The organism is Streptomyces sp. NPDC029138 (assembly GCF_055564375.1).
The window spans coordinates 393,704-450,329 of the sequence record NZ_JBVHWM010000001.1; the positions used below are offsets into that span (position 1 = coordinate 393,704).

General features: G+C 71.6%; 51 protein-coding genes (1 of these 51 only partly in view). 28 read left to right on the plus strand and 23 right to left on the minus strand.

Going from position 1 to position 56,626, the window contains the following annotated elements; translation table 11 throughout:
* Window positions 1-171: 171 nt before the first annotated feature.
* Window positions 172-1,629 (plus strand): tetratricopeptide repeat protein, encoded by a 1,458-nt coding sequence (locus tag ACZ4WH_RS01845; protein WP_468175327.1) that lies wholly within the window; start codon window positions 172-174, stop codon window positions 1,627-1,629.
* A complete protein-coding gene (locus ACZ4WH_RS01850; protein ID WP_468175330.1) occupies window positions 1,626-3,950 on the plus strand; it encodes a glycosyltransferase in 2,325 nt (774 codons plus the stop codon). The genes ACZ4WH_RS01845 and ACZ4WH_RS01850 overlap by 4 nt, the downstream gene beginning before the upstream one ends.
* Window positions 3,951-3,996: 46 nt before the next feature.
* Here the strand turns inward: ACZ4WH_RS01850 and ACZ4WH_RS01855 are convergent, their stop codons facing one another.
* Both ACZ4WH_RS01855 and ACZ4WH_RS01860 read right to left on the minus strand, forming a co-directional pair.
* Window positions 3,997-5,331, minus strand: coding sequence for a polysialyltransferase family glycosyltransferase (locus ACZ4WH_RS01855; RefSeq protein WP_468175333.1), 1,335 nt, complete (start codon window positions 5,329-5,331; stop codon window positions 3,997-3,999).
* Window positions 5,328-6,305: a glycosyltransferase family 2 protein gene (locus ACZ4WH_RS01860; RefSeq protein ID WP_468175336.1), complete on the minus strand. Its 978-nt coding sequence runs from the start codon at window positions 6,303-6,305 to the stop codon at window positions 5,328-5,330. Before ACZ4WH_RS01860 ends, ACZ4WH_RS01855 begins: the two co-directional genes overlap by 4 nt.
* Window positions 6,306-6,503: 198 nt before the next feature.
* On the opposite strand from ACZ4WH_RS01860, the gene ACZ4WH_RS01865 reads away from it, so the two are divergent.
* From ACZ4WH_RS01865 to ACZ4WH_RS01935, 15 genes are all read left to right on the plus strand, one after another.
* Window positions 6,504-7,823, plus strand: a complete 1,320-nt coding sequence (locus tag ACZ4WH_RS01865; protein ID WP_468175338.1) for a DUF6716 putative glycosyltransferase — start codon at window positions 6,504-6,506, stop codon at window positions 7,821-7,823.
* A 23-nt stretch (window positions 7,824-7,846) separates the two neighbouring features.
* Window positions 7,847-9,121 carry a cytidylyltransferase domain-containing protein gene (locus ACZ4WH_RS01870; protein WP_468175341.1) on the plus strand — a complete coding sequence of 425 codons (1,275 nt, stop codon included), beginning with the start codon at window positions 7,847-7,849 and terminating at the stop codon, window positions 9,119-9,121.
* Window positions 9,122-9,133: 12 nt separating this feature from the next.
* Window positions 9,134-10,072 carry an N-acetylneuraminate synthase family protein gene (locus ACZ4WH_RS01875; RefSeq protein ID WP_468175344.1) on the plus strand — a complete coding sequence of 313 codons (939 nt, stop codon included), beginning with the start codon at window positions 9,134-9,136 and terminating at the stop codon, window positions 10,070-10,072.
* A 35-nt stretch (window positions 10,073-10,107) separates the two neighbouring features.
* Window positions 10,108-11,451, plus strand: coding sequence for a hypothetical protein (locus ACZ4WH_RS01880; RefSeq protein WP_468175347.1), 1,344 nt, complete (start codon window positions 10,108-10,110; stop codon window positions 11,449-11,451).
* Between the two features lie 158 nt (window positions 11,452-11,609).
* Window positions 11,610-12,056 (plus strand): hypothetical protein, encoded by a 447-nt coding sequence (locus ACZ4WH_RS01885; RefSeq protein ID WP_468175350.1) that lies wholly within the window; start codon window positions 11,610-11,612, stop codon window positions 12,054-12,056.
* A 9-nt stretch (window positions 12,057-12,065) separates the two neighbouring features.
* The gene (locus ACZ4WH_RS01890) at window positions 12,066-13,913 is read left to right on the plus strand and encodes an alpha/beta hydrolase (protein ID WP_468175353.1); all 1,848 of its coding nucleotides are present in this window, start codon (window positions 12,066-12,068) and stop codon (window positions 13,911-13,913) included.
* 61 nt (window positions 13,914-13,974) lie between these two features.
* The gene (locus tag ACZ4WH_RS01895; protein WP_468175356.1) at window positions 13,975-14,439 is read left to right on the plus strand and encodes a hypothetical protein; all 465 of its coding nucleotides are present in this window, start codon (window positions 13,975-13,977) and stop codon (window positions 14,437-14,439) included.
* Window positions 14,440-15,092: 653 nt separating this feature from the next.
* Window positions 15,093-16,328 carry an amidohydrolase gene (locus tag ACZ4WH_RS01900; RefSeq protein ID WP_468175359.1) on the plus strand — a complete coding sequence of 412 codons (1,236 nt, stop codon included), beginning with the start codon at window positions 15,093-15,095 and terminating at the stop codon, window positions 16,326-16,328.
* A gap of 300 nt (window positions 16,329-16,628) precedes the next feature.
* The gene (locus tag ACZ4WH_RS01905) at window positions 16,629-17,684 is read left to right on the plus strand and encodes a BMP family lipoprotein (protein WP_468175362.1); all 1,056 of its coding nucleotides are present in this window, start codon (window positions 16,629-16,631) and stop codon (window positions 17,682-17,684) included.
* Window positions 17,685-17,880: 196 nt separating this feature from the next.
* Window positions 17,881-19,407 (plus strand): ABC transporter ATP-binding protein, encoded by a 1,527-nt coding sequence (locus ACZ4WH_RS01910; protein ID WP_468175570.1) that lies wholly within the window; start codon window positions 17,881-17,883, stop codon window positions 19,405-19,407.
* On the plus strand, window positions 19,404-20,531 hold the full coding sequence (locus ACZ4WH_RS01915; RefSeq protein ID WP_468175365.1) for an ABC transporter permease: 1,128 nt from the start codon (window positions 19,404-19,406) through the stop codon (window positions 20,529-20,531). Before ACZ4WH_RS01910 ends, ACZ4WH_RS01915 begins: the two co-directional genes overlap by 4 nt.
* Window positions 20,531-21,817 (plus strand): ABC transporter permease, encoded by a 1,287-nt coding sequence (locus ACZ4WH_RS01920; RefSeq protein ID WP_468175368.1) that lies wholly within the window; start codon window positions 20,531-20,533, stop codon window positions 21,815-21,817. The genes ACZ4WH_RS01915 and ACZ4WH_RS01920 overlap by 1 nt, the downstream gene beginning before the upstream one ends.
* Window positions 21,814-22,218, plus strand: a complete 405-nt coding sequence (locus ACZ4WH_RS01925) for a cytidine deaminase (protein ID WP_468175371.1) — start codon at window positions 21,814-21,816, stop codon at window positions 22,216-22,218. The genes ACZ4WH_RS01920 and ACZ4WH_RS01925 overlap by 4 nt, the downstream gene beginning before the upstream one ends.
* 80 nt (window positions 22,219-22,298) lie before the next feature.
* On the plus strand, window positions 22,299-23,576 hold the full coding sequence (locus ACZ4WH_RS01930; protein WP_468175573.1) for a thymidine phosphorylase: 1,278 nt from the start codon (window positions 22,299-22,301) through the stop codon (window positions 23,574-23,576).
* A gap of 95 nt (window positions 23,577-23,671) precedes the next feature.
* Complete coding sequence (locus ACZ4WH_RS01935; protein WP_468175374.1) at window positions 23,672-24,256, plus strand: Uma2 family endonuclease; 585 nt, start codon at window positions 23,672-23,674, stop codon at window positions 24,254-24,256.
* 7 nt (window positions 24,257-24,263) lie between these two features.
* On the opposite strand, the gene ACZ4WH_RS01940 is transcribed toward ACZ4WH_RS01935, so the two are convergent.
* Window positions 24,264-25,184 (minus strand): AEC family transporter, encoded by a 921-nt coding sequence (locus tag ACZ4WH_RS01940; RefSeq protein WP_468175377.1) that lies wholly within the window; start codon window positions 25,182-25,184, stop codon window positions 24,264-24,266.
* A gap of 81 nt (window positions 25,185-25,265) precedes the next feature.
* Here ACZ4WH_RS01940 and ACZ4WH_RS01945 point away from each other — a divergent pair, with 81 nt between their 5' ends.
* Window positions 25,266-25,652, plus strand: a complete 387-nt coding sequence (locus ACZ4WH_RS01945) for an STAS domain-containing protein (protein WP_468175380.1) — start codon at window positions 25,266-25,268, stop codon at window positions 25,650-25,652.
* Here ACZ4WH_RS01945 and ACZ4WH_RS01950 read toward each other — a convergent pair.
* Complete coding sequence (locus ACZ4WH_RS01950) at window positions 25,536-26,549, minus strand: sigma-70 family RNA polymerase sigma factor (protein ID WP_468175383.1); 1,014 nt, start codon at window positions 26,547-26,549, stop codon at window positions 25,536-25,538. The genes ACZ4WH_RS01945 and ACZ4WH_RS01950 overlap by 117 nt on opposite strands.
* A gap of 148 nt (window positions 26,550-26,697) precedes the next feature.
* Entirely contained in the window at window positions 26,698-27,981 is a 1,284-nt protein-coding gene (locus ACZ4WH_RS01955; protein ID WP_468175386.1) for an MFS transporter, read from the minus strand.
* 63 nt (window positions 27,982-28,044) lie between these two features.
* On the opposite strand from ACZ4WH_RS01955, the gene ACZ4WH_RS01960 reads away from it, so the two are divergent.
* On the plus strand, window positions 28,045-28,998 hold the full coding sequence (locus tag ACZ4WH_RS01960; protein WP_468175389.1) for a LysR family transcriptional regulator: 954 nt from the start codon (window positions 28,045-28,047) through the stop codon (window positions 28,996-28,998).
* A 16-nt stretch (window positions 28,999-29,014) separates the two neighbouring features.
* Here the strand turns inward: ACZ4WH_RS01960 and ACZ4WH_RS01965 are convergent, their stop codons facing one another.
* A complete protein-coding gene (locus ACZ4WH_RS01965) occupies window positions 29,015-29,776 on the minus strand; it encodes a dienelactone hydrolase family protein (RefSeq protein ID WP_468175392.1) in 762 nt (253 codons plus the stop codon).
* A gap of 134 nt (window positions 29,777-29,910) precedes the next feature.
* Between ACZ4WH_RS01965 and ACZ4WH_RS01970 the strand changes: the two genes are divergently transcribed.
* Both ACZ4WH_RS01970 and ACZ4WH_RS01975 read left to right on the plus strand, forming a co-directional pair.
* The gene (locus ACZ4WH_RS01970) at window positions 29,911-31,074 is read left to right on the plus strand and encodes an adenosine deaminase (RefSeq protein ID WP_468175395.1); all 1,164 of its coding nucleotides are present in this window, start codon (window positions 29,911-29,913) and stop codon (window positions 31,072-31,074) included.
* A 151-nt stretch (window positions 31,075-31,225) separates the two neighbouring features.
* Window positions 31,226-31,609, plus strand: a complete 384-nt coding sequence (locus ACZ4WH_RS01975) for an ATP-binding protein (RefSeq protein WP_468175398.1) — start codon at window positions 31,226-31,228, stop codon at window positions 31,607-31,609.
* An 88-nt stretch (window positions 31,610-31,697) separates the two neighbouring features.
* On the opposite strand, the gene ACZ4WH_RS01980 is transcribed toward ACZ4WH_RS01975, so the two are convergent.
* The 5 genes from ACZ4WH_RS01980 to afsQ1 form a co-directional block, all read right to left on the minus strand.
* A complete protein-coding gene (locus ACZ4WH_RS01980; RefSeq protein ID WP_189817805.1) occupies window positions 31,698-31,898 on the minus strand; it encodes a PspC domain-containing protein in 201 nt (66 codons plus the stop codon).
* Window positions 31,899-32,006: 108 nt separating this feature from the next.
* On the minus strand, window positions 32,007-32,570 hold the full coding sequence (locus tag ACZ4WH_RS01985) for a VanZ family protein (protein ID WP_468175402.1): 564 nt from the start codon (window positions 32,568-32,570) through the stop codon (window positions 32,007-32,009).
* Between the two features lie 307 nt (window positions 32,571-32,877).
* Entirely contained in the window at window positions 32,878-33,480 is a 603-nt protein-coding gene (locus ACZ4WH_RS01990; RefSeq protein WP_468175405.1) for a hypothetical protein, read from the minus strand.
* A complete protein-coding gene (locus ACZ4WH_RS01995) occupies window positions 33,477-35,066 on the minus strand; it encodes an ATP-binding protein (RefSeq protein WP_468175408.1) in 1,590 nt (529 codons plus the stop codon). Before ACZ4WH_RS01995 ends, ACZ4WH_RS01990 begins: the two co-directional genes overlap by 4 nt.
* On the minus strand, window positions 35,063-35,740 hold the full coding sequence (afsQ1, locus tag ACZ4WH_RS02000; RefSeq protein ID WP_106980762.1) for a two-component system response regulator AfsQ1: 678 nt from the start codon (window positions 35,738-35,740) through the stop codon (window positions 35,063-35,065). The genes ACZ4WH_RS01995 and afsQ1 overlap by 4 nt, the downstream gene beginning before the upstream one ends.
* Window positions 35,741-35,981: 241 nt before the next feature.
* Between afsQ1 and ACZ4WH_RS02005 the strand changes: the two genes are divergently transcribed.
* The gene (locus ACZ4WH_RS02005; RefSeq protein ID WP_468175412.1) at window positions 35,982-36,716 is read left to right on the plus strand and encodes a SigE family RNA polymerase sigma factor; all 735 of its coding nucleotides are present in this window, start codon (window positions 35,982-35,984) and stop codon (window positions 36,714-36,716) included.
* Window positions 36,717-36,883: 167 nt separating this feature from the next.
* On the opposite strand, the gene ACZ4WH_RS02010 is transcribed toward ACZ4WH_RS02005, so the two are convergent.
* Window positions 36,884-37,519: a uridine kinase family protein gene (locus ACZ4WH_RS02010; protein ID WP_468175415.1), complete on the minus strand. Its 636-nt coding sequence runs from the start codon at window positions 37,517-37,519 to the stop codon at window positions 36,884-36,886.
* Window positions 37,520-37,646: 127 nt separating this feature from the next.
* Here ACZ4WH_RS02010 and ACZ4WH_RS02015 point away from each other — a divergent pair, with 127 nt between their 5' ends.
* Window positions 37,647-38,048, plus strand: a complete 402-nt coding sequence (locus ACZ4WH_RS02015) for a hypothetical protein (RefSeq protein ID WP_468175418.1) — start codon at window positions 37,647-37,649, stop codon at window positions 38,046-38,048.
* Window positions 38,049-38,172: 124 nt separating this feature from the next.
* Here the strand turns inward: ACZ4WH_RS02015 and ACZ4WH_RS02020 are convergent, their stop codons facing one another.
* The 3 genes from ACZ4WH_RS02020 to deoC are packed head-to-tail and all read right to left on the minus strand — an operon-like array spanning window position 38,173 to window position 41,451.
* Window positions 38,173-39,057 (minus strand): aldehyde dehydrogenase family protein, encoded by an 885-nt coding sequence (locus ACZ4WH_RS02020; protein ID WP_468175421.1) that lies wholly within the window; start codon window positions 39,055-39,057, stop codon window positions 38,173-38,175.
* The gene (locus ACZ4WH_RS02025) at window positions 39,050-40,486 is read right to left on the minus strand and encodes an aldehyde dehydrogenase family protein (RefSeq protein WP_468175424.1); all 1,437 of its coding nucleotides are present in this window, start codon (window positions 40,484-40,486) and stop codon (window positions 39,050-39,052) included. The genes ACZ4WH_RS02020 and ACZ4WH_RS02025 overlap by 8 nt, the downstream gene beginning before the upstream one ends.
* Before the next feature lie 5 nt (window positions 40,487-40,491).
* Window positions 40,492-41,451: a deoxyribose-phosphate aldolase gene (gene deoC / locus ACZ4WH_RS02030; protein WP_468175576.1), complete on the minus strand. Its 960-nt coding sequence runs from the start codon at window positions 41,449-41,451 to the stop codon at window positions 40,492-40,494.
* A 192-nt stretch (window positions 41,452-41,643) separates the two neighbouring features.
* On the opposite strand from deoC, the gene ACZ4WH_RS02035 reads away from it, so the two are divergent.
* Complete coding sequence (locus ACZ4WH_RS02035) at window positions 41,644-42,345, plus strand: PH domain-containing protein (RefSeq protein ID WP_468175427.1); 702 nt, start codon at window positions 41,644-41,646, stop codon at window positions 42,343-42,345.
* A gap of 406 nt (window positions 42,346-42,751) precedes the next feature.
* Window positions 42,752-44,392: a hypothetical protein gene (locus tag ACZ4WH_RS02040; RefSeq protein WP_468175430.1), complete on the plus strand. Its 1,641-nt coding sequence runs from the start codon at window positions 42,752-42,754 to the stop codon at window positions 44,390-44,392.
* A gap of 24 nt (window positions 44,393-44,416) precedes the next feature.
* On the opposite strand, the gene ACZ4WH_RS02045 is transcribed toward ACZ4WH_RS02040, so the two are convergent.
* The 3 genes from ACZ4WH_RS02045 to ACZ4WH_RS02055 all read right to left on the minus strand — a co-directional run bounded on the left by ACZ4WH_RS02045 (window position 44,417) and on the right by ACZ4WH_RS02055 (window position 48,451).
* On the minus strand, window positions 44,417-46,048 hold the full coding sequence (locus ACZ4WH_RS02045; protein WP_468175433.1) for a phospho-sugar mutase: 1,632 nt from the start codon (window positions 46,046-46,048) through the stop codon (window positions 44,417-44,419).
* Window positions 46,049-47,064: 1,016 nt separating this feature from the next.
* On the minus strand, window positions 47,065-47,889 hold the full coding sequence (locus ACZ4WH_RS02050; protein WP_014674592.1) for a purine-nucleoside phosphorylase: 825 nt from the start codon (window positions 47,887-47,889) through the stop codon (window positions 47,065-47,067).
* A 124-nt stretch (window positions 47,890-48,013) separates the two neighbouring features.
* Window positions 48,014-48,451 carry a gamma-glutamylcyclotransferase family protein gene (locus tag ACZ4WH_RS02055; RefSeq protein WP_014674593.1) on the minus strand — a complete coding sequence of 146 codons (438 nt, stop codon included), beginning with the start codon at window positions 48,449-48,451 and terminating at the stop codon, window positions 48,014-48,016.
* 96 nt (window positions 48,452-48,547) lie between these two features.
* Here ACZ4WH_RS02055 and ACZ4WH_RS02060 point away from each other — a divergent pair, with 96 nt between their 5' ends.
* Complete coding sequence (locus ACZ4WH_RS02060) at window positions 48,548-49,996, plus strand: NAD(P)H-quinone dehydrogenase (RefSeq protein WP_468175437.1); 1,449 nt, start codon at window positions 48,548-48,550, stop codon at window positions 49,994-49,996.
* A 166-nt stretch (window positions 49,997-50,162) separates the two neighbouring features.
* Entirely contained in the window at window positions 50,163-51,107 is a 945-nt protein-coding gene (locus ACZ4WH_RS02065; RefSeq protein WP_468175440.1) for a DeoR/GlpR family DNA-binding transcription regulator, read from the plus strand.
* Window positions 51,108-51,558: 451 nt separating this feature from the next.
* Here the strand turns inward: ACZ4WH_RS02065 and ACZ4WH_RS02070 are convergent, their stop codons facing one another.
* Complete coding sequence (locus ACZ4WH_RS02070; protein WP_468175443.1) at window positions 51,559-53,331, minus strand: acetyl/propionyl/methylcrotonyl-CoA carboxylase subunit alpha; 1,773 nt, start codon at window positions 53,329-53,331, stop codon at window positions 51,559-51,561.
* A 378-nt stretch (window positions 53,332-53,709) separates the two neighbouring features.
* Here ACZ4WH_RS02070 and ACZ4WH_RS02075 point away from each other — a divergent pair, with 378 nt between their 5' ends.
* Entirely contained in the window at window positions 53,710-54,279 is a 570-nt protein-coding gene (locus ACZ4WH_RS02075) for a hypothetical protein (RefSeq protein ID WP_468175446.1), read from the plus strand.
* On the opposite strand, the gene ACZ4WH_RS02080 is transcribed toward ACZ4WH_RS02075, so the two are convergent.
* From ACZ4WH_RS02080 to ACZ4WH_RS02095, 4 genes are all read right to left on the minus strand, one after another.
* On the minus strand, window positions 54,257-54,868 hold the full coding sequence (locus ACZ4WH_RS02080) for a Maf family protein (protein WP_468175449.1): 612 nt from the start codon (window positions 54,866-54,868) through the stop codon (window positions 54,257-54,259). The two genes, ACZ4WH_RS02075 and ACZ4WH_RS02080, sit on opposite strands and share 23 nt — an antisense overlap.
* 32 nt (window positions 54,869-54,900) lie before the next feature.
* Window positions 54,901-55,029, minus strand: a complete 129-nt coding sequence (gene mmpB / locus ACZ4WH_RS02085) for a morphogenic membrane protein MmpB (protein WP_398057620.1) — start codon at window positions 55,027-55,029, stop codon at window positions 54,901-54,903.
* Window positions 55,030-55,111: 82 nt separating this feature from the next.
* A complete protein-coding gene (locus tag ACZ4WH_RS02090; protein WP_468175452.1) occupies window positions 55,112-55,321 on the minus strand; it encodes an acyl-CoA carboxylase epsilon subunit in 210 nt (69 codons plus the stop codon).
* Between the two features lie 23 nt (window positions 55,322-55,344).
* On the minus strand, window positions 55,345-56,626 hold the 3' portion of the coding sequence (locus ACZ4WH_RS02095; RefSeq protein WP_468175455.1) for an acyl-CoA carboxylase subunit beta. It continues 341 nt past the right edge of the window; only the last 1,282 of its 1,623 coding nucleotides appear in the window; the start codon falls outside the window, past its right edge; its stop codon occupies window positions 55,345-55,347.

Here is a 56,626-nt window from a genome sequence, read left to right on the forward strand (position 1 = left end):
AGATCTGTATCAGAGGGCAATCGTTTCATCGGCGCCTGGGCGAATCACGGGAATGACTTGGTTGACAAGCCAACGATTCGCTTTCCGGACCATGTTCGTTCATCTGTCCGTCGATTTACCTTCCTAGTTTCTCCATCACCCCCACGCATCGGTGAACCAAACAGGAGAGCTATGACAAGGGTCCAAGCCCGGCGGGCACCCGTGCGTGGAGGGGAGCTGGACGACTGCCTGCGCGCCTGCGCCGTGCACAGCGGCAAACTCGTCGGCAGCCTCGACCGCCGTCGCACGGAACTGGCCGAGCAGCTGCGCAAGGTGCTCGTGCTGGTCAGCACCACCGGCGTCACCACCCCCGCGCCCGCCCCGGCCGGCGGGGCGACCGCCCTGCTCAAGCGGGCCGTGAAGGGCGCCGCCGCCCCGTCCGGCGGAATTCCCGGCGAACTGCTGGACGCCCTGCTGGCCGTCGGCAACAAGGCCCTGGAGTGCGGTTACGACGACGAACTGCACCTCGCCCTGCGGATCGGTGACACCGTCCTCGCCCACCGCAAGAACTCCCGCGCCGGCTGGCGGCTGCGCGCCCGCGTCCTGGAGGCGCTCGGCGAGGAACACGAGGCCGTCGCCGCCTACGAGCGCTACCTGGAGCTGACCACCGAGGACGGGTTCGGCGTCGCCGCCCGCGTCACCGGACTGCGCCGGGCCGCCGAACGCGAACGCGAACTGCTCGACCTGCTGCGCCGCCAGTGCCCGCGCGCCGCCGACCACGCCGCCGGGCCCGCCACCGACGTCTGGGCCGAGGGCCTCGCCCTGCACGCCCTCGGCGACTGGGAGGCGGCCGAACCCCGGCTGGTCGGCGCGCTGCTCGCGCTCGCCGCCGACCAGGCCCCGGTCGCCGACCGGCAGGAACTCCTCAGCCAGTACCTGGACCTGCGCACCGGCATCCCCGGCGGCGACCTCGGCGAGATCATCGCCCTCTACGCCGAGCAGCGCCGCGTCCGCATGCGCGGCCCCGTCGCCGACCCCACGATCGGCGGGGTCCGCTGGATCAGCCTCGGCGAGTTCCGCAACCAGATCGCCGGCAAGTCGATCTGCCTGATCGCCAACTCCGGCCGCGTCGGCGAGAGCGGCATGGGCGCCGAGATCGACGGCTACGACCTCGTCGTGCGCTTCAACTCGTACCGGATCGACCCGAAGCACACCGGCAGCCGTACCGACATCCACGCCACCATCCACAAGCACGGCTTCAACTGGGACAAGCCGGTGACCACCCGGCTCGTCTTCGGCGGGGTCTCCGGCGACTGGAAGCACAGCCTGCGCAACCGCCTGGTGCCCGGCGCCCAGCAGCACCTCGGCGACGAGTCGCTGCGCTGGCCCGTCCGGAACATCGGCCGCCTCGGCACCGACGTCTGGTCCGGCATCCCGACCACCGGCTTCAACATGCTGTGGCTGCTGGACTTCCTCGACGTCAGCCCGAAGCTCGACCTGATCGGCTTCGACTTCTACGAGTCCGGCGCCTACCGCGTCCAGGAAGCGATGAAGCTCGCCATCACCTCCGTGCACGAATACACCAGCGAGAAGGCATGGGTCATGGACCGGGCCCAGAGCGTCACCGACATGAGGATCTCCCTGCGATGACCACGACCGTCAGCCCGGTCATACCGGACACCTCTCCGTCTTCAGGCAGTGCCCTCACCGGAAAGCGCCGCATCGCGTTCGCGAGCTTCGTCGACGAGAACTACCTGCCCGGCTTCCTCGCCCTGCTGCGCAGCCTCGCCCTGTCCAACCCGGGCGTCTGCGAGGACTTCATCGTCCTCCACGACGACCTGAAGCCCGCCTCCGTCGCCCGCATCCGGGCCCTGCACCCCCGGATCGTGCTGCGCCGCGTCGACGCCGGCCACTACGACTCCTACGCCAAGGGCGACCAGGACAACTACCTGGTCCGCAAGGCGTACTTCATCCTCGACGTCTTCAAGATCCGCGACTACGACACCGTCATCACCCTGGACACCGACATGGTCGTCCTCGGCGATCTGAGCGAACTGCTGAAGCTGCGCGAGGGACTGGCCGCCGTACCGCAGTTCTTCTACGGGCAGCACAAGCTCAACTCCGGGCTGCTGGTCATCCAGCGCGAGTACCTGTCCGACGCCTTCTGCGCCAGGCTCGACCAGGTCGGGCGCAGCGGCGCCTACGAACTCGACAAGCACGACCAGGGCATTCTCAACGCCGTCCTGGACGGCGACTTCGTGCGCCTCGACGCCCGCTACAACTTCGTCAAGCGACGCCTCTCCGGCGACCTGCCCGTCCCGGACGACACCGCGATCCTGCACTTCACCGGCCGGCACAAGCCCTGGCAGGGCGGCGAGGCCGGGTACGCGCAGGCCGAGGAACGCTGGCGCGAGTTCGACCTGGGCGACGCCGAGTTCCAGGCGGCCTGCGTCGCCAAGGGCGGCCTCCACCACGACCTGCTGGTGCACTACGGCACCCCGCACGTGCGGCGCACCGGAGACGTCGAGGCCGCCCGGAAGGTCGCCGCCGCGCACATCGCGGCCGGCGAGTACCAGGACGCCGTCGACATCCTCTCCGGCGTCCGCATCCCGCTGGACGAGGCCTGGCCGCACGAGATCCTCGGGCACGCCCTGATGAGCGTCTCGCGCTACGAGGAGGCGAAGACCCAGCTCCTCATGGCCACCGCCGCCCCCAACCGGGCCGCCACCGCCTACGCCCGCCTCGCCCAGATCGCCTGGGTGCACGGCGACAACACCGAGGCGCTGCGGTACGCCACCGCCGGCCTCACCGTCGACCCCACCCACCGCTCCAGCCGGCTGTGGGCCCAGCGCGCCGCCGCCGTACCGTCCCAGGAGCAGGGCGCCGCCGAGGACCAGCTCGCGCACGTCGCCTTCTACATGGACCGGCAGGGCAACGCCGGTGACAAGCTGCTGCCCGAGACCGTCCGGCTCGCCTTCGGCGCCGACACCACCTCCCGGCGCTGGCACTCCGTCCACGCCCACCGGCTGTTCGACAAGGCCGCCCTGGAACGGGTCAACGCCCGGCGCGGCCTGGTCATCGGCGGCGGCGGGCTGTTCATCCCGGACACCATGCCCAACGGCAACAGCGCCTGGCAGTGGAACGTCCCCGACGCACACCTCGACGCCATCGACGTGCCGATCATGGTGTTCGCGGTCGGCTTCAACGCCTTCGACGGACAGTCGTACCGGGCCCGGCGGTTCAACGAGAGCCTCCGGCTGCTGGTGGAGAAGTCCGCGTTCTTCGGCCTGCGCAACCACGGCTCCATCGCCAAGGTCCGCTCCCTGCTCCCGGCCGAGCTGCACGACAAGGTCGTCTTCCAGCCCTGCCCGACCACGGTCATGCGGCAACTGCTGCCCGGCTGGACCGACCCGTCGCACCGCGAGGACACCGTCCTGCTCAACGCGGCGTACGACCGCGCGGGCCTGCGCTTCGGCCACGACTACGGCCACTTCCTCGCCGAGATCGCGAAGGCCGTCCGCGCGATCGGCGCCCACACCGAGGTGCGGTGCGTCGCCCACTCCCTGGACGACGAGCGGATCGCCTTCGACCTGCGCCGCGAGCACGGCATCTCGCTGCCGGTCATCCCGATGTACGACTTCGACAACGACGAGATCCGCGAGACGTACGCCAGGAGCCGGCTGGTCATCGGCATGCGCGGGCACGCCGGAATGATCCCCTTCGGAGTCGGCACGCCCATCATCAGCCTGATCTCGCACCCCAAGATGGCGTACTTCCTGAGGGACATCGAGCGCCCCGAGTGGGGTGTGTCGGTGCACGAGCGGGACCTGGGCGCGGTCCTCACCGAGCGCGCCCTGCACATCCTCGACCACCACAGCCGGACCGTCGCGGACGTGCACGACCGGCAGGAGCTGCTGTGGAAGGTCACCGAGGAGAACGCGGCCCGGATCCGCGGCATCCTCGGCCGATAGCGGACAGGGCGGGCCCGGACCGGGCCCGCCCTGCCGCAGGGGTCACTCAGCGTCGTACGGCCTTGCGCAGACTGCGCGCCTTGCGCGCCACCCGGCGGACCGTCGCGTTGCGCGGGAGGAACGACAGCTGGGACGGCACCCCGCCCGGCAGGGCCAGCGAGGTCAGCCGCTTGCGCTTGAAGTAGCGCAGGGTCCGCTCGTTCAGGTTCTTCGCCAGCCAGCTCTCGGTCTCCGCGCGCAGCCTCGGCAGGATCTTCGGCTGCATCGCGAAGCCCACCGCGCGCACCAGCGCGCCCAGCGTCTCCACGTCCATGCCCTGCCGCTGCTCCGTGACGGCCGCCTTGTCGGTCAGCTCGGGCAGCAGGGCGTCCACGAGGGTGACCGGGACGCGGTTGCTGTTCTCGTACGGCGCCAGCCGCTCCAGCAGCAGGTCGGTGCCGACCCGGGCGACCGGGAGGCCGTACAGCGCGGAGGCGGTGAGCAGGGCGGTGGAGAAGCAGCCGACGACCAGCGCGGGACGCATCCGCTGGTACAGCACCTCCGCCAGCACCGGAGTGTCCAGCACGGTCAGCTCGACCTTCAGCTTCTCCGCCTCCTGCTCCAGGGAGCGGGCGAAGCGGGCCGGGGCCGACGGGTGCGGCTTGAACACCACCTTCGTGTGGCCGAGCGCGGCCGCGCCCTTCAGCATCCGCACATGCAGGTTCTCCTCCTGCTCGGCGGTGAGGATGTCCAGGGCGGACAGATACTGGCCGAGCAGCAGCGCGGGCTCCTCGACCGCCGGCAACTCGTCGCCGAGCGGCGCGAGTCCGGCGAGGACCTTGGTGAAGGCGGCCGTCGGCAGGACCTCGCCGGGCACCCCGAACTCGGTGAGCAGCAGCGGCTTCAGGCCCGGGACCAGGTCCAGGTGGAGGACCCGGTCCACGCGCGTGCCGACCAGCGGGTCGATCTTGTTGCGGGTGGGGCCGTAGCTCATCAGGCCGTCGGCGTAGACGGTGACCGGAGCGCCGGTGAAGATCTGCGCGAGCGCCAGCGACGGGTTCACCTGGATCGACTCGACGGCCAGCTCGACGTCGTCGGTGCCGAGCCGCCACTCGTGGCGCAAGTACCGCTCCCAGAGCGGCAGATCGTCGTTCCGTGGCGCCCAGCCGCCCGGGTGGAACGGGAAGATCGCCTCGTTGTACGACACCACGTCGTCGAACCGGTCCCGCAGCCGCTCGAAGCCCGGCATCTCGTCCAGCGCCGGTGAGGTCTCGGGCGTGGCCGCGTTGTTGCAGACCAGCAGGATTCGCCGGTCGGCCGGGCGGAAGCAGCCGGAGTCCAGGGCGGCGGCGAGCGTGGCCGTGCCGTACAGCGTCGACGCCTGGAAGATCTGGGTGGTCACGCGGCGGCCCCCGCGGGGGCGGGACGGCGGCGCAGCCGGCGCAGCCGGGTGGCGCGCTGGAGGTCCATGGAGTCCAGCGCCTCGTCCAGCACGTCCTGCGGCATGCGCCGCAGGGCGGCGCCACTCAGGGATTTCAGTTTCTTCGCCACCGCCGGCTCGAACCTTTCGATGGATCCCAGGTGATGGGAAATGATCGCGCAATAGGTGCGGACGGCCTTCGGCAGCAGGACGTCGGCCTCCCGGTCCGCCGCCGTCTCCGCGATGACCTGGTCGAACGCCCGGATGAAATCCAGCTGCCGTACATCGCCGATCTGGGTGAGCGACGAGGCGACCCCGCGCCGGTAGAACACGCCGAGCAAACTCACCGCGGCGAAGGACTCCGCCTCCCGGTGCAGCTTCCAGATCCACGGCCGGTCCTCGGCCGTGCGCAGCCCGTCGGTGAAGTGCAGCAGCCCCTTGTCCACCAGCCGGCGGTGGTAGATCCCCGCCCACGCGTACGCGTAGTCCACCGAGGTCGACCGGTCGGCGGGCAGGATCGCCTCCCGGGGGCTGAGCACCGTGTTCCGCCGGCCCACCGGCACCCGGTGCACGCTGCGCGCCCGGGCGGTGCACTGCACATGGTCGGTGCGCAGGAAGTCGCAGCCCAGCTCCTCGACGGCGGCGAGCAGCTTCGGGTAGTAGCCGGGGGCGAGCCAGTCGTCGCCGTCCAGAAAGGTCAGATACTCGCCGCGCGCCCGGTCGATCCCGGTGTTGCGCGCGGTCGCCAGCCCTCCGTTCTGCTCGTGCCGGACCAGGACCGCGCCCGGCAGCTCGCGCTCCGCACGCGCGAGAATCTCTGGTGTCCCGTCGCGGGAGCAGTCGTCGACGAGAATGAATTCGAAGTCCTCACGCGCGTTCGACTTCAGGCTCCTGAGTGTGTCGGGCGCGTATTGCTGCACGTTGTAGAACGGCACGATGACGGAGAGCTTGACCACGTCAGGGACGTTAGGGCGCGGCCCGTCATTCGTCTTGACGGCATGCTTGATGCCGGGTGAACGACACGTGGCGAAGCTGTGAACCAGGCTGTTTCGCACGCCGATCGCGGCCCGATTCGCCATTCGGCGATGTGCTGTTAACCGTTTGTTGCATTCGGGTTGGGCGGAACCTCGGAATCGCTTCCTAGCGTCTTCGGCGTGCCAGCAAGTGCAACGAAGTCCCTGCGGGTCGCCGTCCTCGCGGACTCCGACACCCGGTGGAAGTGGGGCGCGCTCACCGCGCAGCGCCTCACTCCCGCGGCTGCCGAGGTCCGGCTCGACGGCTACCTCCTGCGGGGACGCGCCACCCCCACCGCCCGCCAGCTGAAGGAAGTCGGCGTCCACGCCGACTCCCTGCGCGAGGTCACCGGCGTCGAGTTCCTGCGCGCGATGGGCGAGGACCCCGACAACCCGTACGACGTCCTCGTGCTCGCCCTGGTCGGCGGCGGTGTGCAGGCGATGCTGCACGGGCTGCGCGCCGCCTGGGGCTCCGGGAAGCGTCCCGTGGTCGTCACCGGCTATGTCGGCGTCGTCTACGAGAAGCTCACCGACGGGCTGCTGCTGCGGCACGGCGCGGACCTCGTCCTCGCCAACTCCCGCCACGACGCGGACCGGTTCCGGGCCGTGTACGAAGGGGTGGGCGCCGACGCCTCCTCGGTCACCGAGGTCGCGCTGCCCTTCCTCGGCGGCGAGCCCTACACCGGCGAACACGAGCCCTACACCGTGGTGTTCGCGGCCCAGCCGTCCGTGCCGGACAACCGCCGGGACCGCACCTACCTGCTGAACCGCCTCATCGAGCACGCCCGGAAGCACCCCGAGCGGGAGGTGCTGCTCAAGCTGCGCTCCAAGCCCGGCGAGCACACCACCCACATCGAGGAGCTGCCGTACCAGAAGCTGGCCCAGGGCACCGACCTGCCGGCCAACTTCCGCCTGGTGTACGGGCACATGGGCGAGGTGCTGGACCGCACCGACCTGCTGGTCACGGTCAGCTCCACGGCCGCCCTGGAGGCCCTGCACCGCCGTGTCCCGACGGCCGTCCTCACCGACCTCGGGGTCCGCGAGGTGCTCGGCAACCACCACTTCACCGGCTCCGGCTGCCTCGCCTCCTGGGACCAGCTCGACGCCGGGCACCGGCCCGTGCCGGACGAGGAGTGGGTGGCCCGGCAGGGCGTCGCCGTCGACGGCTCGTACGGCACCGCGTTCGACAGCGCCCGCGAGCGCATCGCGAAGCTGCTGGACCGGCCGGGCGGGCTGCCGCCCCTCACGCCCTACTACACCCCCGAGACCGCGCCCGGCTATCTGCCCGGCATCCTCGCCCGCCACCACCTCGGCCCCGACGGCGTCCCGCTGCCCGGCGCGCCCGCCGCCGACAAGGCGCCCGGCCCCGTCCGGCAGATCGTGCGCCGGGCCGCGCGCGGCGCCTACCGGCACGGCGTCCAGCGGGTCGCCCCCGTGATCCGGCGGATGGGCGAGCTGTGACCTCACCCCAAGGAGTAGACCCCATGTCCAACTCGGCAGCGGGCCCAGGCGCTTCGGTCCGCCGGGTGCTCGCGGTGATCCCCGCGCGCGGCGGCTCCAAGGGCGTGCCCGCGAAGAACCTCGCCCCGGTGGGTGGTGTCCCGCTGGTGGCGCGCGCGGTGCGCGAGTGCCGGGCGACCCGGCTGGTGACCGACGTCGTCGTCTCCACCGACGACCACGCCATCGCCGCCGCCGCGCGGGAGGCCGGCGCGGAGGTCGTGCTGCGGCCCGCCGCCATCGCCGGGGACACCGCCACCTCCGAGGCCGCGGTCCTGCACGCCATGGACACCCACGAGGCGCTGCACGGCGCCCCCGTCGACGTGGTCCTGCTCGTGCAGTGCACCAGCCCGTTCCTTCTCCGCGAGGACATCGACGGGGTCGCCGCCGCGGTCGCCGAGAACGGCGCCGACACCGCCGTCACCGTGGCGCCCTTCCACGGCTTCATCTGGCGTGAAGGGGCCACGGAGGCCGACGGCGAGGGCGGACCGGCCGCGGGCCAGGGCGCGGTGGGCGTCGGCGGCGGGGTGGGCGTCAACCACGACAAGTCCTACCGCCCGCGCCGCCAGGACCGCCCCCAGGACTTCCTGGAGACCGGCGCCGCCTACGCGATGGACGCGGCCGGCTTCCGCAAGCACCACCACCGCTTCTTCGGCCACACCGAGCTGGTCCGCACCGACCCGGCCCGGGTGCTGGAGATCGACGACCCGCACGACCTGGCCCGCGCCCGCGCCCTCGCGCCCCTCTTCGACGCGGACCGCCCCGGCGCGCTGCCGACCGCCGACGACGTGGACGCGGTGGTACTGGACTTCGACGGCACCCAGACCGACGACCGGGTGCTGATCGACTCCGACGGACGGGAGTTCGTCGCCGTGCACCGCGGCGACGGGCTCGGTATCGCGGCCCTCCGCAGGAGCGGCCTGAAGCTGCTGATCCTGTCCACGGAACAGAACCCGGTCGTCGCCGCCCGCGCACGGAAGCTGAAGATCCCCGTGCTGCACGGCATCGACCGGAAAGACCTCGCGCTGAAGCAGTGGTGCGAGGAGCAGGGCATCGCGCCGGAGCGCGTGCTCTACGTCGGCAACGACGTCAACGACCTGCCCTGCTTCGCCCTCGTGGGCTGGCCCGTGGCGGTCGCGAGCGCTCACGACGTCGTACGCGGCGCCGCACGCGCGGTCACCACCGTCCCCGGCGGTGACGGCGCGATCCGAGAGATCGCCAGCTGGATCCTCGGCCCCTCTCTCGATTCCCTCCCCAAGTAAGGACACCCCCTGATGAGCACCAACTCCCGTCTGCGCACCTTCGGTTCGCGCGAGGTCGGCCCCGGCAAGCCCGTCTACATCTGCGGCGAGATCGGCATCAACCACAACGGTGAGCTGGAGAACGCCTTCAAGCTGATCGACGTGGCCGCCGAGGCCGGCTGCGACGCCGTCAAGTTCCAGAAGCGCACCCCCGAGATCTGCACCCCGCGCGACCAGTGGGACATCGAGCGCGACACCCCCTGGGGCCGGATGACCTACATCGACTACCGCCACCGGGTGGAGTTCGGCGAGGACGAGTACCGCCAGATCGACGCGTACTGCAAGGAGAAGGGGATCGACTGGTTCGCCTCCCCGTGGGACACCGAGGCCGTCGCCTTCCTGGAGAAGTTCGACGTCCCCGCCCACAAGGTGGCCTCCGCCTCCCTGACGGACGACGAGCTGCTGCGCGCCCTGCGCGCCACCGGCCGCTCCGTCATCCTGTCGACGGGCATGTCCACCCCGCGCCAGATCCGCCACGCGGTCGAGGTCCTGGGCTCGGACAACATCCTCCTCTGCCACGCCACCTCCACCTACCCGGCCAAGGCCGAGGAGCTGAACCTCCGCGTGATCAACACGCTGGAGAAGGAGTACCCGAACGTCCCGATCGGCTACTCCGGCCACGAGACCGGCCTCCAGACCACCCTCGCCGCGGTCGCGCTCGGGGCGACCTTCGTCGAGCGTCACATCACCCTCGACCGCGCCATGTGGGGCTCCGACCAGGCCGCCTCCGTGGAGCCGCAGGGCCTGACGCGCCTCGTCCGTGACATCCGCACCATCGAGGCCTCCCTCGGCGACGGCGTCAAGAAGGTCTACGACTCCGAGCTGGGCCCGATGAAGAAGCTGCGCCGCGTCACCGGCATCGTCGCCGAGGCGGAGATCGCCGCGGCGGCGGGCGAGCCGGTCTCGGTGTGAATCCAGGTCACTTACGACGGGACGGTCGTACGCCGATGAGCCCCCGCGCCGGTCAGGCCGGCCACCCCGCCCGCACGCTCGCCTTCGTGGAGAGCCCGGTACAGCTGCTGAACGTACTGGAGTGGGCACACCTGCACGGCCTGCACGACGCCGCGCCGGCCCACCCGGCCGTGCTGTCGGGCCTGCACGGCCGAGGACCGACCGTCCCGCCGACCGGGGACGGCCCGGAGCAGCCCGGGTCCGCACCGGCCGAGCCCGCGCACACCTGGTCCGCGTCGGCCGGGTCCGCGCACAACGGGTCCGCGTCGGCTGGGCCCGCGTCCGCAGGGCCCGCATCCGCAGGGTCCGCGTCCGCCGGGCCCGTGCCGGCCCGGCGGTTGTCGGCCGCGGTGGCGGCGGCCGGTGCGGCGGCGGGCGAGGCGAAGCTGACCGTCGTCGTGCTGTCCCCGACCGATCCCATGACCCGGGGTCAGCTGCGCCGCATGGCGGACCTGGCCCGGGACGAGGGATACCGGGTGCGGTGGGAAGAGGCGCGGGGCGGTACGACCGCGCCCTTCCACACCATCGGAGGCCTGGCCGGTTCCCTCCGCCGGGCCGACCGGATCGTCATGGGCGACCCGTTCTCCCGCTACGTACAGCTGCTGCTGACCATCACCCGCGCCCGCGACCTCGTGGTCGTGGACGACGGCACGGCGACGATGGAGTTCGTCGCCCAGTTGGCCCGCGGCGAGCGCCTGGTCCGCTGGCACCGCAAGGGCGGCCGGCCCGGCGCCCGCGACCTGCTCTTCGCGCCGGTCTCCTCCTCCGCCCGGCGCCGCCTCACCCCGAGCGACCGCAGGCGCGTCGAGGTCTTCTCCTCCATGCCGGTGACCGAGATCCCGGACGGTGTGACGGTCACCGCCAACGACTTCGCCTGGACCCGGGCCCGGTTCGGTCCGCCGCGCATCACCCAGAGCGCCGACCTGGTCGGCACCTCCCTGGTGGAGACCGGGGTCGTGGACGGCGACCGCTATCTGGAGGCGGTCCGGAACCTGGCCAAGGCCCACGGCGCCACCCGCTACTTCGCCCACCGCCGAGAGAGCGCCGACAAACTGCACCGCCTGGCCGCAGAGACGGGCCTGGAGATAGTCCGCCCGGACCTCCCGCTGGAGCTGATCGCCCGCCGTGGCCCGATCGGCCGGACGATCCTCAGCTTCCCCTCCACGGTCGTCCACACCCTGCCGCTGGCCCTGGCCGGCACGGGCGTGCGCGTGGCGGTCTGCGACATCGACCCGACCTGGCTCACCGACACCGCCTCGCCACGCGCCCAGGGCTTCCTGTCCGGCGTGACCGGTACGGCCCGCGACGTCCACCGGCTCGCGGCGGTGGCCCCCGCGTAGCCGCGACGCGCCGGATCGCTCCCCCTGACCGCAGGAATGAGTACGGATACTCAGGCGCCAGGTGATCACATCCCCATAGGTTTTTTTACCTTCCGCACGAGACCTGCACGAGACGGCGGAAGACCGCAGGAAACGGGGAAACGGGGAGGACGTCACGCATGGCGTGGGACGAGTGGGAGCAGTTGAAGGCGGACGCCTCGGCCCGCGGCTCCACCCGGACGCAGTTGAACCACGTTCCGATGGATCCGGGTGGCAGCGGCACCGGTGATCTGAAGTCGGACAGGAAGGCCTGGGCGAAGGCCGGCGAGGACACCAAGGGGTTACAGGACGGCATCGGCAAGGCGCTGGGCAAGCTGGACGACGGGCAGTCCGGGCTGGGGGACACGTCGGGTGTGCAGTCCGGGGCGGCGCAGCAGGAGCTGTACGAGTCCTGGAAGAAGTACCTCGGTGACGTGAAGGGCCGCTGCGGGGAACTGGGCGGACTCATGGAGCGGTCCGGGCACGACCTCGCGATGACCGACGCGGACGTGAAGGCGGAGCTGGACAGGATCAAGGGGAAGTACCACGACACCGACGCCGTCGGCGGCCAGGCGAAGGGCCGGTGACGGGCGTTCATGGACATCGCGACGCTGAAGGCCCTGAAGCCCTCCGAGTACGAGGAGGCGGCCGACGGGTACCGGGCCACGAGCGACATGGCCAGCACCGCCAAGGACACGGTCGAGAACCGGATATCCGCCGGTATCCGCAACCAGCTCAAGGGCGACACGGCCGACGCGGCCCTGCGCGAGCTGAAGGAACTGGGCAGGAACTTCCACTACGTCCAGACCGAGTGCGCGCTGGTGAGCACCGCGCTGAACGGTTTCGCGTACGACATGGCGGCGGCCAAGCGGAAGCTGGAGGCGGCCCTGGAGGACGCCAAGGCGGCCGGTTGCACAGTGGGCGCGGACGGCTCGGTCACGTTCCCGGCCGGCGGCAAGGAGGTCGACGGCAAGGTGCCCGAGGGCGGCACCGTCGAGATGAGCACCAGCCCGACGGACCCGACGTCGGCGTCGCTGGAGCGTACGGCGGCCAACATCCATCCCAACCCGAACTTCGGCAAGGCCATCGGGTTCGCGAACCGGATCGGGGATGCTCTGAAGGAGGCCACGGAGGCGGACGCCAAGTGGGCCCCGAAGCTACGCGCGCTGAAGGCCGACGACGACCTGGTGGTGTCCGACCGGGACTGGTCCGACGTCAAAGACGACACAGACGGCGTCGTCAAGGGTGCCGACGCCTACGCCCGATCCCTCCCGAAGCCGCCCAAGGACGGCGACCCGGAGCTGGTCGCCCAATGGTGGGCGGACCTGACGGACGAGCAGAGGTCGGCCTACATCTCCATGCACCCGGACTCCATCGGCGCCATGGACGGACTCCCCGCCACCGTCCGGGACGAGGCCAACCGTCTCGTGCTGGCCGAGAGCAGGGCCGCGTACCAGGACAGGCTGGACGCCTGGATGAAGAAGGAGCCCGATCGCTATGCCCCCTACATCAGCCCGATCACCGGACGTGAGGTGAAGGGCGCCCAGATCGAGACCGAAGAATGGAAGGAGTGGAACAAGAAGAAGCAGGAGCTGGAGGGCCGTATCCGGGGCATGGACGTCATCCAGTCGCGCTTCGACAAAACCGGTACCGACCACCTGCCCGAGGCCTACCTGCTCGGCTTCGACCCCGAAGGCAAGGGCCATGACGGCAAGGTCATCATCGCCAACGGCAACCCGGACACCGCCGACCACACCGGTATCTACGTCCCCGGCACGGGAACCCTCCTGAAGGACATCGAGAAGGACATGGGCCGCGGTGAGATCCTGTGGCACGAGACCAACCGGTACGCACAAGGGCAGAAGGTCTCCACCATCACCTGGTTCGACTACGACGCGCCACTACAGGCGAAGCCGTTCGAGAAGGGCGGTGGCCTGTTCCCGGAGGCGATGTCGGACGACTGGGCGGCCAAGGGCGGGCCGGGGTTGTCGCACTTCCTCGACGGCAACCTCGAAGCGCACAGGATGGCGTCCGGCAACACCAACCTGGGGCACACCACCCTGATGGGACACAGCTACGGCACCACGCTCATCGGCGATGCGGCGAAGTCGCGGGTCTGGCCCGAGGGGGCGCTGCCCGTGGACGACGTCATCGCGGTGGGCAGCCCCGGCATGCAGGCGAAGCGCGCCGCAGACCTTGGCATCCCCCAGGGGCACATGTGGGCGGAGCAGGGCGGCGGCAACGACTCGGCGGTGCGGATCGGCGGGAAGTACCTCGCCGGCCTCGGTGACGACTGGACGATCCCGACCGACCCGGAGTTCGGCGCCAACATCATGGAGTCGGACGCCGAGGACCATGGAGCCTTCTGGGACGAGGGCTCGACGAGCCTGCGCAACCAGGCCCTCGTGATGGCAGGCCAGTACGACAAGGTGACCCTTGAATAAGAAATCCGCGACCGCTGTAAGCGCGGCATTGACCGCCATCCTCTTGGGAGGCTGCTCTCAGGTGAGCGACCAGAAGGACGAGAAGAAGGTGGACATCCGCGACGAGCGAGCCGTCAAGCAGAGCGTCGAGCGGGCGTCCAGCGAGATCCTCGACATCCTGGCGGTGAAGGGCAAGGTGACCCAGTCGGGTGCCGTGACCACCCCCTGCTCGTCGTATCCGGAGGAGGACGAGGTGCATCGCATGCGGCACCCGTGGAGCGTCTACGGCGTGCCGGGCGACGACCTCGAAAGGGCCTTGGACCGCCTGCGCGCGCAGTTGACGGCCAAGGGCTGGAAGATCGTCAAGGACGGTCCCGACAAGAGTCGGGCGAAGCTCCCGCAGATCGTGGCCAACTCACCCGACGGCCATCTGTCCGCCGACCTCCGCCTGTGGCGGGAGCCCGCCGACAGCGAGCGCTCGTCCATGATCGAGGTCACGGTGGTGTCCGACTGCTTCCGGAGCGAGCCCGACGGCACGGCGGGCTGACGACGCTTTCGGGCCGGCCGGGCCTTCCCGGCCGGCCCACAACGCTTCCCGGCCTCAAGTGCACCCATTAGGCGGAGCGAGGCCCGTCGATCTTGAGGAGCGTATGAGCGCTCGGCTCGCCTCGAAGGCACCGCACCTCGCGACCGGCCTGATGCGAACGGCAGGGCCTGGCACCCGCCCCGCCTCACCCCCCGGCGCGCCAGCAGGAACCCCCGTGGGCGAGGACGCTGTGCCCGGGGCCGTTGCCCAGGTCGGCGACGGGAGCGGAGCCCTTCGCCGTGACCAGCTCGGCGTAGGTCCTGATCAGGGTGCGGTCCAGCGGGTGGAACCCCCCTGGGAGGGAAGCGGGCGCCGTAGTCCTTGGCGATCGTGTCGTAGGAGGTACGGGTCGTCCGGAGGAAGTCCGCGGTCGAGTCGCTCACGTCGGCGGACCCTGCCGGGACGGGACCCGGCGTGGTCCGGTTCGTGGACATGGCGCGCGTGATCCCGGCGAGGCGTGGTATGCGTGGAAGAGGAAACAGAGGTTTTACCCACCAGAGTTCACCGCCATGCGTCCGCCGGTCAGATTTTATTCCCCTAACGGGCTGAACTTTTGTTGATCGTGGGGTAGTTGACCAGCCGGGCGTCCTACCCTTCAGAGGGTGAAGCAATTGATGTCCCTAGAGTCCGAGGCCGGCCTCCCGGGGGATGTGCTCCCCGGCGTGCTGAGCGAGTCCCTGCACGCCGAACTCGTCGCGTTCCGACGCGACTTGCACATGCACCCCGAGCTGGGCAACCAGGAGTTCCGTACGACCGCCGCGATCAAGGAGCGGCTGGAGCAGGCCGGGCTCAAGCCCCGCGTCCTGAGCACCGGAACGGGACTCGTCTGTGACATCGGTCTCGCGGAGGGTGAGCACCCGTCCGTCCCCGTGCTGGCGCTGCGCGCCGACATCGACGCCCTGCCCATCCCGGACACCAAGACCGACTGCTCCTACCGGTCGACCGTGCCCGACCGGGCGCACGCGTGCGGTCACGACGTGCACACGACCGTCGTCCTCGGCACCGGACTGGTCCTCGCCGACCTGCACGCCAAGGGCCTGCTGTCCCGCCCGGTGCGGCTGCTCTTCCAGCCCGCCGAGGAGGTGCTGCCCGGCGGTGCCCTGGACGCCATCGAGGACGGCGCGCTGACCGGGGTCGGCCGCATCCTCGCCGTCCACTGCGACCCCAGGGTGGAGGCCGGGAAGGTCGGGCTGCGGCACGGGCCGATCACCAGCGCCTGCGACCGCCTGGAGATCGCGCTCGACGGCCCCGGCGGGCACACCGCCCGCCCCCACCTGACCACCGACCTGGTCACCGCCGCCGCCCGGGTCGCCGTCGACGTCCCCGCGCTGATCGCCCGTCGGCTCGACACCCGCGCCGGTCTCGCGCTCACCTGGGGCCGTATCGAGTCCGGCCACGCCCCGAACGTGATCCCGCAGCACGCGGAACTGTCCGGGACCGTGCGCTTGCTGGACCTGGACGCCTGGCGGCAGGCCCCCGACATCGTGCACGCGGCGATCGACGAGGTCGCCACCCTGCACCGGGCCAAGTCCGAGATCACCTATGTGCGCGGGGTGCCGCCGGTCGTGAACGACCGGGAGTCCACCGAGCTGCTGCGCCGGGCCATGGTCGCCCGACGCGGGATGAGGTCCGTGGAGAGCACCGAGCAGAGCCTCGGCGGCGAGGACTTCTCCTGGTACCTGGAGCACGTGCCGGGCGCGATGGCCCGGCTCGGGGTGCGCCGGCCCGGCGAGCGCACGGTACGCGATCTCCACCAGGGCGATTTCGACGCCGACGAGCACGCGATCACGGTGGGTGTGGAGATGTTCACCGCCGCCGCGTTCCTGGACACCAACGGGTCGCAGCCCTGAGCGGACGGCCCCCTCCGAGCCCCTTCCCGGGCCGGCCGGGGGCCGCTGTCCTGTCCGGCGCAACACGGATGCAAGCCAATCGTGCACTGTCCGCAACAGCGGCATGAGATGACCAAGACACCGAGTTCAGGCAGTGTTTGCCTCGAATCGATAACGGCTTCGCGAGAGGGTTTTTTGCGACATCTACGCGCGTTACGATGCCGCGAAGCCGACGCCGCCGGGGCGTCTCGGCTTGAGCACTGACATGGTGCTCACATCAAGCGCCGCCAAGGCGCTCAGGTCAGGTGAAGGAGCCTTCCCGTGCGCCGGGTAGCCAAGCTTTCCGCTGCGTGTATCGCGTCCGCAGCACTCGCACTGACTGCCACTGCCTGTGGCAGCACCTCCTCCGAGAACGAGACGGGCTCGTCCGCCTCGGGTGACGGCAAGGGCGTCAAGGTCGGTCTCGCCTTCGACGTCGGCGGCCGTGGTGACCGCTCGTTCAACGACTCCGCCGCGCGCGGTGTCGACAAGGCCAAGAAGGAGTTCGGCGGCGAGATCAAGGAGCTGACCGCGAAGACCTCGGACACCGAGGCCGACCGCGAGCAGCGCCTGTCGGACCTGGCCGACGCGGGCTACAACCCCATCATCGGTGTCGGCTACGCCTACGCCGCCTCGATGGACAAGGTCGCCAAGAAGTACCCGAAGACCACCTTCGGCATCGTCGACTCGGTGGTCCAGGGCAACAACGTCGACAGCATCACCTTCACCGAGGAGCAGGGCTCCTACCTGGCCGGTGTCGCCGCCGCGCTGAAGACCAAGACGAAGCACGTCGGCTTCATCGGCGGTGTCGACGTCCCGCTGATCAAGAAGTTCGAGGCGGGTTACGTCCAGGGCGTCAAGGACACCAACCCGAAGATCAAGGTCGACACGCAGTACCTGTCCCACGGCTCGGACACCTCCGGCTTCGCCAGTCCCGACAAGGGCAAGGAGGCCGCGCAGGGCATGCTCGACAACGGTGCGGACGTCGTCTACACGGCGGCCGGCTCCTCCGGCAACGGCGCCATCGAGGCCGTGGCCGGCAAGAAGGGCGCCTGGGCCGTCGGCGTCGACTCGGACCAGTACAGCATCCCGGGTCTGGCCAAGTACAAGAACTCGATCCTGACCTCGGTCGTCAAGAACGTCGACGTCGGTGTCTACGACCTGGTCAAGTCGGTCCACGACGGCAAGCCGCTGACCGGCACCAACACCTACTCGCTCGCCAAGGACGGCGTCTCCCTGGCCACCAGCGGCGGCTTCATCGACGACATCAAGGCCAAGCTGGACGCGGCGCAGAAGAAGATCATCGACGGTTCGATCAAGGTCAAGACCACCCCGTGACCTGATGGGTCCCATCGGACCCGGGCTCGGCGGGGGCGCCTTCGAAGCCCCCCGCCGAGCCATAACAATGTGTCAACTCTACGCGTGTAGCACGGAGTTGCCGCGCTAGCGTCGCCGACGCCTGCCCCCTCCCCGCAGCCCCTTTCCCCGAGGAGAGTGCGCCATCAACGCGTCCAGCCCTCCCGCTGCCGTCGAACTGCGCGGCATCACCAAGCGTTTCCCCGGCGTCGTCGCCAACCGCGACATCGACATCACGGTCCGCACGGGCACCGTCCACGCCCTGTGCGGTGAGAACGGCGCCGGCAAGTCCACCCTGATGAAGATCCTCTACGGCATGCAGCAGCCGGACGAGGGCACCATCACCGTCAGTGGCGAACGGGTCGTCCTCCACAACCCCGGCGACGCCATCGCCCGCGGCATCGGCATGGTGCACCAGCACTTCATGCTCGCCGACAACCTCACCGTCCTGGAGAACGTCGTCCTCGGCGCGGAGAAGCTGTACGGCATCGGGGGCAAGGCGCGCGCCAGGATCAAGGAGATCTCCGACGCCTACGGCCTCGGCGTCCGTCCCGACGCCCTGGTCGAGGAACTCGGCGTCGCCGACCGCCAGCGCGTGGAGATCCTCAAGGTCCTCTACCGCGGCGCCAAGACCCTCATCCTGGACGAGCCCACCGCCGTCCTCGTGCCGCAGGAGGTCGACGCCCTCTTCGACAACCTGCGCGAACTCAAGGCCGAGGGCCTCACCGTCATCTTCATCTCGCACAAGCTGGGCGAGGTGCTCTCCGTCGCCGACGAGATCACCGTCATCCGGCGCGGCACCACCGTCGGCACGGTCGACCCGCGCGGCACCACCCCCAAGCAGCTCGCCGAGCTGATGGTCGGCAGCGAGCTGCCCACCCCGGAGACCCAGGAGTCCACCGTCACGGACGTCCCGATGCTCACCGTGGACGGCCTGCACCTGGCGCAGACCGACCTCGACGGCATCGAGCGGATCATCCTGGACGAGATCTCCTTCACCATCCACAAGGGCGAGGTCCTCGGCATCGCCGGTGTGGAGGGCAACGGTCAGTCCGAACTGGTCGAGGCGATCATGGGCATGCGCCGGCCCGACGCCGGCGTCGTCACCCTCGACGGCACCGACATCTCCCACGCCCCGACCCGCGACCGCCGCGAGTCCGGCATCGGCTACATCCCCGAGGACCGCCACCGCCACGGCCTGCTGCTGGAAGCGCCGCTGTGGGAGAACCGCATCCTCGGCCACGTCACCGAGAGGCCCAACTCGCGCGGCGGACTGCTCGACCTCAAGGCCGCCCGCGCCGACACCCAGCGCATCGTCGAGGCGTACGACGTCCGCACCCCCGGCATCGACGTCACCGCCGCCTCGCTGTCCGGCGGAAACCAGCAGAAGCTGATCGTCGGCCGCGAGATGAGCCACAACCCCAAGCTGCTCATCGCCGCCCACCCCACCCGTGGTGTGGACGTCGGCGCCCAGGCGGCCATCTGGGACTACATCCGTGAGGCCCGCCGCGAGGGCCTGGCCGTCCTGCTGATCTCCGCCGACCTGGACGAGCTGATCGGGCTCTCCGACACCCTGCGGGTGATGTACCGCGGCCGTCTGGTCGCCGACGCCGACCCCGCCACGATCACCCCCGAAGAGCTGGGCTCCGCCATGACGGGTGCGGCCACCGGCCACCTGGAGCACACAGAGGACGACGAGCGATGAACAAGCTGACCTCACGGATCGACAAGGAGCGGCTGCTCCTCGGCGTCGCCGCGCCGCTGCTGGCGATCGTCGCCGCGCTCGTCGTCACCACCGTGGTGATCCTCGCGACCGGCAAGGACCCCGGCGCCGCGTTCAGCGACATGACGACCTACGGCTTCGCCAGCGACAGCCAGGTCTACATCCTGAACAAGGCGACGACGTACTACCTCGCGGGTGTCGCGGTGGCCATCGGCTTCCGCATGAACCTGTTCAACATCGGTGTCGACGGCCAGTACCGGCTCGCCGCGTTCATCGCCGCCGTCCTCGGCGGGGCGCTCACCGTGCCCGGCTGGCTCGCCATCCCGCTGATCATCATCTGCGCCATGGCGACCGGCGCCCTGTGGGCGTCCATCGCGGGCATCCTCAAGGTCACCCGGGGCGTCAGCGAGGTCATCTCGACCATCATGCTGAACTCGATCGCCACCGCGATCATCGCCTACCTGCTCCAGCCCGGAAAGCTCGGCCAGCTGGACCAGGCCGGCACCCTCGTCTCCACCAAGCCGCTGCCCACGTCCTCGTACTTCTTCAGCTTCGACACCGGCCCGGCCGGCGTGCTGTGGGGCTTCATCGTCGTCGCCGTGCTCGTCGGTGTCGCGTACTGGTTCGTGCTCGGCCGCACCCGGTTCGGCTTCGACCTGCGCACCGTCGGCCAGTCCGAGAGCGCGGCCGGCGCCAGCGGCGTCTCGGTGAAGAAGATGGTCGCCACCAGCATGATCATCTCGGGTGCGGTGGCCGGTCTGATCGGCATGCCGACCCTGCTGAACGACAGCCACCAGTTCAGCAACGACTTCCCGGCCGGCATCGGCTTCACGGGTATCGCCATCGCGCTGCTCGGCCGCAACAGCCCGATCGGGATCGCGCTCGGCGCCCTGCTGTGGGGCTTCCTGGAGCGCACCACCAACCACCTGGAATTCCAGGGCTACGACAAGGAAATCCTCGGCGTCATCCAGGGCGTCATCGTCCTGTGCGTCGTCATTGCCTACGAGGTCGTACGCCGCTACGGCATGAAGCGCCAGCAGCAGAAGGTCGGCGCGGAACTCGCCGCCCAGGCCGCCGCCGCGACGAAGAAGCAGGAGGTGGCGTGATGACTGCCACGATGACCGACGCGCCGCCGCCGGCGGCCCCCAAGGCGGCGGGCGCGCCCCAGCGCTCCGGCCGCTCCCTCGGCCTGACCCTCATGATCGTCGCGGGCGCGCTGCTGCTCCTGTCCGCGGTCCGCCTGATCACCGGCGCCAATCAGCTCGACTCCGCCGGACAGGTCGGCGCCGCCCTCGGCCTCGCCGTGCCGATCGGCCTCGCGGGCCTCGCCGGCCTGTGGTCCGAGCGGGCCGGCGTGGTCAACATCGGCCTCGAAGGCATGATGATCCTCGGCACCTTCGGCGCCGGCTGGATCGGCTGGCAGTCCAGCCCCTGGCTCGGCCTGCTGTGCGGCATCGGCTTCGGTGTCCTCGGCGGCCTGGTGCACGCCGTCGCCACCGTCACCTTCGGCGTCGACCACATCGTCTCCGGCGTCGCCGTCAACCTGCTCGCGCTCGGCGCCACGCAGTACCTGGCCAAGCTGTTCTTCGCCGACGGCAAGGCCGCGGAGGCGGGTGGCAACCCCAAGGCGTCCCCGCCCGTGGACTCGCTGCCCGACATCACCCTCCCCGGCCTCTCGGACGGCCTCGCGTCGATCGAGAAGCACCACTGGTTCCTGGTCTCCGACCTCGCCGGCATCATCGGCGGCCTGATCACCAACCTGTCCGTGGTGACGATCCTCGCCGTGCTGCTGTTCGTCGGCAGCTGGTGGCTGCTGTGGCGAACCCCGTTCGGGCTGCGGCTGCGCTCCTGCGGCGAGAACCCGATCGCCGCGGAGTCCCTCGGCGTCAACGTCTACCGGTACAAGTACGCGGCCGTGGCCGTCTCCGGCGGCCTCGCCGGCCTCGGCGGCGCCTTCCTCGCGCTGGTCACCTCGCACACGTACCTGGAGGGCCAGACCGGCGGCCGCGGCTACATCGGTCTCGCCGCCATGATCTTCGGCAACTGGCGCCCGGGCGGCCTCGCCATGGGCGCGGGCCTGTTCGGCTACTCCGACGCCCTCCAGCTGCGCAACGGCGGCGTGACCGTCCACGCGCTGCTCCTGCTCCTGGTCGTCCTGCTCGCGCTGCTGGCCGGCTGGAAGCTCTACAAGAAGGCCCTGGTGCAGGGTGTGGTCAGCGCCGTCATGGCCGCGCTGGTCCTGGTCTGGTACCTGCTCACCGACGAGGTCCCGAGCGACTTCGTCGGCGCCACCCCGTACGTCGTCACACTGCTCGTGCTGTCGCTGTCCGCGCAGCGCCTGCGGATGCCGAAGGCGGACGGCATGCGCTACCGGAAGGGCCAGGGCAAGTGACCGGGCAAGCCGCCGACTTCGACTGGGAGTCCCTGCGCGCCGAGGCACGGGAGGCCATGTCCCACGCCTACGCCCCCTACTCCGGCTACCCGGTCGGCGTGGCGGCCCTGGTCGACGACGGCCGCACGGTCACCGGCTGCAACGTCGAGAACGCCTCCTACGGCCTCGGCCTGTGCGCCGAGTGCGGTCTGGTCTCGGCGCTCCAGCGGTCGGGCGGCGGCCGGCTGACGCACTTCACCTGCGTCGACGGCACCGGCGCCCTGCTGGTCCCGTGCGGCCGGTGCCGCCAGCTGCTCTACGAGTTCGGCGGCCCTGACCTGCTGCTGGACACCCCGGCGGGCGTCCTCCCGCTCTCCGAGATGCTGCCCCAGGCCTTCGGCCCGGACCATCTCACCCAGTAATGCCGTACGGCCCCCCTGCCCCGCTCGCAGGGGGGCCGCACACTTCGCACCTCCCGGAAGGAACTCCACCCGCCATGGCCATGGACGCCATCTCCGTCATCCGCACCAAGCGGGACCGCGGTGAGCTGACCGACGAGCAGATCGACTGGGTCATCGACGCGTACACCCGGGGCGAGGTCGCCGACGAGCAGATGTCCGCGCTCGCCATGGCGATCCTGCTGAACGGCATGAACCGCCGCGAGATCGCCCGCTGGACCGCGGCCATGATCGCCTCCGGTGAGCGCATGGACTTCTCCTCGCTGTCCCGCCCGACGGCCGACAAGCACTCCACCGGCGGCGTCGGCGACAAGATCACCCTGCCGCTGGCCCCGCTCGTCGCGGCCTGCGGCGCGGCCGTCCCCCAGCTCTCCGGCCGGGGCCTCGGCCACACCGGCGGCACCCTGGACAAGCTGGAGTCGATCCCCGGCTGGCGCGCCCTGCTCTCCAACGAGGAGATGCTGAACGTCCTGGACGGTGTCGGTGCCGTGATCTGCGCGGCGGGCGACGGCCTGGCCCCGGCCGACAAGAAGCTCTACGCCCTGCGGGACGTCACCGGCACGGTCGAGGCGATCCCCCTGATCGCCTCCTCGATCATGTCGAAGAAGATCGCGGAGGGCACCGGCTCCCTGGTCCTGGACGTGAAGGTGGGCACGGGCGCCTTCATGAAGACGATCGAGGACGCCCGCGAGCTGGCGTCCACGATGGTCGGCCTCGGCACGGACCACGGCGTGAAGACGGTCGCGCTGCTGACGGACATGTCGACCCCGCTGGGCCTGACCGCGGGCAACGCCCTGGAGGTCCGCGAGTCGCTGGAGGTCCTGGCGGGCGGCGGCCCGGCGGACGTCGTGGAACTGACGCTGGCGCTGGCCCGCGAGATGCTGGACGCCGCCGGGGTGAAGGACGCCGACCCGGCGAAGGCCCTCGCCGACGGCTCGGCGATGGACGTCTGGCGCCGGATGATCGCGGCTCAGGGCGGCGACCCGGACGCGCCGCTGCCCACCGCGAAGGAGCAGCACGTCGTCAAGGCCCCGGCCTCCGGCGTCCTGACCCGCCTCGACGCGTACGACATCGGGGTCGGCGCCTGGCGCCTCGGCGCGGGCCGGGCCCGCAAGGAGGACCCGGTGCAGGCGGGCGCGGGCATCGAGCTGCACGCCAAGCCGGGCGACACGGTGACCGAGGGCCAGCCCCTGCTGACCCTGCACACGGACACCCCGGAGCGCTTCGCGTACGCGCTCCAGGCGGTGGAGGGCTCCTACGACATCGCGGCCCCGGGCACGGCTTTCCAGGCCACGCCGGTGGTGCGGGAACGTATCGCCTGACCTGGGCTTTCCTCATTCGGGTGAACGGGACCGGTGGACCCCCACCGGTCCCGTTCGGCATGCTGGGATCGGTGACGCAGCGATAGGAGACCGCCATGAGCGCACTCACCGTCAGCCAGGACTCCGACCAGAACTGGGACGACCTCGTCCGGTACTGGGAGGAGATGGAATGGCCCGAGGGCAGCAAGGTGGAGATCATCGAGGGGATCATCACCGTGTCACCTGCTCCCGCGTTTCGCCACAATGTGATCGCGGCCCGCATTCAGCGTCGCCTCTACTCCGTGATCCCCGAAGACTGGGAAATCTTCCAGACACTGGCCGTCGCCGTGCCGTCCCGACTGGGCATGCTCATCCCGGACCTGGTGGTGGCTCCGGTGCCGGAGCATCCTGAGTCGGACTCCCACATCCCCGCCGCCCTCGCCGAACTCGTCGTCGAGGTCACCTCCAAGTCCAACGCCGGCCACGATCGCGTCAGCAAGCCCGCCGCCTACGCCACCGCCGGTATCCCGCTGTACCTCCTGCTCGACCGCTGGGCCCCCGGAGGCCCCACCGCGACGCTCTACGGCGAGCCGAAGGGTGACGTCTACCGGGTCCTCAGGGCGGTCAAGTTCGGCGACCTCATCGAGCTGCCGGAGCCGTTCGGACTCACCTTCGACACGAGCGAGTTCCCGGTCGACTGATCCGGCGTCAGCCCAACACCGCCGCCACCCCCACCAGCACCGGTACCGACACCACCGTCGACAGCAGGATCGACTCGCGGGCCAGGGACTCGGCCACCCGGTAGCGGCTGGCGTAGGTGTAGAGGTTCTGGGCGCCCGGGAGGGCCGCGGTCACCACCACGTCCAGCAGAGGGGCGCCGTGCAGGCCGAAGACGCACCGGGCCAGCACCCACGCCACCAGCGGCTGGCCCAGTGACTTCAGCGCGACGGACAGCAGGACCAGGTGACCGTCCCGTCCCCGGCCGGGCGCCGGGCTGCCGTGCAGCGACATGCCGAAGACCAGCAGGGCCGCCGGGACGGACATGTTGCCGATCAGGGTCAGGGGGTTCAGCAGCGGACCGGGCAGGTGCCGGCCCGCCGCCGACACCACCACACCCGACAGCGAGCCCACCGCGACCGGATTCCGCAGCGGAGTCAGCAGGCGCAGCCACACCGTGCCCTTCTCGCCGCTGCCGGACAGATCCAGGACCGTGAGGGCGACCGGTGTGACCAGGACGACCTGGAACAGCAGCACCGGCGCCACCAGGGACGCGTCGCCCAGCACGTACGCGGCGATAGGGATGCCCAGGTTGCCCGAGTTGACGTAACCGGAGCACAGCGCGCCGATCGTCGTACGGCCCATCCCCCAGCGTCGTACCGCCCCGACCGCCACGAAGACCCCGGCGACCACGGCCGTACTGAGCGCCGTCACGAGTAGACGGCCGGAGAAGAGGACCGACAGGTCGGCACGTGCGAGGGTCGTGAAGAGGAGCGCCGGACCGGCCACCGTGAAGGCCAGCCGTGTCAGGACCTCGCCGCCGTGCCCGCCGAGCGTCCCGCGCCGCCCGAGCACATAGCCCACCCCGATGACGACCGCGATCACCGCGAACCCGCTCAGCACACCCGCCACAGGGCCAACCCTGCGAGCAGGCAGGGGCACGGGTCAATGTGATCTCCGCCGGCCGGGACACAGCGTGAGCCCGCGCCCCCGATGAGTTCCGCCCGCCCCCGCGGTCTACCGCACGTGGATGCCGAGACCCCCGCCGTGCTGGTGCTGCCCGGACCCGTTCGCCGGGACGACGTACCGGGGCTGTGTGCCGACCTGCGGGCGCTGCTGGAGGCCGGCGGGGCCGGAGTGGTCGTCTGTGACGTGGGCGGACTCGGGCCGCCGGGACTGGCGGCCGTCGACCTGCTGGCCCGGCTGGAGCTGACCGCCCGCCGGGCCGGCGGGCGGATACGGCTGCGGGACCCCGACCCCGCGCTACACGCCCTTCTCGACCTCGTCGGACTCCGCTTCCAGGTGGAGGGGCAGGCCGAAGAGCGGGAACCAGCGCTGGGTGTCGAGGAAGCAGTGGAAACCGGTGATCCGGCCGTCTGAGATCTCCAGCACCTGCACCGCCCACGGACTGAACCCGCCGTTGTCCGGGTCCGGCTTGTAGTGCGCGAAGCCCGGCAGGCCGTTGGCCTGGACCGCCAGCAGCCGGGAACCGGCGCAGGAGGCGCCCAGCGTGGTCATGAAGCCGGTGATGTCCGCGGTGCCGCGCAGCCACAGGTCGAACGGCGGCATCGTCATGATGGCGTCCTCGTGCAGCAGCGCCGTCAGCGCCGTCATGTCATAGCCCTCGAACGCCTTGACGTAACGCTCCAGCAGCTTCTGCTGCTCCTCGTCCAGCGGATCGGACACCGCCCCCTCGGCGCCCGCGTCCCCGCGCTCCGCCAGCGTGGCCCGGGCCCGCTGCAAGGCGCTGTTCACCGACGCGACCGTGGTGTCCAGCAGCTCGGCCACCTCGCTCGCCTTCCAGGCCAGCACCTCGCGCAGGATCAGCACCGCCCGCTGCTTGGGCGGCAGCTGCTGGAGGGCCGCCATGAAGGCGAGCCGGACCGACTCCTTGGCGACCGCCGCCTCCGCCGGGTCCTCCACGGTCGGCAGCACGCGCGCGTCCGGCATCGGCTCCAGCCAGGTGTTGTCCGGGCGCGGCGACAGCGCCGCCCGCGCGAGCGGGGTCGCCTCCGACAGGTCCATCGGCCGGGCCCGCTTGCCGCCCGCCGTCAGCATGTCCAGGCACACGTTCGTCGCGATCCGGTACAGCCACGAGCGCAGGCTGGAACGGCCCTCGAACTTCTCGTAGCTCCGCCAGGCCCGCACCAGGGTGTCCTGCACCGCGTCCTCGGCCTCGAAGGACGAACCGAGCATCCGATAGCAGTACCCGGTCAGCTCGGTCCGGTGCTTCTCCAGTGCGACGTCGAGATCCGCCGTCGCCGTGCTGTTGCCCATCGTCCACCCACCCCTGTGGCCGTCCCTGTAGCGCGCCTTCGCGCCCCAGCACTTGGGAAGCTACCGCAGCCCACTGACAATGGCCCCCGGAGTGGGAAAAGGCCCAGCTCACAGCGGTTGCTTCAGGAAGCTGAGCGGCGTGCGCGACTCAGTGCGCGCCCACCGGCTCCCGCCGGGCCGCCACCCGGGCCGCCCGCGAGCCCAGGACGGTGATCGTGACGACACCGAGGACCGCGAGGAGGCCGACACCGACCGTGCCCGCCCAGCCGTTCGCGTGGAAGGCCAGCGCGCCGACCGTACTGCCGACGCTGGAGCCGATGTAGTACGCGGACTGGTACAGCGCCGACGCCTGGGCCCGGCCGTGCGTGGCCGTCTTGCTGACCGCCGAGGAAGCCACCGCGTGCCCCGCGAAGAAGCCCGCCGTGATCAGCACCAGGCCCGCCAGGACCAGCACCAGGGAGGCGGTCAGGGACAGCAGCAGACCGGCCGCCGTCGTACCGCCCGCCAGATACAGCGCGCCCCGGCGGCCGAACCGGCCCACCAGCCGGCCCGCGGCCGACGCGGAGACCGTACCCACCAGGTAGACCAGGAAGATCGAGCCCACGATGCCCTGCGGCAGCCCGAACGGCGCCGCCGTCAGCCGGTAGCCGATCACCGTGTAGACACCGCCGAACACGGTCATGAACAGCGCGCCGATCGCGTACAGGCGACGCAGCAGCGGATCGGAGAGGTGGCCGCGCACGGTGTCGAGCAGGACCCGCGGGCGCAGCGAACCCGCCGTGAAGTGCCGCGGGGCCGGCAGCAGCAGCCGGAACGCCACCGCGCAGGCGACCGCGAGCGCGCCGATCACCCCGACCGACACCCGCCAGCCCCACTCCTGCGCGACCCAGCCGGTGATCACCCGGCCGCTCATGCCGCCCACGCTGTTGCCCGCGACGAACAGCCCGATCGCCGTGACCAGCGCCTTCGGCCGCACCTCCTCCGCAAGGTACGCCTGCGCCGAGGCCGGCAGCCCGGCCAGCGCCGCGCCCTGCACCGCCCGCAGCACCACCAGCGCGCCGAGCGACGGCGCGAAGGGCACCAGCATGCCGACCGTGACGGCGACGGCCAGCGAGGCCGTCATCACCGTACGGCGGCCGAACCGCTCCGACAGTGCGCTCATCGGCAGCACGAACAGCGCCAGCCCACCGGTCGCGGCGGCCACGGTCCAGCTCGCCTCGCTCGCCGCGACCCCGAACTCCCCGGAGATCAGCGGCAGCAGGGCCTGGGTGGAGTAGAGCAGGGCGAAGGTCGCGACTCCGGCGAGGAAGAGGGCGAGGCTCATCCGGCGGTAGCCGGGGCCGCCCGGGGTCAGCCGGGAGTCGGAGTCGGAGGTACGGACGGGCGGAACGGCGCCCACGCTGGTGGACGCCCCGGTACTGGCGGGAGACATGCCTCGACCGTAGGCACGGCCCCTCTCATGCGTCCAATGCATGGAATCGCCATAATCGTTCCCATGGCGCATCAGCAAAGCTCACAGGCGCGACTGTCACCGTCCAGTGACACAGAAGACATGGCGCTGTTGCTCGCGCCCCGCCTCGCGTACTTCGCCGGCGTGGCCCGCACCGAGCACGTCACCCGGGCCGCCCACGAGCTGAACGTCCCGCAGTCCACCCTGTCCCGTGCGATGGTCCGCCTGGAGCAGGACCTGGGCGTCGACCTGTTCGCCCGCCACGGCCGCACGGTCTCCCTGACCACCGCGGGCCGTACCTTCCTCGCCTCCGTCGAGCGGGCCCTCGCCGAGATCGAACGCGCCGCCGAGGAGGTCCGCGCGGACGCCGACCCGGCCACGGGCAAGGTCGCCTTCGGCTTCCTGCACACCATGGGCGCCGAAACCGTGCCCGGCCTGCTGCACGCCTTCCGCGCCGACCACCCGCGCGTCCGCTTCAGCCTCGTCCAGAACTACGGTGAGGCCATGCTGGAGCGGCTGCGCGCCGGCGAACTGGACCTCTGTCTCACCTCACCCGTCCCCGACGCCCCCGACCTGGTCGCCCGTCGCCTGGACGAGCAGAAACTCCGCCTGGTCGTCCCCGCGGACCACCGCCTGGCGGCCCGCCGCCGCATCCGCCTGGCCGAGGCGTCCGACGAAACGTTCGTCACCCTGGAACCGGGCTACGGCCTGCGCCGCATCACGGACGACCTCTGCCGCGAGGCCGGCTTCAAGCCCCGCGTCGCCTTCGAGGGCGAAGAGGCGGAGACCCTGCGGGGCCTGGTGGCGGCGGGCCTGGGGGTGGCGCTCCTGCCCCCGCCGACGGTCCCGCGCCCGGGCGTGGTGGAACTGACGGTCACGGCCCCGAAGGCGGCCCGTGAAATCGGCGTGGCCTGGCTGGCGGACCGCCCGGACACCCCGCCGGTGGCCGCCTTCAAGAAGTTCCTGCTCTCGAGAAGGGGCAACTTGCTGCCCGCCTAGGGGCGGCCCCCGACCCCTACCGCTTCAACGACCGGCCGAACCCCGCGGCCAACGGCATCCGCAGGCCGATCGGCGGCGGTGCGGCCAGCGCGTCCTCCACCGGGCGGGACACGGAGTGCCCGAACAGCGCGCCCATCACGAAATCCACCGTCAGACACAGCACTTCATCGCGGTGCCCGTGCAGCCCGTGTCCGTCGGAGTGCACTTCGAACCGGCACACCTCCCGGTTCGCCTTCTTCGCCCGCGCCGCGAACCGGAACGACAGCTCGGGATCGGTCCGTTCGTCGTTCGTGCCGTGCGCGATCAGCACCCGGCGCCCCGCCAGCTGCTTCACCGGCTCGACCGGCGCGGCGACGTCCTCCTCCGGCAGCCAGGGGGCCAGCGCCACCACGGAGTTGACCGCCTCGTGCCCACCGGCCCGGAGTGCCGCGCGTCCGCCCATGTCCACGCCGACCAGGCACACGGGAACGTCCCCGTACCGTCGTACGACCTCGTCGACGGCCCACTCGGCATCCGCCGCCGGATGGGCCTCGCTGCCGTTCCAGCCGCGGTAGCGGTACTGCACGGGATGGACGGCCAGCCCCTCGCCCCGGCCCGCGCGGGCGAGCGCGCGGCCCAGGGAGCGGATGAGGGTCATCGCCCGGACAGGGGACGGCCGGCGGACGGAGACCTCCTCCCCGCCGGGGAGCAGCAGCACCGCTCCGCTCACCGACGTCGGCTCCGCACCGACTGCCTTCCCCAGCCCGGCCGTTCGGCCCGGCGACGCTTGCTGTCCCATGGCAGAACAGTGTCAGAAGGCGCGGTGTACGAAACCCGTACGCGCGGTCACCGTTGCGTATCGACGGAAAAGCGCCGGAAAACCGCTGTCGCGGGCACCCGGCGCTCTACGCGCGTAGGAGTTAGAGTGCGGAAATGACGAGCCAGACCGCACCGACCGGGAACGCCCCCACCGCGGACCAGATCCGCCGGGCGCCCAAGGTACTGCTGCACGATCATCTCGACGGCGGGCTCCGCCCGGGTACCGTCGTCGACCTCGCCCGGGAGACCGGGTACGCCGACCTTCCCGAGACCGATCCCGACAAGCTGGGCATCTGGTTCCAGGAGGCCGCCGACTCCGGTTCGCTGGAACGGTATCTGGAGACCTTCCGGCACACCGTCGGCGTGCTCCAGACCAAGGAGGCCCTGGTCCGGGTCGCCCGGGAGTGTGCCGAGGACCTCGCCGAGGACGGGGTCGTCTACGCCGAGGTGCGGTACGCACCCGAGCAGCACCTCGACCGGGGGCTGACCCTGGAGGAGGTCGTCGAAGCCGTCAACGAGGGGTTCCGGCAGGGGGAGCGGCTCGCCCGCGAGAACGGTCACCGCATCCGGGTCGGCGCCCTGCTGACCGCCATGCGGCACGCGGCCCGCTCCCTGGAGATCGCCGAACTCGCCAACCGCTACCGGGACTCGGGTGTGGTCGGCTTCGACATCGCCGGCGCCGAGGCCGGCTACCCGCCCACCCGGCACCTGGACGCCTTCGAATACCTCAAGCGCGAGAACAACCACTTCACCATCCATGCCGGCGAGGCCTTCGGACTGCCGTCCATCTGGCAGGCGCTCCAGTGGTGCGGCGCCGACCGGCTCGGACACGGAGTGCGGATCATCGACGACATCGAGGTCCGCGAGGACGGCTCGGTGAAACTGGGCCGGCTCGCCTCCTATGTGCGGGACAAGCGGATTCCGCTGGAGCTGTGCCCCAGCTCCAACCTCCAGACCGGGGCCGCCCCCTCCTACGCCGAGCACCCCATCGGGCTGCTGCGCCGGCTGCACTTCCGGGCCACCGTGAACACCGACAACCGGCTGATGTCGCACACCACCATGAGCCGGGAATTCGAGCACCTCGTCGAGGCGTTCGGTTACACGCTCGACGACCTACAGTGGTTCTCCGTCAATGCGATGAAATCAGCGTTCATTCCTTTCGATGAACGACTCGCGATGATCAATGACGTCATCAAGCCCGGATATGCCGAGCTGAAATCCGAATGGTTGTTCCGGCAGACCGCGTCTACCAGCGGTTCTGGCGGTTCCGAGGGGTAGTGGCCGGGTGTCTGCCGGTACGGAATGCGGGCGCATTCTCACAAGGCGTCCGCATTTCGGTGTTTGCGGCGGACGGCCGGGGATGTTTACGGTCGTGGACCGCTCAGATCGTTTGTGATCTCCCGCCTCCGCATGCAAGGACGCATTCACCATGAAGCAGTCTGCTGCCAAGACCCTCGGTGTCGCCGCCCTCGGCGCCGCTTTCGCCGCCGCCGGTGCGGGCGCGGCCGACGCGGCCCCGGCCAGCCCGGACGCCGGTCAGACGCTGAACACCGTCACCAAGATGCTGCCGCCCGGGCAGATCATCGAGGCGCTGCCGGACAGCGGTGCCGTGAAGACGGTGAAGCCCGTGGCCAAGCGGGGTGTCGCCGCGGCGGTGCCGGTCGCCGCCAAGGGCGCGGCCGCCGCGCAGCCTGCCGTCGAGAGCGTCCTCGCCGAGGGTCCGACCAGGCCGGTCGCCGGCCTGCTCGGCGGGATGCCGTTGCAGGGGCTGCCCACGCACGGGGTGCCGATCAACGGTATCCCGGTCGGTTGAGCCCGGCTTCCGTCCGACGCGCGCGGGGCGCTCCGGTACGTCCGGACGCGCCCCTGTGGCGTGCCCGGGCCCGGGTCCGTTCCCGGGCTCACCAGGCGGTGCGGGCCTTGTCCTCGGACGGCAGCAGCAGCCACAGCGCTATGTAGAGCAGGAACTGCGGGCCCGGCAGCAGGCAGGACACCAGGAAGATCACCCGCATCGTCGTGGCCGAGGTGCCGAAGCGCCGGGCCAGTCCGGCGCAGACTCCGCCGATCACGCGGCCGTGGGTGGGGCGGGCAAGGGCGGTCATGTCGGCTCCTCCGTGGTCGTCGGCTCGCTCACGAGCCGGTGGCGGGCCCCGTGCGGGGCCCCTCAACTGCCTTCAACGGTACGGAGACGAAGGGGACGAAGCATCACTCTAAGGGGCGATCCCGACCCTGGGAATCGTCGGGGTACGGCCCTGAGACAGCTCCTCCTGGACAGTGACCGCCGGTTCGGCCGCGCCGGGTTCCCGCGCCTCCCGGCGCCGCAGCCGGGCGCGGGCCGCCGGTACGACGGCCAGGTGGGCCAGGACGACACCCGCCGTGTTCAGCAGCAGCGAGTCGACGTCCACGACCCTGCCCGGCACGCCGGTCTGCAACAGGGCGATGCCGAGGGAGACGAGGGCGCCGGCCGCGGCCGTACGGATCAGGGACGCGACCGGGGAGACGGTGAGCCTGCCGTGCGTCATCGGGAGCAGCACGCCCAGCGGGGCCAGCAGCGCGAGTCCCTCGCCGAGGGGTCTGACCGCATGGGGCCAGCCCAGCGCCAGGTCGGCCCGGATGCCGGCCAGGGGGCGCAGGTTCGGGGGCATCACCCAGGGGACGTCCAGGGGGCGCAGCATCAGCCAGGCGACGAGGGCGAGATGTGCGACGAGGAGGACACCTCCTGTCACACGGATGCGGATCGCGGCGCTGCCGCCGATGGAGCCTTGACGCTGCACGACCCCCTAGACGCGGGGGTGGGGCCGATTGGTTCCGCAGTGAAAACGTTTTGGCTTGTGTGCCGTGTGCGGTGGCTGGGTGCCGACAGGTGCTGGGTGCTCTTGTGGGCCGGGGGTGGGCGCAGCGGCCCGACTGCCCGCAGCTGGGCAGCGCCCCGAAGGGGCGCGGGGAACTGCGCGAGCGGCCACGGCGGACCCGCGGTCGGGCGACGGGCGGAAGCCCCACGGTGGGGGTCCGCCGCGCCGCCGAAGCCAGGCGCAGCCCCACGGTGGGGGCTCGCCGCGCCGCCGAAGCCAGGCGCAGCCGTTACGTCCCCGGTACCCCGCTGGACGGCGGCTGTGTGGTGCCCGGGTGGTCGCGGACCTCGTCGGTGCATGCGTAGCGGCGGAGGGGGTCCGGGCCGGGGCCGGCCAGGATGACCGAGCCGTCGTCCTCCGTCGCCGCCGAGTCGGACAGGGTGCACACCACCTGGGCCAGGGCGTAGGACGTGAGCCGCGACGGCGCCGTGCTGAGCCGGAGCGTGTCCTCGGGGTCCCTGGGGCCGGGCCCGCTCACCCGGAGCCCGCCCGGCACGTACGTCGTATAGCCCGCGGAGCGCTCCGCGGCGGACGGCGACGTGGCCAGCTGGTCCAGCAGCCCCTGCGCCACGATGACGCGGCGCCGGGCGTCCGGCGTGCCCTCCGGGACCCGCACGGTCCGGTCGACGGCGACCAGGGACGCCCCGCACAGCAGGAACACCTGCACCGGCACCCCGCGCGAGGACTGCGCGGACACATCGGGCCCGGCCAGCGAGCACGGCACCCGGGACGGCGCCGGCCCGAAGTCGGTCGGCACCTCCGTGGCCCGGATGCCGCAGCCGGTGAGCAGCGCGCCCAGGAGGGGCAGCGCCAGCAGGCGTCGTACGGTCATGACCCCTCCTTCCCCGAGCTGTCTTGGCCGGTGTCGCCGCCGTCGGTGTCCTCGCCGTCCTCCTCGGTCAGCCGCGAGGCGTCCCGTGGCAGCCGGAGCGTGAACACCGCGCCGCCGTCCGGGGAGTTGGCGGCGGTGATCTCGCCGCCGTGGATGTGGGCGTTCTCCAGGGCGATGGACAGGCCGAGTCCGCTGCCCTCGGAGCGCGGCCGGGAGGCGCTCGCCTTGTAGAAGCGGTCGAAGACGTGCGGGAGGACGTCCTCAGGGATGCCGGGCCCGTGGTCGCGGACCTGGATCTCGATCGAGTCGTCCGCCTCCCGGACCGACACCCGCACCGGCGACCCGCCGTGCTTGAGGGCGTTGCCGATCAGGTTGGCGAGGATGACGTCCAGGCGGCGCGGGTCCAGCTGGGCGTGGATGCCGCGCTCGGCGTCCAGCTCGACGGCGTCCAGCCAGGCGCGGGCGTCGATGCACGCGGTGATCTGGTCGGCGATGTCGACGTCGTCCAGGACCAGCCGGGCGGTGCCCGCGTCGAAGCGGGTGACCTCCATCAGGTTCTCGACGAGGTCGTTGAGCCGCCGGGTCTCGCTGACCACCAGCCGGACGGCGGGCTCGATCATCGGGTCCATGCTCCCGGTCTCCGCCTCCAGCTCCTCCTCCAGCACCTCCGTGACGGCGGTGATGGCGGTGAGCGGCGTCCGCAGCTCATGGCTCATGTCGGCCACGAAGCGGCGCGAGGCGTCGTCCCGGGCGGCCATCTCCGCGACCCGCTGCTCCAGCGCCTCGGCCGCGTTGTTGAACGTCCGGGACAGATCGGCGAGTTCGTCGGTGCCGGACACCCGCAGCCGGGTGTCCAGTCTGCCCTCGCCGAGCCGCCGCGCGGCCACGCCGAGCCGGTGCACCGGCTTCAGCACGGTCGTGGCGGCGGCCTGCGCGAGCAGCGCGGCGCCGATCAGCGCGAGTCCGGTGGCGATGCCCAGCGACCAGGCCAGCGAGTTGAGGTCCTTCGCCTCCGGCTCCAGGGACTTCGCCATGTACCCGGTCGGACCGCCGCCGATCACGCGCGTACCGGCCACGAGGTACGGCGTGCCGTGGTCCACGACCCGCTGCCAGTACAGGTGGTACGGCTCCTTGTTGGAGTCGGTCACCTTCTGCCGCTTGGTCACGGCCGCGCGCAGCGACTCGGGGACGTCCTCCAGCGCGAAGCCGTTGATGCCGCCCGAGTTGCCGTACACGGTCTTGCCGTCGGAGTCCTGGGCGACCAGGAGCACGCTGAAGCGCTGGCTGCTGGCGGCCATCTGGCCCGCCGCGCGCTGCAACTGGTCCTGCGTCGGATGCTCGGGCAGCGCGCCCGCGCGGTTCTGCATCTCCTGCCGGAAGTCGCGCAGCACCGCGTCCTGGGCGCGGGTGAGCACGGCCTCCCGGTTGAGCCAGTAGGCGATGCCGGACGCCGACACGGCGGCCGTGAGGGCCACCAGTCCGAAGACGACGACCAGTCGCAGCCTGAGGCTGGTGAACCTGAGCCGCGACAGACTTCCCCTGCGCCCCGCGGCCCAGCCGCGCAGCCCCCCTTGCGTATCGGTCACTGAGGGGCGTCCAGGCGGTAGCCGACACCACGCACGGTACGGATCAACGTCGGCGACGACGGCACGTCCTCGACCTTCGCGCGCAGCCGCTGCACACACGCGTCGACCAGGCGCGAGTCACCGAGATAGTCGTGTTCCCACACCAGCCGCAGCAACTGCTGCCGGGACAGCGCCTGACCGGGCCGCCGGCTCAGCTCCAGCAGCAGCCGCAGCTCGGTCGGGGTCAGCTGGAGATCCTCGCCGTTCTTCGTGACGGTCATCGCCGACCGGTCGATGACGAGGTTGCCGAAGGTCGCCGAGTCGCTGGACTCGCGCTCCCCGCGCCGCAGCACGGCCCGGATGCGGGCGTCCAGCACCCGTCCCTGCACCGGCTTGACGACATAGTCGTCGGCGCCGGACTCCAGGCCGACCACGACGTCGATGTCGTCGCTGCGCGCGGTCAGCAGGATGATCGGCAGCTGGTCCGTGCGCCGGATGCGCCGGCACACCTCGAACCCGTCGATGCCGGGCAGCATCACGTCCAGCACGATGAGGTCCGGCCGCTGCTCGCGCAGCAGCTTCAGACCGTCCTCGCCGCTGGCAGCGGTGGCCACCCGGTGTCCCTGGCGCGTCAGGGAGAGTTCCAGGGCCGTACGGATGGCGTCGTCGTCCTCGATCAGCAACAGGGAAGGCACGGGCTCATTCTGGCCCATGGAGGGGTCGCCGTACGACCTGCCGGCACCAGGCCTTCCGTAACGCCACCACCTGTGCGCGGTGTGTGACCTCCATGGGTGGGAGCCCTGTGACAGGTCTGTGACAGTCGGCAGACACGGCCATGAAGTCACCCCGGCAGTCTTTTGGGCACGGGCAAGGCCGCCGGCCGGAACCAGCCCGGGCAGGACCGAGTCACCGGAAGTCCACGACGGGGAGCGCGAGATGAACACGCTGCACAGCATCAGCACCAGCGCAGTGGTCACGCGTCTGCACGACGTGCACCGGGGCAACGAGAAGTCCGGTGCTGTGAGCGGGCGGGGGTGCGCTCGCGGCACCGGGCGTCAGCACACCGCGTACATGGCGGTGGTTGACGCACGGGGGGAGGCTCACGGGGGAGCCGCGTACAGGGAGGACTCGGGGGAGCGCCGTTCGCTGACCGAGGCGGAGTTCACCGCCTACGTCCAGGAGCGCCGCGCCTCCCTGTACGCCACCGCCTACCACCTGACCGGCGACCGCTTCGAGGCCGAGGACCTGCTCCAGAGCGCGCTGTTCTCGACGTACAAGGCGTGGGACCGGATCAGCGACAAGGCCGCGGTCGGCGGATACCTCCGCCGCACCATGACCAACCTGCACATCAGCGCCTGGCGGCGCCGCAAGCTGAACGAGTACCCGACCGAGGAACTGCCGGAGACGCCCGGCGAGACGGACGCGATGCGCGGCACCGAGCTGCGCGCGGTCCTGTGGCAGGCGCTGGCCCGGCTGCCCGAACTCCAGCGCACCATGCTGGTCCTGCGCTACTACGAGGGCCGCACGGACCCGGAGATCGCGGAGATCCTCGGCATCAGCGTCGGCACGGTGAAGTCCAGCATCTGGCGCTCGCTGCGCCGGCTGCGCGAGGACGAGGTCCTCAGCTTCGGCCGTGACGAGGAGGACGCCTTCGGCGAACTGGTCGCCTGAGGTCAGGGGGGACAACGGGGGAAGAACGGGGGGCCACTGGGGGGTGGACCTTCGGGGGAAAACGGGGGAAACGGGGGAAACGGGGGCAGTAACGGGAGCGGGGCTGGTGGGCCGGGGGGCCTACCAGCCCCTTTCTCCGTCCCGTCGGTACGAGGCTCCTGCGAGCGCTACGCCACCGTCCGCTGCCGTACCTGCCGGCCCGCCGCCGCTGCCGCGAGCCGGCCCAGCGCCTCGTCCCGGTCGCAGGGGTGCGCGCCGAGCGACACCTGGCGGGCGACGATCGACCGCTCCGAGCGCATCAGCCGCCAGCCGCGGCGCAGCAGGAACGGCACCGACTTACGGCCTTCCTTCAGATCGCGCAGGAAGCGCCGCCGGAAGGTGGTGACCGGGCCCCGGGACAGGCACAGCGCGTCCGCGAGCAGGCCGCGTTCCCGGCAGCGCTCGACGATCTCCGCGGCGAAGATGCCCTCCGCGATGAACAGCGGGGTACGGCCGATGTGCAGCGTCTCCTCGCCGGTACGGGCGCTCAGCGAGATGTCGTACACCGGCACCGGCGTCGACCCCGTGGCGCACAGCCGGGCGATGGCCTCGACCGCGACGTCCGCGTCCCACGACTCCGGGTGGTCCCAGTCGATGTCCGAACTCCCCTCCACCAGGGGCAGAGTCGGGTCGTCACCCTCCTTGTAGAAGTCGTCCAGGCGCAGCACGGGGAGCCCGGAACGGGCGGCGACGAGTGACTTGCCCGAGCCCGAGGGGCCGCACAGCAGCACGACACGGGCGGGAGACGGAGGATGAAGGCTCACGGAACACCAGTTTGACGCATGGGGGGCGCCCTGCCGACCTCGCGGGTCGGCTTTTGAGCGTGAGTCTCGCCTCAACTACCCTACGTGTCGACATCATTACCCTGCGCACCAGAAGGTGGCACCAGCGATGGCCCGACACACCTCCTCCCAGCACTCCGCCGCGCAGCGCGCCCTGATCGTCCTCGCGACCGCCGGAGCGGCGCTGGGCGCGGGGGCGGCGACGGCGTCCGCCGACTCGATCCCCGGCGTGGGCCTCAACTACCGCCCCGCGAACCTCGGCAACGTCGACCCGCAGGCGGGTACGCGTGCCCTGACCGGGATGGTGGGTTACGTGACCGGTCCGGTCGCCGGACTCAAGCCCAACCCGCTCGCGGGCACGGGCGTGGACCCGCTCGACAACGGCGTGGGCACCCAACTGGCCGACTTCAAGCCGGTCGGCTCCCAGATGCTGACCCGCCCCGTCGCCCAGGCGCCGTCACTGGGCAGCGTCCCGGTGCTGGGACAGGGCCTCGGAGCCCTGAGCCACTGAGAGCGCCCCGAAAGGGGCGCGGGGAACTGCGCGACAAGCCGCCACGAACCCGCGGCCGGCGAATCACAGCAGTTCCCCACCCGGACCCCGTCGGTGAGAGGGCCCCGTCGGTGAGAGGGCCCCGTCAGTAAGAGGACCCCGCCGCGCCCAGCGCCCCCGTCGGATGCCACACCGTCTTCGTCTCCAGGAACGCCGTCATCCGATCGATCCCCGGAGTCTCGAAGTAATCCACAGCCTGTGGACGAAGCACCCGCTTCAGATTGTCGGCCGCCGCGATCTCCAGCTCCTTCGCCAGCACCTCGTCCGCGCCCGCGAGGTCGATCGCGTTCACGTCCTGGTGCGCGGCCAGCGGCGCCGCGATCTCCGCAGTGCGGCCGGACAGGACGTTGACGACACCACCCGGGACGTCGGAGGTGGCCAGCACCTCGCCCAGGGACAGGGCCGGCAGCGGGGCCTTCTCGGAGGCGATCACGACCGCCGTGTTGCCGGTGGCGATCACGGGGGCCACGACCGACACCAGGCCCAGGAAGGACGACTCCTGCGGGGCCAGGACGGCGACCACGCCGGTCGGCTCGGGGGAGGAGAGATTGAAGTACGGGCCCGCGACCGGGTTGGCGCCGCCGATCACCTGGGCGATCTTGTCGGTCCAGCCCGCGTACCAGACCCAGCGGTCGATCGTCGCGTCCACGACGGCCGCCGCCTTCGACTTCGACAGGCTCTCCGCGTCGGCCACCTCTCGGACGAACTGCTCCTTGCGACCCTCCAGCATCTCCGCGACGCGGTAGAGGACCTGGCCGCGGTTGTAGGCGGTCGCGCCGGACCAGCCGCCGAACGCCTTGCGCGCGGCCACGACCGCGTCACGGGCGTCCTTGCGGGAGGAGAGGGGTGCGTTGGCCAGCCAGTTGCCCTTCGAGTCCTGCACCTCGTACACCCGGCCGCTCTCGGAACGCGGGAACTTCCCGCCGACGTACAGCTTGTAGGTCTTGAACACACTGAGTCGGTCAGACATCGAGGTACGCCTCCAGGCCGTGGCGGCCGCCCTCGCGGCCGAAGCCCGACTCCTTGTAGCCGCCGAACGGCGAGGTCGGGTCGAACTTGTTGAACGTGTTGGACCAGACGACACCGGCGCGCAGCTTGTTCGCGACGGCCAGGATGCGCGAGCCCTTCTCGGTCCAGATGCCGGCCGAGAGCCCGTACTGGGTGTTGTTGGCCTTGGCGACGGCCTCGTCGGGCGTACGGAAGGTGAGGACCGACAGCACCGGGCCGAAGATCTCGTCGCGGGCGATGGTGTGCGCCTGGGTGACGTTCGTGAACAGCGTCGGGGCGAACCAGTAGCCGGACGAGGGGAGTTCGCAGGCCGGGGACCAGCGCTCGGCGCCCTCCGCCTCGCCCTGCGTGGCCAGCGCGGTGATCCGGGCCAGCTGCTCGGCGGAGTTGATGGCGCCGATGTCGGTGTTCTTGTCCAGCGGGTCGCCGAGGCGGAGGGTGGACAGGCGGCGCTTGAGGGAGTCCAGCAGCTCGTCCTGGATCGACTCCTGGACCAGGAGGCGGGAGCCCGCGCAGCAGACCTGGCCCTGGTTGAAGAAGATGCCGGTCACGATGCCCTCGACGGCCTGGTCGATCGGCGCGTCGTCGAAGACGATGTTGGCGCCCTTGCCGCCCAGTTCGAGGGTGAGCTTCTTGCGGGTGCCGGCGACCGTGCGGGCGATCTCCTTGCCGACGGCCGTGGAGCCCGTGAAGGCGACCTTGTTCACGTCCGGGTGCGCGACGAGCGCGGCGCCCGTGTCGCCGTAGCCCGGGAGGATGTTGACGACACCCTTGGGCAGGCCGGCCTGGCGGCAGATGTCCGCGAAGAACAGGGCGGACAGGGGCGTGGTCTCGGCGGGCTTCAGAACGACCGTGTTGCCGGTCGCGAGGGCCGGGGCGATCTTCCACGCCAGCATCAGCAGCGGGAAGTTCCACGGGATGACCTGGCCGGCCACGCCCAGCGGCTTGGGGTCCGGGCCGAAGCCCGCGTGGCCGAGCTTGTCGGCCCAGCCCGCGTAGTAGAAGAAGTGCGCGGCGACCAGCGGGAGGTCCGCGTCGCGGGTCTCCTTGATCGGCTTGCCGTTGTCCAGCGTCTCCAGGACCGCCAGCTCACGGCTGCGCTCCTGGATGATCCGGGCGATGCGGAACAGGTACTTGGCGCGCTCGGAGCCGGGCAGCGCGGACCACTTCTCGAACGCCTTGCGGGCGGCCTTGACGGCACGGTCGACGTCCTCGGAACCGGCCTGGGCGACCTCGGCGAGGACCTCCTCGGTCGACGGCGAGACCGTCTTGAAGACCTTGCCGTCGGCGGCCTCCGTGAACTCGCCGTCGATGAACAGGCCGTACGAGGCGGCGATGTCGACGACCGAGCGGGACTCGGGCGCGGGTGCGTACTCGAATGCGGATGCCATGGGGATCAGTCCACCGTCACGTAGTCGGGGCCGGAGTAGCGGCCGGTCGCCAGCTTCTGGCGCTGCATCAGCAGGTCGTTCAGGAGCGAGGAGGCGCCGAAGCGGAACCAGTGGTTGTCCAGCCAGTCCGCGCCGGCGGTCTCGTTGACCAGGACCAGGAACTTGATCGCGTCCTTGCTGGTACGGATGCCACCGGCGGGCTTCACGCCGACCTGGACGCCGGTCTGGGCCCGGAAGTCGCGGACCGCCTCCAGCATGAGGAGGGTGTTCGCGGGCGTGGCGTTGACGGCGACCTTGCCCGTCGACGTCTTGATGAAGTCGGCGCCGGCCAGCATGCCGAGCCAGGAGGCGCGGCGGATGTTGTCGTACGTCGACAGCTCACCGGTCTCGAAGATGACCTTCAGGCGGGCGCTCGTCCCGCAGGCCTCCTTCACGGCGACGATCTCGTCGTACACCTTCAGGTACTTGCCGGCGAGGAACGCGCCCCGGTCGATGACCATGTCGATCTCGTCGGCGCCGGCGGCGACGGCGTCACGGACGTCGGCCAGCTTCACGTCGAGCGCGGCGCGGCCGGCCGGGAAGGCGGTGGCGACCGAGGCGACCTTGACGCCGGAGCCGGCGACGGCCTCCTTGGCGACGGCCACCATGTCGGGGTAGACGCAGACCGCGGCCGTGGTCGGGGTCGTACGGTCCGTGGGGTCGGGGTGGACCGCCTTGGCGCCGAGCGCCCGGACCTTGCCCGGGGTGTCCGCGCCTTCCAGCGTCGTCAGGTCGACCATCGAGATGGCGAGGTCGATGGCGTACGCCTTCGCGGTGGTCTTGATGGAACGGGTGCCGAGGGACGCGGCGCGCGCCTCCAGGCCGACCGCGTCGACGCCGGGCAGCCCGTGGAGGAAGCGGCGCAGCGAGCTGTCGGACGCGGTGACGTCAGCGAGAGCGTGAGCTGTGGGTGCGGTAGTGGGCATGGTCACCAGACGAGCATATCTACGCGCGTAGCGGCTGTACACCCCCGGTGCTCGTATCGGGACACCCTCGGTGCTCGTGTCGGGACACCCTCGGTGCTCGTGCCGTGCTGTAGCGGGGCGCGAGATCACGGATGAGCGCCGGTTCACGGGCCCGTGGCCGCACCACGGGTGGTGTCGTGCAGAATCGGGGCCATGACCACCCCGGACCACCCGTCACCCGCGTCACAGCCTCCGGCGCCCGCCGCCAAGGACCGGATCTATCGCTCGCCCCTGGGGCTCGTGGGCGGCGCGCTGCTGCTCCTGGTCGTCCTCTGGCTGGGCTTCGACGCCCTGGTCAAGGGCCATGGCCGGACCCCGTGGCTGGCGCTGGCCGGGATGATCCTGATCGTGCCGCTGGTGCTCGCCTTCACGCTCCGCCCGGCGGTGTTCGCCAACGAGGACCGGCTGCGCGTCCGCAACCCGTTCCGGGTGATCACCCTGCCCTGGGGCGAGATCTCCGGCCTGCGCTCCGGCTACTCCAACGAGGTCGTCGCCAAGTCCGGCACGAAGTACCAGCTGTGGGCCGTCCCCGTCTCGCTGCGGGCCCGCAAGAAGGCGGTCCGCCGGCAGCAGCGGGCGGCGGCGGACGCGGCCCGGGGCGTGACCCCGGGCAGCAGGGGCGGGGGGCTCGCACCGAGCGGCCTCGGCCTCGGCGGGTTCAGCCTGCGCGGCGCGGACGCCGGGCCGGCCCGCGCGGAGAGCGACCAGATCATGGCCGACCTGGGAGAAATCCTGGAGCGGCGCGGGGAGGCCGAGTCGGCGCAGGGCGAGATCACCGTGCGCTGGGCGTACGAGGTGGCCGCGCCGGCGGTTGCCGGAGCGGTGCTGCTGGCGATCTTGCTGGCTGTGGGCTGAGGGGCGTCGGGGGCCCTCTGCGATTGCTTACGGGGGCTGGGGCCCGGGCAGGCTGACGGGGTGCTTCTCGGTGCCGGGGGTGTGCTCATGGGTGTGCAGCGGGGGCTCGGGAGGTCCGCCGCTCTGGGAGACGGCGGGTCTCGGTGCCGGCGTGGGTGCGGGTGAGTGGCGGTCCGGCGCTGTGACCGAGGGTGGTCCCGGTGTTCTTCGATCTTGGGGCTGAGGGGCGTGTTCCCGGGCCCGGCGACCTGCCGGCCGGGCGGCTCGGCTTTTTCACGGTGGCGCCCGGGCTGCTCACAGCCGGGGCCGGGACGTTCGGCGCGGCCGTCCCGGCGGCGGGTGGCCGTCGTGGTGGCCGGCAGCCGCGGGGCCCAACCGTTCGCCGCTGTCGAGTGTCTGGAATGTGATGAGTACGCCCCCCGGACGGCCGTTGCCGTCGTCGTTGCCCGTTTCCGCCGTGCCCGCCGACTGCCCCTCCTGGAGCGGTGAGCACGTCCGCCGCTGGCTCGGCGCCGTGCCGCCGCGCTGGGTGCCGCTGCCCTCGCGGACCGGGCACCTGCTGGCGGCTGCTGCCGCCGCCGCGGGGATCACGGGACTGCTGGCGCTGCCCGCCGGATGGCGCCCGTGGGCGGCGGCCCTGCTGGCGCTGCACGGGCTGTGGCTGTGCGCGCGCCCGGAGATCGTGCCGGTGTCGGCGCCCGTGCTGGCGGTGCTGCTGGTCGTGCTGCGGCCCGGGAGGCTGTGGCCGGTCGCCGTGATCGTCCTGGCGTCGGTCTGGGCGGTGGCCGTACTGCGGCTGGTGTGGCGGCGCCGGCAGCGGGAGCGGGCCCGGGAGGCGGCCGGCGGGATGACCGCTCCGCCGCCGGACGCGGACCGGCCCCTGCCGCGCGGCCGGTTCCTCATCGTCTGCGGCGGACTGCTGCTCGCGCTCGGACTCGGTGCCGTCGCCGTCCTCCCGGCCCACGGCCCGGACCCGGGCGAGGGGGCGTGGGCACTGCCCGCGCTCGCCTGGCTGGTGGCGGGTCAGGGGCTGACCACGCTCGTCTCCGGGCTGCTGGGCCGCCGCCGGGCCGTCGCCCTGCGCGCGGCGCCGGCGCCCGTGCTCCGGGTGCTCGTGCGCGAGGGCGCCCACGGCGACACCGAGGTCCTCGCCGCCGACGACACGGCCGGGCTGCGTCCCCTGTTCCGCGTCGCCGTCACCGAGGTCCAGGACGCCACGCCCGACGACCAGGAGGAGGAAGAGCTGGACGCGTTCCTGGAGCGGATCGACCGGGAGGAGCCGGGGCCGCTGCGGGAGGCCGTGCTGTACGGCGTGCCCTGCGACGGCGCCGAGATCCTGCTGGTCACGGCCGCCGAGAAGGCGGACGCGCCGCCGGTGCCGGAACGGTCGTCAGGCCCCGTGCGGCCGTTGTCCGAGGCGTCGGTACGGCGGGCCCTGGCCGGGGAGAAGCGCCGGGCGGCGTCCGCGGAGCTGCGCCGGTCGGCCGGCGAGGCCGTCGCCCGGGAGACGGCCGGCGCGGCCCCGGCGGGCATACGGCAGTGGCGGGCGGGCCCGCTGGACCGGCTCCGCGCGCTGCTGCTGGCGCTGTGGGGCGGCGGCCTCCTCTGGGCGGAGTCCGGCGGGTGGCGCTTCGCGCTCGGGGCCGTCGTCGGGTTCGCCGGGGTGCTCTTGCTGCCCCACTGGGTCGCCTGGCGGATCACGGCGGACCGGGAGGGGCTGTGGTTCAACGGGCTGCGCGGCCCCCGGCACATCCCCTGGGACGAGATCAGGGCCGTCACGTGCAAGGGCAGCGAGCTGAAGGTGGACAGCCGGCGGGCCTCCTTCACGCCCTGGTCGGCGACCGCACCCCGCTGGCCGTGGCTGGAGCGCCGGTTCGGACTCCGGCATCCGTACGAGCGGATCGCCGGCGAGATCACCGCGCTGTGGCGCGACCCCGGGCTGCGCCCGTCCGTACCCGCCGACGACAGCCGCCGGGGCCGGCCGCAGTGGCCCCTGGCGCTGGCGCTCGCGGCCGGCTGGACGGCGGCCCTGCTGTTCCTGTCGTGAGGACGGTCGGCAGGGCCCCGGGCCTCAGATGCCGGCAGCCGCCGACAGGTCACGCTTGACGGCCGTCAGCAGCTCGGTCGCGCGGGTGCGGGCGGCCGGCAGGCCGGCGTGCGCGGAGACCGGTACGACGACCTCCAGGTAGCACTTCAGCTTCGGCTCGGTGCCGCTCGGGCGGACGATGACCCGGGCGCCGTCGAGGGTGTAGCGCAGGCCGTCCGTGGGCGGCAGCTTCTCCGTGCCCCGGGTCAGGTCCTCGGCGCGGGTGATGGGCAGGCCGGCCAGCTCGGTCGGCGGCTGCTCGCGCAGGCGGCGCATCGCGTCCGCGATCAGCGAGAGGTCCTTCACCCGCACCGACAGCTGGTCGGTGGCGTGCAGGCCGTGCTCCACGGCGAGGTCGTCGAGCAGGTCGAGGAGGGTACGGCCCTCCTCCTTCAGCACGGACGCCAGCTCGGTGATCAGCAGCGCGGCGGTGATGCCGTCCTTGTCGCGCACGCCCTCCGGGTCCACGCAGTAGCCGAGGGCCTCCTCGTAGCCGTAGCGCAGGCCCTCGACGCGGGCGATCCACTTGAAGCCGGTCAGGGTCTCCTCGTACGGCAGCCCCGCCTTCTCGGCGATCCGGCCGAGCAGGGAGGAGGAGACGATCGACTCCGCGAAGGTGCCCTGGGCGCCGCGGCGGACGAGGTGGGCGGCGAGCAGGGCGCCGACCTCGTCGCCGCGCAGCATCCGCCAGTCGCCGCCGTCCTTCACGGCCACCGCGCAGCGGTCCGCGTCGGGGTCGTTGGCGATCACCAGGTCCGGGTCGGTGGCGCGGGCCCGCGCGAACGCCAGGTCCATCGCGCCCGGCTCCTCCGGGTTCGGGAAGGCGACCGTCGGGAAGTCCGGGTCCGGGTCGGCCTGCTCGGCGACCAGCACCGGCTCGGGGAAGCCGGCGCGGGCGAAGGCGGCCAGCAGGACGTCCCGGCCGACGCCGTGCATCGCCGTGTAGACCGTGCGGGCGGTGCGGGGGGAGGCGGGGTCCAGTACGGCGTCCGTGCGGGCGAGGTAGGCGTCCAGGACCGACTCGTCCAGGGTTTCCCAGCCGCTCTCCGGGCGCGGTACGTCGTGCAGGGAGGCGATCGCGTCGATCTCGGCGGCGATCTCCGCGTCGGCGGGCGGCACGATCTGGGAGCCGTCGCCGAGGTAGACCTTGTAGCCGTTGTCGCGGGGCGGGTTGTGGCTGGCGGTGACCTCCACGCCCGCGACCGCGCCCAGGTGCCTTATGGCGAAGGCCAGGACGGGGGTGGGCAGCGGGCGGGGGAGTACGGCCGCGCGCAGGCCGGCGCCGGTCATCACGGCGGCGGTGTCCCGGGCGAAGTCGGCGGACTTGTGGCGGGCGTCGTAGCCGATGACGACGAGTCCGCCGGGGTGGCCGTTCTTCTTCAGGTACGCGGCGAGGCCGGCGGCGGCGCGGATGACGACGCCGCGGTTCATGCGCATGGGGCCGGCGCCCAGCTCGCCTCGCAGGCCGGCGGTGCCGAACTGGAGTGTGCCGGAGAAACGGGCCGACAGTTCCTCGACGTCGCCGGCGTCGATCAGCTCGGCCAGTTCGTCGCGGGTCTCCCGGTCCGGGTCCTCGGCGAGCCAGGCCTTGGCCCGGGCGATGAGATCGTCGTGCACCTTGGGATCAACCTCTCCTGTGTTTGCCTGGTCCAACTGGGGGCTCCGCCCCCGGACCCCTGTCCTTCGCCCACCCCCACCCGACTCGGTCGGCTGAAGGCGGACGAACGGCCGGCCGCCGACGCCCCCTGGGAGCCGACCACGGCATGGAAGGGAGCTTGCAGCATCGCGCGCCGCTCGGGGCCACGCACCGCGCACGGCCGCCGGCAGTACCGCGCCCGCTGCGAGCCGTCGGCCGAACAGCAAGCCGCTCGTGGCTGCTCGCAGCACCACGCCATACCGGGTCACCGGCAGCACGGCGCCCCACCGGCAGCCGGGCGCCGCACCGCCGCCACTCAGAGCCACGCCGCAGTACCGCCCGCCTCAAAGCTGCCCGCGACACCGCTCCCGCCCAGAGCCGAGCCCAGGGCCCCGCTCAAAGCCGAGCCGAGCGCCCCGCCCAGAGTCGAGCGCACCGCCCCGCCCAAAGCCGGCCGCAGCACCGCGCCCGCTCGAAGCCGGCCGCCGTACCCCCGGTCAATGCCGGAGCCCAGCGCCCGCTCAAAGCCGAGCCGAGCGCCCCGCCCAGAGTCGAGCCCGGCGCCCCCTCAAAGCCGGCCGCCGTACCGGCGACGCTCAATGCCGGAGCCCAGCGCCCCGCCCAGAGCCGAGCCGAGCGCCCCGCTCAGAGCCGAGTCCAGCGCCCGGCGCAAAGCCGCCCGCAGCACCGCGCCCGCTCGAAGCCGGCCGCCGTACCCCCGGTCAATGCCGGAGCCCAGCGCCCGCCCAAAGTGAGCCCAGCGCCCCGCCCAGAATCGAGTCGAGCGCCCCGCCGAGAGTCGAGCGCACCGTCCCGCCCAAAGCCGGCCGCAGCACCGCGCTCACTCGAAGCCGGCCGCCGTACCGTCCCCGCTCAGCCGGAGCCCAGCGCCCCGCTCAAAGCCGGCCGCCGTACCGCCCCCGCTCAAAGCCAGCCGCCGTGCTGCCCCGCTCAAAGCTCAGCGCAGCGCCCCGCTCGGTACGAGCGCGGTGTTTTCTCAGATCCTGCCCAGTACCCGTGCCAGCAGTTCGCCCATGCGGGCTGCCGAGTCGCGGCCGGCCTGGAGGACCTCCTCGTGGTTGAGGGGTTCGCCGGTCATGCCCGCGGCCAGGTTGGTGACCAGGGAGATGCCGAGCACCTCGGCGCCGGCCTCGCGGGCGGCGATGGCCTCCAGGACCGTGGACATGCCGACCAGGTCCGCGCCGATGACGCGGGCCATGCGGATCTCGGCCGGGGTCTCGTAGTGCGGGCCGGGGAACTGGGCGTAGACGCCCTCCTCCAGCGTGGGGTCGATCTCCTTGCACAGGGCGCGCAGGCGCGGCGAGTACAGGTCCGTCAGGTCGACGAAGTTGGCGCCGACGATCGGGGACGTCGCCGTCAGGTTGATGTGGTCGCTGATCAGCACCGGCTGGCCGGGGCGCATGCCCTCACGCAGACCGCCGCAGCCGTTGGTCAGCACGATCGTCTTGCAGCCCGCCGCGACGGCCGTACGGACGCCGTGCGCGACGGCGGCCACCCCGCGGCCCTCGTAGTAGTGGGTACGGCCCAGGAAGACCAGGGCCCGCTTGTCACCGAAGGAGTACGAGCGGATCTTGCCCCCGTGGCCCTCGACGGCCGGCGGCGGGAAGCCGGGCAGCTCGGTGACCTGGAACTCGGCGTCGGGCGCGCCCAGGGCGTCGACGGCCGGAGCCCAGCCGGAGCCCATCACGAGGGCGACGTCGTGGGTCTCGGCGCCCGTGAGGGCGCGCAGGCGCGCGGCGGCGGCGTCGGCGGCGGCGTAGGGGTCGCCCTGGATGTCGTCCGGAAGAAGAGATGCGTTCACGCCGACGAGGGTAACCGGTCTTCGCCTACGCGCGTAGATGACAGAGCCCACGGGTTTGCCTTCGTTGTCTTGTCGTTTTCGACGAACGGGCGGAAAAACAGGAGCAAAAACCGTGGCGCGCGGCTCAGCAGGGGCGCTTGCGGAGTTCCATCACATAGTCGTGCGGAGCCCCCGCCGACTCGGCCGCGTCGGCGATCTCGCCCAGATAGCGCGCCGACGGCAGCCCGCCCTCGTACGCGTTGAGGACGTACGCCCAGGCCGGTTCCTCACCGTCCAGGGTGTGCACGCGCACGCGTACCCGGCGGTAGATGTCGAGGCCCACGCCCTCCCACCGGTCGAGCGACTCCTCGTCCATGGGTGCGATGTCGTACAGGCCGACGAAGACCTCGGCCAGCGGGTCCTCGACGATCGTCGCCAGCGCGCCCTCCCAGCCCAGCTGCTCGCCGCCGAAGGTCAGCCGCCAGCCGTTCAGCCAGCCGGTGGCGCGCAGCGGGGAGTGCGGGGCGCGGCGGGACATCAGGCGCGCGTCGAGGTTGCCGGCGTACGCGGCATAGAGCGACATGGAGAGAGGGTACGGCAGGCGCACCGCGGGCCCCGGGCGTCCCGCGAGTGACCCGGTGGCGCCCCCGGGCAGTAGCACCTTGAAGCGTGCGGGACAATGGAGTACGTGACTCGGATCGTGATCATCGGTGGCGGACCCGGCGGATACGAAGCGGCGCTGGTGGCCGCTCAGCTCGGCGCGGAGGTGACCGTCGTCGACTGCGACGGTCTGGGCGGAGCGTCGGTGCTGACCGACTGCGTGCCGTCGAAGACCCTTATCGCTACGGCCGAGGTGATGACCACCTTCGACTCCTCGTACGAGGAGCTGGGGATCATCGTCGCCGACGACACCCCGCCGCTGGAGCAGGCGGCCCGGGTGGTCGGCGTGGACCTCGGCAAGGTCAACCGCCGGGTGAAGCGGCTGGCCCTCGCGCAGTCCCACGACATCACCGCCTCCGTCACCCGCGCCGGCGCCCGGGTCATGCGCGGGCGCGGCCGGCTGGACGGCATGCAGGCCCTGGACGGGTCCCGGAAGGTCGTCGTCACCGCCGCCGACGGCACCGAGGAGACCCTCACCGCCGACGCTGTCCTCATCGCCACCGGCGGTCACCCGCGCGAGCTGCCCGACGCCCGGCCCGACGGCGAGCGCATCCTCAACTGGACCCAGGTCTACGACCTCACCGAGCTGCCGGAAGAGCTGATCGTGGTCGGGTCGGGTGTGACCGGTGCCGAGTTCGCCGGCGCCTACCAGGCCCTGGGGTCGAAGGTCACGCTGGTCTCGTCCCGCGACCGCGTGCTGCCCGGCGAGGACCCGGACGCCGCCGTCGTGCTGGAGGACGTCTTCCGGCGCCGCGGCATGAACGTCATGGCCCGCTCCCGCGCGCAGTCCGCCAAGCGCGTCGGCGACCGGGTCGAGGTGACGCTGGCCGACGGCCGGGTCATCACCGGCACGCACTGTCTGATGGCCGTCGGCGCCATCCCGAACAGCGCGGGCCTCGGCCTGGAGGAGGCCGGCGTCAAGCTGCGCGAGTCGGGTCACATCTGGACCGACAAGGTGTCCCGGACGACCGCTCCCGGTGTCTACGCGGCCGGTGACGTGACCGGCGTCTTCGCCCTCGCGTCCGTCGCCGCCATGCAGGGACGTATCGCCATGTACCACTTCCTCGGCGACGCGGTGGCCCCGCTGAACCTGAAGACGGTGTCGTCCAACGTCTTCACGGACCCCGAGATCGCCACCGTCGGCTACACCCAGGCCGACGTCGACGCGGGCAAGATCGACGCGAGGGTCGTCAAGCTCCCGCTCCTGCGCAACCCGCGCGCCAAGATGCAGGGCATCCGGGACGGTTTCGTGAAGATCTTCTGCCGGCCGGGCACCGGGATCGTCGTCGGCGGCGTGGTGGTGGCGCCCCGCGCCTCGGAACTGATCCACCCCATCTCGATCGCCGTCGACAACAATCTGACGGTCGAACAGATCGCGAACGCGTTCACGGTGTACCCCTCCCTTTCGGGGTCGATCGCGGAGGTCGCCCGGCAGCTGCACACCCGCAAGGCGAGCGCGGAGGCCTGACGGCCCCGGCCGACTTCTCCCTGGTCAGGGGGTGTTGTGGCGTGTGCGGTCGGCATAGTCGGGACGGGCGGGGCCTATATCACTTCCCGCGCCACCATGCGAACAACTTCTGTTATTCAGCGCAAACTGCTGAAAGCAGACGGTCGCTGGGGTTACTGTCAGTTTCGTGTTCGCTGCTGAACGTCGCCAATTGATCCTTGAAATGGTGCGAGCGAACGGTGCCGTGTCGCTCCGTGAGCTCGCCCGCGTCGTCCAGACCTCCGAAGTGACCGTACGGCGGGACGTGCGGGCACTGGAGGCAGAAGGACTCCTCGACCGCCGGCACGGCGGTGCGGTACTGCCGGGCGGGTTCACGCGAGAGTCCGGCTTTCCGCAGAAATCCCATCTCGCGACCGCCGAGAAGACGGCCATCGCCGACCTCGCGGCGGGCCTCGTCGAAGAAGGCGAGGCGATCGTGGTCGGGGCCGGTACGACCACGCAGGAGCTGGCCCGCCGGCTCGCGCGCGTGCCGGGCCTGACGGTCGTCACCAACTCCCTCCTGGTGGCCCAGGCGCTGGCCCACGCCAACCGGGTGGAGGTCGTGATGACCGGAGGCACCCTGCGCGGCTCCAACTACGCCCTCGTCGGCTCCGGCGCCGAGCAGTCCCTCCAGGGGCTGCGGGTCTCCAAGGCCTTCCTCTCCGGAAGCGGTCTGACGGCCGAGCGCGGCCTGTCCACGTCCAACATGCTCTCGGCGTCCGTCGACCGGGCCCTCGTCCAGGCCGCCGCGGAGGTCGTGGTCCTCGCCGACCACACCAAGCTCGGCACCGACACGATGTTCCAGACCGTGCCGACGGACCTCATCACCCGGCTGGTCACCGACGAGCCGCCCGCCCACGACGACCGCGCCGCCACGGAGTTGCAGGCCCTGGCCGACCAGGGCGTGCAGATCGCCGTCGCGGGGGCGAGCGGGAACCCGGGGGGTGACCAGGTCCCGGCGGGCCGCCGCGCTCCCCTGCCGGGACCGCGCCGGGGCCACGTACCGGGCTCGTCCGCCCTGCGCTCCACCGCGGGCCTGGCCGACCCGACAGGCACCGACCGGGGGCGCGTCGCCGACCTGCGCCGCCGCTAGGGCTCCGTTTGGATCATGCCGGGCTCGCCTGATCCCAACGAAAGACCCTGGTGCCGACGGAGCCCCAGAAGCCCTAACACGGCCCAGCGGCCCGTGCACTGTCAGCGGTGCCGTGCCGCACGGGGTGCGTGCGTGGCGCTGACGGACGGCAGGCGCTGCGACGCGAAGGCGATCGTGGGGGCCGCACAGGGGAGTCTCCCCGGCAGGCGGCCCCTGGCAGCCGGTCATGGGTCCGGCCTCCCACCCACCCGACGGTGAATCGTTCCGTCGGTCACCCGCCTCCCAGGAGACGGGCCACTGGCTCACCCACCCGGACGCATGCGGGCGGGTAGGCCCTGCCCCTTCCCGAGCGGGACGACGGCTTCCCGAGCGGGGCGACGGCGGGAAAACGCCACGCCCGGCGGACCGGGGCGGCCGGTTCGCCGGGCGTGGGGTGATGCCGGGGGCGGGGTCAGTCCTTGATCTCGCAGATCGCCGCGCCCGACGTGATGGACGCGCCGACCTCGGCGGTCAGGCCCTTGATGGTGCCCGCCTTGTGGGCGTTCAGGGGCTGTTCCATCTTCATGGCCTCCAGGACGACGACCAGGTCGCCCTCCTTCACCTCCTGGCCCTCCTCGACGGCGATCTTCACGATCGTGCCCTGCATCGGCGAGGCGAGGGTGTCGCCCGAGGCGACCGGGCCGGACTTCTTCGCCGCGCGGCGCTTCGGCTTGGCGCCGGCCGCGAGGCCCGTACGGGCCAGGCTCATGCCCAGCGACGAGGGCAGCGAGACCTCCAGGCGCTTGCCGCCGACCTCGACGACGACCGTCTCGCGGCCCAGCTCCTCCTCCGCCTCCGCGTCGGCGGGCGCGGCGAACGGCTTGATCTCGTTGACGAACTCGGTCTCGATCCACCGGGTGTGGACCGTGAAGGGCTCCGTGGAGCCGGTCAGCTCGGGAGCGAACGCCGGGTCCCTGACGACCGCGCGGTGGAACGGGATCGCGGTGGCCATGCCCTCGACCTGGAACTCGTCCAGCGCGCGGGCGGCCCGCTCCAGGGCCTCCTTGCGGGTACGGCCGGTCACGATCAGCTTGGCGAGCAGCGAGTCCCAGGCCGGGCCGATGACCGAGCCGGACTCCACGCCCGCGTCCAGGCGGACGCCGGGGCCGGACGGCGCGTCGAACCGGGTGACCGTACCGGGGGCCGGGAGGAAGTTGCGGCCCGGGTCCTCGCCGTTGATACGGAACTCGAACGAGTGACCGCGCAGCACCGGGTCGCCGTACCCCAGCTCCTCGCCGTCGGCGATGCGGAACATCTCGCGGACCAGGTCGATGCCGGCGACCTCCTCGGTCACCGGGTGCTCGACCTGGAGGCGGGTGTTGACCTCCAGGAAGGAGATCGTGCCGTCCTGGCCGACCAGGAACTCACAGGTGCCGGCACCCTCGTAGCCGGCCTCCTTCAGGATGGCCTTGGACGCGCGGTACAGCTCGGCGACCTGCTCCTCGGACAGGAACGGCGCCGGGGCCTCCTCCACCAGCTTCTGGTGGCGGCGCTGGAGGGAGCAGTCACGGGTGGAGACCACGACCACGTTGCCGTGCTTGTCGGCCAGGCACTGGGTCTCCACGTGGCGCGGGCGGTCCAGGTAGCGCTCGACGAAGCACTCGCCGCGGCCGAAGGCGGCGACCGCCTCGCGCACCGCGGAGTCGTACAGCTCGGGGACCTCTTCGAGGGTGCGGGCCACCTTCAGGCCCCGGCCACCGCCACCGAAGGCGGCCTTGATGGCGATCGGCAGGCCGTGCTCGCGGGCGAAGGCCACGACCTCCTCGGCGCCGCTCACCGGATCGGGCGTACCGGCGACCAGCGGCGCGCCGGCGCGCTGGGCGATGTGCCGGGCGGCGACCTTGTCACCCAGATCGCGGATCGCCTGCGGCGGCGGGCCGATCCAGATCAGGCCGGCGTCCAGGACGGCCTGCGCGAACTCGGCGTTCTCCGAGAGGAAGCCGTACCCCGGATGGACGGCGTCCGCGCCGGACTCCCGCGCCGCGTTCAGGATCTTGTCGATGACCAGGTAACTGGTGGCCGGGGTGTCACCGCCCAGGGCGAACGCCTCATCCGCGGCGCGGACATGCAGAGCGTCCCGGTCCGGGTCGGCGTAGACGGCCACGCTCGCGATCCCGGCGTCCCGGCAGGCCCGGGCCACGCGGACAGCGATTTCGCCACGGTTGGCGATGAGCACCTTGCGCACGATTGAGGCTCCCTCCTTGAAACAAGCCGAGTTTAGGGACTGCCGACACGGCACTTCGACCCGTCCCCAGTGGTGAGCTTGCCCACACGGAGCGTGATACGAGGCTCGCTCGACCCGCGAAAGCCCATGTCGCACCTCGGTACGCAGGACTCCTTCGGAAAACCCTAGCCCTGCTATGTGGCCAAGGTCTCTGTGAGGGCGTGCTGCGGCCCACTCGGATTCTTTGTCGAGTCCCTACGAATGGCCCAATGATTCTTTGCTGCCGCCCGAACCCTTGTCCCTGGGTTTACCCGTTAGTAGCGTTCGCGCTGTCTTGAACGTACCTGGGGTAACAGGCTGCTGGTGTGAGAGTGGGTGGGACCGGTGGTGCGCAGACCGGTGGCAGGGGTCGTGGCGGTCGTCCTCCTGGCGGAGGCCGTCTTCATCGCCGCGCTGAACTGGTTCCTCGGAGTGGTCGTCGACCGGCAGGACATGTCCCTGGCCGGCCTCGACCCGGACGTCATGTCGATGTCCTCGAAGATCGGCGGAGTCGTCTTCGGCCTCTACTTCGCGCTGTGCGCGCTGGTGGCCGCGCTGGTCGCGATACGTGACCGGGCCCCGGCCGGCCTCGGCCGCGTCCTGCTGATCAGCGCGGCCGTGGTGCACGGCCTGCTCGGCGCGTTCGCCTGGGGCCTGGTCGGCTGGACGGCGTTCCTGTTCATGGTGGTCGTACTCGGGCTGATCGTGCTGCTCCTGATGACGTACGACCGTGCGGGCGGCCCGGAGAGCGCGGCACCCGGCGGCACGCCGGGCGAGGGCGCCGGTCCCGCCGCGCGGGCGGAACCGGGCGCGGCGCCCGCCGGCGCGGGCGCGCCGGTGAGCCGTACGGACGAGCCCCAGGACGGGGACGACGAGCCGCAGGACTCCGTCCCCGCCCAGATCACCTCTACGGTGCCCACAGCTCCGTGATGCCCACGCCCAGTTCGGCGAGGAGCTTGCGGACCAGGGGCAGGCTGATGCCGATCACATTGCCGTGGTCGCCGTCGATGCCCTCGATGAACGGGGCCGAACGGCCGTCCAGGGTGAACGCGCCGGCGACGTGCAGCGGCTCCCCGGAGGCCACGTAGGCGGCGATCTCCTCGTCGCTGGGCTCACCGAACCGGACGACGGTGGAGGCGGTCGCCGACACGTACCGCTTCGCCTCCGTGTCCCACACACAGTGCCCCGTCTGGAGCACTCCGGCCCGCCCGCGCATGGCCTTCCAGCGGGCGGTGGCCTCCTCGGCGTCGGCCGGCTTGCCGAGCGCCTGCCCGTCCAGCTCCAGCACCGAGTCGCAGCCGATCACCAGGGCGCCCTGCACCCCCGGCTTCGCCGCGACGACGCTCGCCTTGGCCTCGGCCAGGGCGAGCGCCAGCTCCGCCGGGGTGGGCGCGGTGACGGCGTCCTCGTCGACGCCGCTCACGATCACCTCGGGGGCGAGGCCGGCCTGCCGGAGCAGGCCCAGCCGGGCGGGGGACTGGGAGGCGAGCACGAGTCGCCTGCGGCGTTTGGCAGTCATGCGGCCAGGTTAGTCAGGGAGCGCTGCGCGGCTCACCTCAGGCCACTGACGATCATGAACAGCACCATGGCCAGGGCCACGAGAAGACCGAGCCGCCGAAGCATGTCCTGCGCGTCGCGCAGGTCCTTCGGCGGCTCGTTCTCCGGGTCTGACCACAGCATTCCACCAGCGTGGGGCTTCGGCCGGGGAGGGCGCCTGAGTAGGGGTACTCAAGTTCGCGCCCGGTCTGGTTCCTGGAATGCCTCAGCTCGGCCAGTACGTGCGGGTCCAGGACGTCGGGCCCGGAGCCGGGACTCGGGCCGCCGCGATCCTCGACGGGTCGGACCACGCGTCCCTCGGGGCCTCCGCGCCGGACGGCGTCGCCGCTGCCGCCGCGGCGCGGGCGCGGACCACCGCCAGGGCGGCGGCCAGCTCCTCCGGGGTCGGGTTGCCTCGTACGACCTTGATGTTCATGACCGCTCCCAGGGTCCGCGGGCCTAGAGGGGGATGTTGCCGTGCTTCTTCGGAGGCAGGGATTCCCGCTTGGTGCGCAGCTGACGCAGCCCGCGGACGATGTGCGCGCGGGTGTCGGACGGCATGATCACCGCGTCGACGTAGCCCCGCTCGGCCGCGACGTAGGGGTTGAGGAGGGCGTCCTCGTACTCCTGGATCAGCCGGGCGCGCACCACCGCCGCTTCTTCGGGGTTCTCCCCGCTCGCCTCGGCCTCGGCGATCGTGCGGCGGTGCAGGATGTTGACCGCGCCCTGGGCGCCCATGACGGCGATCTGGGCGGTGGGCCAGGCCAGGTTGAGGTCGGCGCCCAGGTGCTTGGAGCCCATGACGTCGTAGGCGCCGCCGAAGGCCTTGCGGGTGATGACGGTGATCAGCGGGACCGTGGCCTCGGCGTAGGCGTAGATCAGCTTGGCGCCGCGCCGGATGATGCCGTCGTGCTCCTGGTCGACGCCCGGCAGGAAGCCCGGCACGTCCACGAAGGTCAGGACGGGGATGTTGAAGGCGTCGCAGGTCCGCACGAAACGGGCGGCCTTCTCGCTCGCCGTGATGTCGAGGCAGCCGGCGAACTGCATCGGCTGGTTGGCGACGACACCGACCGGGTGGCCCTCGACCCGCCCGAACCCGGTGAGGATGTTCGGCGCGAACAGGGCCTGCGTCTCGAAGAACTCGGCGTCGTCCAGGACGTGTTCGATCACCGTGTGCATGTCGTACGGCTGGTTGGCGCTGTCCGGTACGACGGTGTCCAGCTCGCGGTCCTCGTCGCTGAGGGAGAGGTCCGCCTCCTCCGGGAAGACCGGGGGCTCGGAGAGGTTGTTGGACGGCAGGTACGACAGCAGCTGCTTGACGTACTCGATGGCGTCCTTCTCGTCCCCGGCCATGTGGTGGGCCACACCGGAGGCGGTGTTGTGGGTGCGGGCGCCGCCCAGCTCCTCGAAGCCGACGTCCTCGCCGGTGACGGTCTTGATGACGTCAGGGCCGGTGATGAACATGTGCGAGGTCTGGTCGACCATGACCGTGAAGTCGGTGATGGCCGGGGAGTAGACCGCGCCGCCCGCGCAGGGGCCGACGACGAGCGAGATCTGCGGGATGACACCGCTGGCGTGGGTGTTGCGCCGGAAGATCTCCCCGTACGCCCCCAGGGAGGCGACACCTTCCTGGATGCGGGCGCCGCCGGAGTCGTTGATCCCGATGACCGGGCAGCCGGTCTTCAGGGCGAAGTCCATGACCTTGACGATCTTCTGGCCGTAGACCTCGCCGAGGGCGCCG

Excerpts from the sequence above, each read along its gene's own strand:
- deoC (WP_468175576.1), bottom strand. The coding sequence starts at position 41,451 with ATGCCCACTACCGCACCCACAGCTCACGCTCTCGCTGACGTCACCGCG.
- ACZ4WH_RS02060 (WP_468175437.1), top strand. The coding sequence starts at position 48,548 with ATGGAGTACGTGACTCGGATCGTGATCATCGGTGGCGGACCCGGCGGA.
- ACZ4WH_RS01955 (WP_468175386.1), bottom strand. The coding sequence starts at position 27,981 with ATGTCTCCCGCCAGTACCGGGGCGTCCACCAGCGTGGGCGCCGTTCCG.
- ACZ4WH_RS01880 (WP_468175347.1), top strand. The coding sequence starts at position 10,108 with ATGAGCCCCCGCGCCGGTCAGGCCGGCCACCCCGCCCGCACGCTCGCC.
- ACZ4WH_RS01875 (WP_468175344.1), top strand. The coding sequence starts at position 9,134 with ATGAGCACCAACTCCCGTCTGCGCACCTTCGGTTCGCGCGAGGTCGGC.
- ACZ4WH_RS01975 (WP_468175398.1), top strand. The coding sequence starts at position 31,226 with ATGAAGCAGTCTGCTGCCAAGACCCTCGGTGTCGCCGCCCTCGGCGCC.
- ACZ4WH_RS02040 (WP_468175430.1), top strand. The coding sequence starts at position 42,752 with ATGAGTACGCCCCCCGGACGGCCGTTGCCGTCGTCGTTGCCCGTTTCC.
- ACZ4WH_RS01960 (WP_468175389.1), top strand. The coding sequence starts at position 28,045 with ATGGCGCATCAGCAAAGCTCACAGGCGCGACTGTCACCGTCCAGTGAC.
- ACZ4WH_RS02025 (WP_468175424.1), bottom strand. The coding sequence starts at position 40,486 with ATGGCATCCGCATTCGAGTACGCACCCGCGCCCGAGTCCCGCTCGGTC.
- ACZ4WH_RS02020 (WP_468175421.1), bottom strand. The coding sequence starts at position 39,057 with ATGTCTGACCGACTCAGTGTGTTCAAGACCTACAAGCTGTACGTCGGC.
- ACZ4WH_RS01900 (WP_468175359.1), top strand. The coding sequence starts at position 15,093 with ATGTCCCTAGAGTCCGAGGCCGGCCTCCCGGGGGATGTGCTCCCCGGC.
- ACZ4WH_RS01890 (WP_468175353.1), top strand. The coding sequence starts at position 12,066 with ATGGACATCGCGACGCTGAAGGCCCTGAAGCCCTCCGAGTACGAGGAG.
- ACZ4WH_RS01885 (WP_468175350.1), top strand. The coding sequence starts at position 11,610 with ATGGCGTGGGACGAGTGGGAGCAGTTGAAGGCGGACGCCTCGGCCCGC.
- ACZ4WH_RS02080 (WP_468175449.1), bottom strand. The coding sequence starts at position 54,868 with ATGACTGCCAAACGCCGCAGGCGACTCGTGCTCGCCTCCCAGTCCCCC.
- ACZ4WH_RS02055 (WP_014674593.1), bottom strand. The coding sequence starts at position 48,451 with ATGTCGCTCTATGCCGCGTACGCCGGCAACCTCGACGCGCGCCTGATG.
- ACZ4WH_RS01930 (WP_468175573.1), top strand. The coding sequence starts at position 22,299 with ATGGACGCCATCTCCGTCATCCGCACCAAGCGGGACCGCGGTGAGCTG.
- ACZ4WH_RS01935 (WP_468175374.1), top strand. The coding sequence starts at position 23,672 with ATGAGCGCACTCACCGTCAGCCAGGACTCCGACCAGAACTGGGACGAC.
- ACZ4WH_RS01990 (WP_468175405.1), bottom strand. The coding sequence starts at position 33,480 with ATGACCGTACGACGCCTGCTGGCGCTGCCCCTCCTGGGCGCGCTGCTC.
- ACZ4WH_RS01980 (WP_189817805.1), bottom strand. The coding sequence starts at position 31,898 with ATGACCGCCCTTGCCCGCCCCACCCACGGCCGCGTGATCGGCGGAGTC.
- ACZ4WH_RS02015 (WP_468175418.1), top strand. The coding sequence starts at position 37,647 with ATGGCCCGACACACCTCCTCCCAGCACTCCGCCGCGCAGCGCGCCCTG.
- ACZ4WH_RS01970 (WP_468175395.1), top strand. The coding sequence starts at position 29,911 with ATGACGAGCCAGACCGCACCGACCGGGAACGCCCCCACCGCGGACCAG.
- ACZ4WH_RS01870 (WP_468175341.1), top strand. The coding sequence starts at position 7,847 with ATGTCCAACTCGGCAGCGGGCCCAGGCGCTTCGGTCCGCCGGGTGCTC.
- ACZ4WH_RS01845 (WP_468175327.1), top strand. The coding sequence starts at position 172 with ATGACAAGGGTCCAAGCCCGGCGGGCACCCGTGCGTGGAGGGGAGCTG.
- ACZ4WH_RS02090 (WP_468175452.1), bottom strand. The coding sequence starts at position 55,321 with ATGAACATCAAGGTCGTACGAGGCAACCCGACCCCGGAGGAGCTGGCC.
- ACZ4WH_RS01950 (WP_468175383.1), bottom strand. The coding sequence starts at position 26,549 with ATGGGCAACAGCACGGCGACGGCGGATCTCGACGTCGCACTGGAGAAG.
- ACZ4WH_RS01965 (WP_468175392.1), bottom strand. The coding sequence starts at position 29,776 with ATGGGACAGCAAGCGTCGCCGGGCCGAACGGCCGGGCTGGGGAAGGCA.
- ACZ4WH_RS01915 (WP_468175365.1), top strand. The coding sequence starts at position 19,404 with ATGAACAAGCTGACCTCACGGATCGACAAGGAGCGGCTGCTCCTCGGC.
- ACZ4WH_RS01920 (WP_468175368.1), top strand. The coding sequence starts at position 20,531 with ATGACTGCCACGATGACCGACGCGCCGCCGCCGGCGGCCCCCAAGGCG.
- ACZ4WH_RS01850 (WP_468175330.1), top strand. The coding sequence starts at position 1,626 with ATGACCACGACCGTCAGCCCGGTCATACCGGACACCTCTCCGTCTTCA.
- ACZ4WH_RS01945 (WP_468175380.1), top strand. The coding sequence starts at position 25,266 with ATGAGTTCCGCCCGCCCCCGCGGTCTACCGCACGTGGATGCCGAGACC.
- ACZ4WH_RS02035 (WP_468175427.1), top strand. The coding sequence starts at position 41,644 with ATGACCACCCCGGACCACCCGTCACCCGCGTCACAGCCTCCGGCGCCC.
- mmpB (WP_398057620.1), bottom strand. The coding sequence starts at position 55,029 with ATGCTGTGGTCAGACCCGGAGAACGAGCCGCCGAAGGACCTGCGCGAC.
- ACZ4WH_RS02005 (WP_468175412.1), top strand. The coding sequence starts at position 35,982 with ATGAACACGCTGCACAGCATCAGCACCAGCGCAGTGGTCACGCGTCTG.